We start from the raw sequence: 56,100 nt of genomic DNA on the forward strand, positions 1-56,100 counted from the left end.
AGCGGGGCCTCGGGCCGGCCGAGGCCGCCGGGCTGCGCGCCGTGGCCGGGCGCGGCATGGAGGCGAGCGTGGACGGACGCGAGCTGCGCCTGGGCAGTGCGCGCTGGATGTCGGAGCTGGGCGTGGATCTGGCGCCGCTGGCGGCGCGGCAGCAGCAGCTGCAGGACGAGGGGCGCACGGTGTCGTGGCTGGCCGAGGTGCTCGACGGGCGGGCGCGGCTGCTGGGCCTGCTGGCCTTTGGCGACGCCTTGAAACCCACGGCGGCCAAGGCGGTGGAGCGGTTGCGCGCCATGGGCGTCTGGACCGTGCTGGTCAGCGGCGACAACGCCGGCAGCGCCGGCGCCGTGGGCCGCGCGTTGCGGCTGGACGACGTGCGCGCCGAGGTGCTGCCGCAGGACAAGGCGTCCATCGTGGCGGGCCTGCGCTCGCGCGGGCGGGTGGGCATGGTGGGCGACGGCATCAACGACGCGCCGGCGCTGGCCGCCGCGGACGTGGGCATCGCCATGGGCACCGGCACCGACGTGGCGATGCATGCCGCGGGCGTCACGCTCATGCGCGGCGATCCGGCGCTGGTGGCCGACGCGGTGGACATCTCGCGCCGCACCTACTCCAAGATCCGCCAGAACCTGTTCTGGGCCTTCGTCTACAACCTGGTGGGCCTGCCGCTGGCGGCCTTCGGATTGCTGGACCCGGTGATCGCGGGCGCCGCCATGGCCTTCAGCAGCGTCAGCGTCGTCACCAATGCGCTGACGCTGCGGCGCTGGCGGCCGGGACGCTGAGCGCGCGGGCGCGGGCCCGCATGGAGGCTGGAGCCATGAACCAACTTCTCAACCCATTTCCTGATGACGATTCAAGAAGCTCCGTCACACCCGCGAAGGCGGGTGTCCATGAGCGCCGGGCAGCATCCCGGTCGGCGTGGATGCCCGCCTTCGCGGGCATGACGGGGTTTTCCCCGGGGCGATCGCGAACTGGCATCACAGCGTCGCTTGGCATGGCGGCTGCCGCGCTGCTCCTCACTGCCTGCGCCACCTACGCCCCCACCAAGGTCCAGCCCGGCATGAGCGCCGCCGAGGTGGAGAAGCTCATGGGCGGTGCGCCCACAGGGCGCCATGCCAATCCCGATGGCGGCACGCGGCTGGAGTACGCGCGCGGGCCTGCGGGGTTGCACACCTACATGATCGACCTGGACCGCGAGGGCCGTGTGCTGGGCTGGAAGCAGGTGATGGAGGAGCGCGAGTTCAACGCCATCACGCCCGGCATGCCGGTGCAGGAGATGCTGCGGCGCATCGGCCGCCCGGCGCAGATCCGCGGCGGCGGCTGGCAGCCGGGGCAGGTGTGGAGCTACCGCTTCGACGGGCCGTTCTGCCTTTGGTGGCAGGTGTCGGTGGTGGGGGACACCGTGAAGGATGCCGCCTACGGCCCTGATCCCCGCTGTGAACGCAATGAAAGGTTTGGTGGAATTTTGTGATTCGACTGCATGGCATTCCCAACTGCGACACGGTCAAGCGCGCCCGCGCTTGGCTCAACGGCCAGGGCCGGCCGCATGAATTCATCGATTTCAAGAAGAGTCCGCCCGAAGAAGCGCAACTGCGGCGCTGGAGCGAGGCGCTGGGCGGCGTCGATGGCCTGGTGAACCGACGCGGTACCACCTGGCGCCAGCTCGACGACACCCAGCGCGCCGCCGCCGACGGCGCCGAGGGTGCGCTGGCGCTGCTGCAGTTGAAACCCAGCCTGATCAAGCGCCCGGTGGTGGACTGGCCGGATGGGCGCGTGACCACCGGCTTCGACCCGACGGCCTGGCAGGAGCGCCTGGGCTGATTCGCAATCCCTGGTTCCGTCACGCCCTGGTGCATACGCGCCGCGATGGTGCGCATATGCACCACGGCACGCACCAAGTCCGTTCTCCCCATGACCCCGTGCCGCGCCACGGTGCATCAAGCCGTTAATTGTTTGCACCAAAGCGGGCATTGAACTTGCGTTAACGGTGCATTGCCGCCTGTGAGTGGTGCGAGGGTCAACGGCCTTGGGCTGGTTGGGGGAGACGAATGGATCAGGTCAAGCAGGGCACGGATGCCCTGTTCATTTTGTTGGGCGCCATCATGGTGCTGGCGATGCACGCGGGCTTTGCGTTCCTGGAATTGGGCACGGTGCGCAAGAAGAACCAGGTCAATGCCCTGGTAAAAATTCTGGTGGATTTCGCGGTGTCCACCATCGCTTATTTCTTCGTGGGTTATACGCTGGCCTATGGCGTGAATTTCTTCAGCGGCGCGGAGACGCTGGCGGCGAAGAATGGCTACGAGCTGGTGAAGTTCTTTTTCCTGCTGACCTTCGCGGCGGCGATCCCGGCCATCGTGTCCGGCGGCATTGCGGAGCGGGCGAAGTTTCATCCGCAATTGCTGGCCACGGCGGTGCTGGTGGGTTTTTTCTACCCGCTGTTCGAAGGCGCGGTGTGGGCCAACAAGTTCGGTTTCCAGGATTTTCTGAAAAGCATCGGCGGCGCCGAGTTCCATGATTTCGCCGGCAGCGTGGTGGTGCACGCCGTGGGTGGCTGGATCGGCCTGGCGGCGGTGCTGTGGCTGGGCCCGCGCAACAACCGCTACAAGAAGGACGGCGCGATGAGCGCGCACCCGCCGTCGAGCATTCCCTTCCTGGCGCTGGGCGCGTGGGTGCTGACGGTGGGCTGGTTCGGCTTCAACGTGATGAGCGCGCAGACCATCGACAAGGTGTCCGGCCTGGTGGCGGTGAACTCGCTGATGGCGATGGTGGGCGGCACGCTGGTGGCGGTGCTGATGGGGCGCAACGACCCGGGCTTTGCCTACAACGGGCCGCTGGCCGGTCTGGTGGCGGTGTGTGCGGGCTCGGACCTGATGCACCCGGCTGGCGCGCTGGTGGCGGGCGGCGTGGGCGGTGCGATCTTCGTGCTCATGTTCACGCTGACGCAGAACCGCTGGAAGGTGGACGACGTGCTGGGCGTGTGGCCGCTGCACGGGCTGTGCGGGGCCTGGGGCGGCATTGCGGCGGGCATCTTCGGCTCGACGGCGCTGGGCGGGCTGGGCGGCGTGAGCTTCGTGACGCAACTGCTGGGCACGCTGGCCGGCGTGGCGTGGGCCTTTGGCAGCGGTGTGCTGGTGTACGGCGCGCTGCGCATGGCGATGGGACTGCGGCTGTCGCAGGAGGAGGAGTACGACGGTGCCGACCTTTCCATCCACCGCATTGGCGCCACGCCGGAGCGCGAGCCGAGCTGGTGAGCCGATCTGGCCGGCGGCGTGAGAACCATCACGCTGCGCATCGATCCAGATGAAGCAGCCGCCCACCGGGTGGCTTTTTCGTTGGGGGCAAAATTCGGCGATGACTTACGGCATCACCGACCTGAGCACCTTCATCCTGGGCACGATCTTCATCGTGCTGCTGCCCGGCCCCAATTCCGTCTACGTGATGACGGTGGCCTCGCGCCGCGGCGTGGCACAGGGCTACCGGGGTGCCTGCGGCATTTTCCTGGGCGACACCATTCTCATGGTCCTCTCGGCCACGGGCGTGGCCGGGCTGCTGCACAGCAACCCGCTGCTGTTCTACGCGCTGAAATACGCCGGCGCGGCCTACCTGGCCTGGCTGGGATTCAAGCTGCTCAAGGCGGGGTGGCAGGGCTGGTGCAGCAAGGAGACGGACGAGGGCAACGATATTCCGGAGGAGAAGGGCAGCCGGCCTTTCCGCACCGCGCTGGTCATCAGCCTGATGAACCCGAAGGCGATCCTGTTCTTCGTGTCCTTCTTCATCCAGTTCGTGGCGCCGGGCTACGAACATCCGGCGCTGTCGTTCCTGATCCTGGGGCTGATCGTTCAGCTCTGCAGCGCGATCTATCTCACGGTCTTGATATTCGCCGGCGCCAAGCTGGCGGCGCAGTTCCGGCGCCATCGCAAGCTCTCGGCCGCGGGCACGGGTGGCGTGGGTGCGGCCTTCATCGGCTTCGGGGTGAAGCTGGCGGGGGCGACGTTGAGGTGAACTGCTGAAAGTTGCCGGAGCACCAAAAGCCCGTTCGGGCCGAGGCATCGAAGTCCCAACGGGCGTGTTGCCCGAAACTGCCACTCCACCGAATCAAGCCGAGGTTGCCATGTCCAAGCTCCGTACCGACGTTTCCATCGAACTGCTGAACGAGCGCGGCCAGGAGTATTTGCCTGGCTACCTCGGCATCGAGATGCTGGAGCTCAGCCAAGGCAGCATGCGCAGCCGCATGCCGGTGAAGCAGCTTCACTTCGCGCCCAACAATTTTCTGCATGCAGCCAGTGTCGTCGCCCTGGCCGACACCACCTGCGGCTACGCCACCATCGCGCATTTGCCAGAAGGTGCTGTTTCCTTCACCACCATCGAGTTGAAAAGCAATCACCTCGGGACGGTGCGGGAGGGGAGTATTGCCTGCGTCGCAACCGCCCAGCATCTTGGAAAGACGACGCAGGTCTGGGATGCGGTGGTGAGCGAAGAATCTACCGGGAAGACGATTGCGTTGTTTCGGTGTACGCAGATGGTGTTGATTGGGCGGAGTTGAATGACTACGGCGCTCATTTCGTGAGCGGAATTTGGCCGGCGGTCACCGGCATTCCGCGGCCGGCTGCGTCCTGGCCCACCCTCAGTACTGCACCAAGACCGTCACTCGCCGGTTCACCGCCATCGCCTCCGGCGTAGTGCCCAGCGCCGCAGGCACGTTGTCGGCACGGCCCATGGCGGCCAGGCGGTGACGTTCGATGCCGTGGTCCACGAAATAGCGCACCACCGCGCCGGCGCGGGCACTGGACAGTTCCCAGTTGGATTCGAAGCGGCTGTTCGAAATCGGCTGGCTGTCGGTGTGTCCCTCGACCAGGATATGGTTGCGGGGGAATTTATTCAAAGCCTCCAGGATATTCTTCAGCACCGGCAGCGCCGCGGGCAGCAGCCGTGCATCGCCGGAGTTGAACAGCAGGCGGGCATTGATCTCGATTTCCATGCCCCTGGCTGCCTTCAGCAGCTTGATTTCGCCTCGGTCGTGCAGGGATTTCAACTGCGCTTCCAGCCCGGCGGAGCGGTCATCCAGCGCCGGCGGCTGATTTGGCTGGGTGTCGGGGGACGCGGCATGCGTCTTTTCCTCGCTGCGCAAATTCGCCAGGGGTACGTCCTTGTTCTTCACGAGTTGCAGCGCGTACAGCATCATGAAAAGGACCATCAGCAGCGTGATGAAATCGGCATAGGAAATCAGCCAGCGCTCTGAGCCGGATTCCTCGTCAGCATGCAATTGTTTGGGCGTCCAACTGCTCAAGACGGCGCCGCTGGACCAATGAGGGGCTTCGGCCGGCGCCGGGCTGGCGGTTGGGGCCGGCCGGGCCGGTCGATTCTTCAAATCGTCCATCGGAGAACCGGATCAGTTCAGCACTTCATCGGCCCGTTGCCGAATGTCGGCCACCAGGCGGGTTTCGATGGTCTTGGGCGTTTCCTTGCGCGCAATCGCCATGATGCCGTCCAGGTAGAGCTTGCGGTAGCGCAATTGGTTGTCGATTTGCGCCTTGATCTTGCCGTACAGCGGCAAATAGACCAGGTTGGCCAAACCCACGCCATACAGCGTGGCCACGAAAGCCACCGCAATGCCCTTGCCCAGTTCGGTGGGCTCGGAAATGTGGCTGGTGATCTGGATCAAACCCAGCACCGCGCCCACGATGCCAAAGGTCGGCGAATAACCGCCGGCCTGGTGCCAGATCTTGGCGGCAGCCATCTGGTTGCGCTCATAGGCGTCCAGTTCGCGGCGCAGCGCATCGTCGATCACCACGCTGGGTACGCCGTTGGCCAGCAGTTCCATGCCGCGGGCAGCGAATCCGCCCAAGCCCTCGGTATTGACACTCTCCAGACCCAGAATGCCCTCGACCTTGGCCTTGCGGCCCCATTCGAGCAGCCGCGTCAAGTCCTCGCGGTCCACGGGCTTCGGTGTGGAAAAGGCCCAGCGCAATTGCTTGATGCCGTCAAGGAAACGGCCCCAGGTGTTCTGGATCATCACAGCGCCCAAGGTGCCGCCGACCACAATCAACAACGCTTGGGCTTGCAGCAGCACGCCCAATTGGCCGCCGTCCAAGGCAAATCCGGCCCCGATGGCGGCCAGGGCCAGCACGGCCCCGGCCAAGGTCAAGAAATCCATCGCTCAAAGATCCGATTTTTCCAAATGGTCAAAACTGGGCCGGCCCAGGCGAGTGCGTCAAGCCGACGCCTGGTCCTGGACTGCGGCGCCAAGCATCTGGCGCGCCGCGGGCTGGCGCAGCAGGCGCACGGCCTCCAGCAGCTGTTCCTCGATGTGCTGTGCCTCCTCGGGATCGCTGGCGACTCCGTGGGCCAGCAGGGCCTCGATCTCCTGGCGCTTGGCCTTGCCGACGCAGGACAGCAGCTTGTCGCGCAGGGGGGCGTCGTCGGTTCCCTGGAGCAGCTTGGCCAGATCGAATTCGTCGATGGGGTTGAGCGCGTCGAACAGGATGCGCTGGTCCACCATCATCAAGTCCGCCAGCGACTGGAGTTGGGCGTTGCGAGGGCGCTTGGCAAAGTAGTCCTTGCCTTTCTCGGCCACGAAGCGCAGCACCTCGCTGCGGCGGAAGCTGAAAAGCGCATCGGCCAGCTCGCCATGCGCCAGCTTGCGCAGCAGCAGGCTGCGGTCCACGCCGGTGAGTGCGGCCAGGTCGTCCAGCTCGATGATTTCCTGCTCCCGGCGTAGCTGTCCTTCGACGTTATGCCGGGCCAACTCCTGGGCGCGCTGCCCGATCTCCCGAGGATTGAAGCGCAGGTTCAGCCCGTTGCCCAGGATGCTGTCGATGGTCGGATTCACGCCTTCTGGCTGCCTGTCGAAGGCGATCAGGTTGAGCATCGCCATGTGCCTGAGGGTGGCGGCCACATGGCGTCGGGCATGGCCGGTGACGTCACGGCACTTCTTCACCACGTCGGCCACGGGCAACATTGCGGACTCTTCGCCCAGGCGCCGCCCGCTCGCGGCCGCCATCAGGGCCAGCACGTGGGCGTAAGTCAGGAACTCCGGTTGCGTCTGGATGTTCTCGTGCTGCACCAGCGTCTCGTCCTTCTGCCCATTGCTCTGGATCAACGAGCGCAGCATGTGGCGCAGCAGCGCCGGCAGCTTGTCCACCGCCGACCTCAGCACGTTGGCCTCGATGAGTTGCAGTTCGCAGTAGGTCAGGGCCTTGGCGGTGAAATTGCGCGGGCCTTCGCTCAGCAGCACGCCCTCGCCAAAAAACTGCCCCTTGCCCAGCGTGGACAGCACAATCCTTTCGTCATTGCGCTTGACCGAGATTTCCACCTGTCCGTCCTTGATGACGTACATGGCGGGCAGGCCGACATATCCCTCGGAAATGATGACCTCTCCCGGGGATACCGACCTTGCACGTGTCTCATTTGGCTTCACCGAAGCAACCCTCCAACATCGAAGACGTCGATGAACGCCGCTGTGCCGTCAACAACAAACTGCACGGGCTCATCGGTCTGGCACCACGGGCACCCGCTCAGCGGCCTAGCGCAATCCATTGCCATCCATCCACTTCAGGCGGCCTTTCCATGGCAGAGCCCTGCTCTTGCGCAACAGGACTTTTCCCGTGGAACCCGTGTTAATGTACATCTTGGGTTACCGGATGTGTCTGGCCCGGTGTGGTTGCCCTGGATCAAACGCGTGTGTATTGCGCGTTTTCATTCAATAAGCCGATCGCCCCCTACGGTGGCCGCGTCTGCGCTGCAGTGACGGCGCACGCCACAGCACCAAAAAAAAAGCCGCCTGATGGGGCGGCCTGTGCGCGACGGCAGGGAGAAAGCGCCGACCTACTGAGTCACGGCCAGCAACTGCCTGAGCACGAACGGCAAGATCCCGCCGTGCTTGTAGTAGTCCACCTCGATGGGCGTGTCGATGCGCAGCGTCAGCGTCACGCGCTGGGTGGACGAGTCGCCGCGGTGGATCACCAGCGTCGCCTCGCTCAGCGGCCGGGGCTCGCCCGGCGGCAGCTCGATGTCGATCACCTCGTCGCCGCACAGCCCTAGCGACTGCCAGGAATCCTCGCCGCGGAACTGCAGCGGCAGCACGCCCATGCCGATCAGGTTGCTGCGGTGGATGCGCTCGAAGCTGCGCGCCACCACGGCCTTGATGCCCAGCAGCTGCGTGCCCTTGGCCGCCCAGTCGCGGCTGGAACCGGTGCCGTACTCCTCGCCGGCGAAGATCACCGTCGGCACGCCCGCGGCCTGGTACTTCATGGCCGCGTCGTAGATGAAGAGTTTTTCGCCCTGCTCCGGGCCGTCGAGCTGGAACAGCGTCAGGCCGCCTTCCTCGATGGAGCCGTCCGGCTTGGGCGGCAGCATCAGGTTCTTGATGCGCACGTTGGCGAAGGTGCCGCGCATCATCACCTCGTGGTTGCCGCGGCGTGAGCCGTAGCTGTTGAAGTCGGGTTTCAACACGTGGCGCTCGATCAGCCACTGCCCGGCCGGCGAGGCCTCCTTGATCGAGCCGGCCGGCGAGATGTGGTCGGTGGTGATGGAGTCGCCGAACAGCGCCATGATCCGCGCTCCCTTCACGCCGCTCACCAGCGTCTGCGGCTGCATCGTGAAGCCCTCGAAGAAGGGCGGGCGCGCGATGTAGGTGCTGGCGGGCCAGTCGTACACCTGCCCGCTCACGCCCTTGATCGCCTGCCACAGCGGGCCGGGGGCGCTTTCCACCTTGGCGTAGTTGGCCTTGAAGGCCTCCGGGTCCATGGCGTACCTCATCAGCGCGTGCACCTCGTCGCTGCTGGGCCAGATGTCGCCCAGGTACACCGGCTTGCCGCCATGGCCCGTGCCCACCGGTTCGGTCATCAGGTCCTTGAGCACGGTGCCGGCAATGGCGTAGGCCACCACCAGCGGCGGCGAGGCCAGGAAGTTCGCCTTGAGGTTGGGGTGGATGCGCGCCTCGAAGTTGCGGTTGCCCGAGAGCACGGCGGCACAGACGAGGTCGTTGCGCCAGATGACTTCGTTGAGCTCGGCCGTCAGGTCCCCGGCGTTGCCGATGCAGGTGGTGCAGCCGTAGGCCGCCACCGCGAAGCCCAGCTTCTCCAGGTAGGGCAGCAGCCCGGCGCGGGTCAGGTACTCCGTCACCACGCGCGAGCCGGGCGCCAGCGAAGTCTTGATGTGCGGCCGCACGCTCAGCCCGGCTTCCACCGCCTTCTTCGCCAGCAGCCCCGCGGCCAGCAGCACGCCGGGGTTGGAGGTGTTGGTGCAGGAGGTGATGGCGGCGATGAGCACGTCGCCATTGCGGATCTCCAGCCCGTTGCTGGTGGTGAAGACCTGTCGCAGCTTCTCCGGCGGCTGGTTGAAGCCGTTCTGCGGCACCGGCTTGCTGAACAGCTCGGTGAAGGTGCTGGAGAGCCGGCCCAGCTCGATGCGGTCCTGCGGGCGCTTGGGGCCGGCCACGCTGGGCTGCACGGTGGAGAGGTCCAGCGACACCACCTGCGAGTAGTCGATCTCGCCCGCGCGCGAGACGCCGAACAGCCCCTGCGCCTTCCAGTAGGCCTCGAACAGCTCGATGTCGGCCTCGGGACGCCCGGTGCCGCGCAGGTACTCCACCGTGCGCTCGTCCACCGGGAAGAAACCCATGGTGGCGCCGTACTCCGGCGCCATGTTGCCGATGGTGGCGCGGTCGGGCAGGGCCAGCGAGCGCGTACCCTCGCCGAAGAACTCCACGAACTTGCCCACCACGCGGTGCTTGCGCAGGATTTCCGTGACCGTGAGCACCAGGTCCGTCGCCGTCACGCCCTCGCGCAACGCGCCGGTGAGCTCGAAGCCCACCACGTCCGGCGTGAGCAGGTACACCGGCTGTCCCAGCATCGCGGCCTCGGCCTCGATGCCGCCCACACCCCAGGCCACCACGCCCAGGCCGTTGATCATGGTGGTGTGGCTGTCGGTGCCCACGAGCGTGTCGGGGTAGCTCACGCCGTCGGCGTCGCGGTGCAGTCCACGCGCCAGGTACTCCAGGTTCACCTGATGCACGATACCGAAGCCCGGCGGCACCACCCGGAAGGTTTCGAAGGCCTGCATGCCCCACTTCATGAACTCGTAGCGCTCGCGGTTGCGCTCGAATTCGAGCTTCATGTTGAGGTCCAGCGCGGCGGGCGTGCCGTAGTGGTCGACCATCACCGAGTGGTCCACCACCAGGTCCACGGGCACCAGCGGCTCGATCAGCTTGGGATTGCGGCCCATGTCGGCGGCCACGTTGCGCATGGCGGCCAGGTCGGCCAGCAGCGGCACGCCGGTGAAGTCCTGCAGCACCACGCGCGCAACGACGAAGGGAATCTCCTCCTCGCGCTGCGCCACCGGCTGCCAGCGGGCCAACTGCTCCACGTGGTTCTCGGTGATCTTCTTGCCGTCGCAGTTGCGCAGCACGCTCTCCAGCACGATGCGCAGCGACACGGGCAGCCGCTGCACCGCGGGCCAGCGCTCGGTCAGCTTCGGCAGTGAGTAGAGCCGCCCCGTGCGCCCCGAGGGCGTGGAGAACTCCGTGAGCGTGTTCGCGAAGGCGTGCGCCATGGTGTGGACTCCCGTCGTTGAAGAACCGGAAATCCGGGCAAGGACCGCGCCCACGCATCCCGGGCGCTTCCTGGACTGCACGGTGCATGCGAGCTTCGGGCTGCGCCGCAAGGCATCCGCTTTCGCCTCGATAGCGTGACGTGGGTGATGCGACTAAAAAATGGCTATATGTCAAGAAAATAGTTACGTATATATCCCCTAAAAACATTAAATAAACCTGAAGAGACAAAAATTACTTTAATTAACCTGAGTATCTGGCCCTTTTGTCCTCTGCGTGTCGATTCGTGATTACCACGACACGATGCGATAACCCAGGAGCGTTTCATGAAGCCCCGTCTTCCGGTTCCCTGGGCTGGACTGGTGTCCTGCCTATTCAGCGCCATGCTGCTGTCCGCTTGTGGTGGCGGCGGCAGTAGCGGCGATTCTTCCCGTACCGATGACGGCAGCACGGAACGCGCACTGGCCGTCGATGCTGCCGTGCCGCTGTTCCAACTGCAGCTCTCCAGTGCTGTCGGTGGCTCCTTGCTTCCCTTCACGGTGGGGCAACCGCTGCGCCAGGGTGACGTGCCCGCGGGCCTGACGCTGACGGCCGAAGGCGTACCCGAGCTCCAGGCCGTCATCACGAACCGCTGGCCTGACGGCAGCGCCAAGTTCGCCATCGTCTCCGGCCGGGCCGATCTGCAGCCGGGCAGTTGGCGCAGCATCGGGCTGAGCGTGGCTGCGCCGTCGCAGGCGGCCGCACCCCTCACCACGGAAAACCTCAGAGCGACCGGCATTACCGCGCGCGTGGACTTCGGCGCCTTTGGCACCGTGGGTTGGTCGGCCGGCGACTGGGACACCCCGGCGCGTACCGTCGTGAGCGGGCCACAGATGAGCGCCTGGACTTTCCGCAAGCCCATCGGCAGCGATGCGCACTTGGTGGCCTGGCTCGAAGTGCGCGCCTACAAGGGCGGGCAGGTGGAGGTACTGCCCTGGATCGAAAACGGCTACCTCAACGTGCCCGGCGCCACCGAGAAGAGCGCGTCCGCCACGTTCACGCTGGGCAACCAGATGCGTTTCTCGCAGCCGCTGACGCTGCTCAACCACCAGCGCGCCGTGCTGGCCAGCGGCACCACGCTCACGCACTGGCTGGGCGCCGACCCGGTGGTCACGCCGCGGCATGACACCACTTACTTCATGGACAGTCGCCTGGTTCCCAGGTACAGCGGCCAGACGGTGGCCAGCAGCCCGTTGCTCGCGCAGTTGGTGGGCGAGTACACGCCGCTGATGCAGGGCGGCTTCCCGGACGGGATGGGGCATGTGGGTTACGACGGCTCCATTGGGCTGCTGCCCATGTGGGACGTGGCTTACCTGACCTCCCAGGGCGATCCGCGCGCCTGGCGCAGCACGATCATCAACGGCTACGCGGCCGGCCGTTACGGCCTGCATTACCGCGACGAGACGACGCAGCGCCCACTGGCCTTCTCCAAGTATCCGCACCTGGTGATGAGCTACGGTTCCGGCGTGTCCGGCATCGGCACGTCGTCCAAGAACCAGTACACGCCAAGCGTCTCCGGTGCCACGCCCCCGAGCTTCACCACCTCGCACCATCCCTCGATGGGCTACCTGGCGTACCTGATCAGCGGCTGGCACTACTTCCGGGAAGAAACCCAGTTCGTCGCCACGCTCAACTACCTCAAGCAGTCCGACACCGTGCGCCAGGGCAGCGGAGGCGTCCTGGAGTCCAGCTCGGGCGCGCTGACGCCCCGTGGCGCCGCCTGGGCTTTGCGCTCGCTGTCACAGGCTGCGATCGCCACGCCCGACGACGACCCGCTCAGCGGCGAATTCAAGGCCAGCATCAACGCCAACATTGACTACTACCACGGCCGCTATGTCGCCAAGCCCAACAATCCGCTAGGCCTGGTGCAGCCGTATGGCAACGGCTACACGAACACCGATCCCTTGATCGGTGCGAACTGGATGGACGATTTCTTCACCGGGTCGTTCGCCTTCATGAAGGGCCTCAAGCTGCACGACGAGACGCTGCAGCCCAAGCTCGACAGCTTCCTGGCCTGGAAATTCCGCGCCATCGTGGGCCGCCTGGGTGGCAGCGGCCCCGACCAGTTCGCCTACCCCTACGCCGGGCAGTACACCGTTCCTTTCGCGCCCAGCCTCAAGAGCGACTGGGTCAACGGCACGGGGCCCTGGTACGCGAACTGGGGCGAGGTGGCGCGCGCCATGAACCTGCCGACCAACGGTGAGCCGGGCCACATTCTGGACAGCGGCTATCGCGCCGATCCCACCGGTTACTGGGGCAACCTGATGCCAGCGCTGGCGTACGCGGTGGACGAGGGGGCCGAGGGCGCGGAGGCCGCGTGGGAGCGCGTGCAGTCCTCGCCCGACTACAAGGTGACGTTCACCAAGTTCAACGACACCCCGGTGTGGAGCGTGTACCCGCGCTCGAAGAGTTTGACCCTGCCGCCGAGCCGCACCTTGCCGCCGACGGCGCTTTTCGACTTGAAGCCCGGCCACTGGTTAGAGCTGCCCGAGACCAAGATCGCCTCCGTGCTCCCGGTACCGGCCCCCAGGGGCTGGCCGGCTGCGGTGGTCTGGGGCACCAACGGCGCCACGGCGGACACCCTGCGCAGCCGGCTGCTGGTCTGGGGCGGCGGTAACGGCAATTACTGGGGCAACGAGATGTACGCCCTGGAGCTTGACTCCCTGTCGATTCGCCGCATCGTCGAACCCAGCCCGTTCACGGTTGCCGGCCAGGACACGAACTGCGCCACCGCGCTGCCGGACGGTACGCCGCGCTCGCGCGCGACCGGCGGCAGCCTGACCTACATCCCGTCCCTGGACAGCTTCTTCGCCATTGCCGGCAACGTGTCCTACTGCCTGGACGGCACCCGGCCCTCCGGCGGCGTCTGGCTGCGCGATTTCAACGACGGCCAGTGGCTCATGAAGCGCGAAACCGCGCCCGTCCAGTACGGGTATGGCGTGATGGCGGTGTACGACGAGCTGACCCGCAAGGTCTTCATCAAGGACATGGCCAAGTTCCAAGCCTATTCGCCCGAAACCGACACCTTCACGGTGCTCAACGCCAACATGCCCGTGGACTACCACCTCTCGGCCGCGCTGGACACCAAGCGCCGCAAGCTGGTGATGCTGGGCAACGGGGTGCAGATCATCGACCTGGCCACCAACACGATGAGTACCGTGAGCACCATCAATCCTCCCGGACTGGTCACCGGCAAGCAGTCGCCGGGCGTGGCCTACGACCCGGTGGCCGACCGCATCGTGGCCTGGCACGGCGGCAGCGAGGTGTGGGCGCTGGACATGGACACGCTGGAGTGGACCCAGGTGGCTGCCAACGACGGTCCCACGGCCGCGGCGCCCGCCCAGGGTACGCACGGACGCTGGGCCTACATCCCCAAGCACAACGTGTTCGCGTTGATCAACGACATCAACCAGAACGCGTGGGTGTTCAAGCTCGGCACCGAGGCCGGGCAGCCAATGCCCTGATGCCGGTGGGCCGCGTCTAGCGCCCGCGCAGGAACAACGCGTCCAGCTCCTTCATCGTCACCTGGCGCCAAGTGGGCCGGCCGTGGTTGCACTGGTCGGCGCGCTCGGTGGCTTCCATCTCGCGCAGCAGGGCGTTCATCTCCTCCAGCGTGAGGCGCCGGTGGGCGCGCACCGCGCCGTGGCAGGCCATGGTGGCCAGCATCTCGTCGCGGGCGCGCTGCACCACGCGGCTCGACCCCACCTGCGCCAGCTCCGCCAGCACCGAGCGCACCAGCTCGGGCAGGTCGGCGTCCGGCAGCGCCGCCGGGCGGCTGCGCAGCGACAGCGAGGTGGCCGACAGTGGCGCCACGTCCAGGCCCAACTCCAGCAGCGTCTCGCGCTCGACCTCGGCCGTGGCCAGCTCGGTGGGCGTGGCGGCCATGGCCTCGGGAATCAGCAACGGCTGCGAGGGCAGCCTCCCCTGCGCCGCCTGCGAGCGTTTCAATCGCTCGTACACGATGCGCTCGTGCGCGGCGTGCATGTCCACGATCACCAGTCCCTGGGCGTTCTCCGCCAGCACGTACACGCCACCCACCTGCGCCAGCGCCCGGCCCAGCGGCCAGGCCGGCGACTCGGCAGTGCTCGCAGCGGCGAGCGGCGGCTCGCGCAAGGGTTCCGGCGCGACGGCGGTGCTCGCAACCACCGGGCCGGCCGCGGTGGCGGACTCGCCACGCGGTGTCAAGGAGGCTTCGGCGCGGCCCGCCGCGGCGGGCAGGCCAGCGGCCATCGCACCGCCGGTCACCGGCGCCCGGGTGGGCGCCACCGTCTCGCCGCGCAGCGCGCCCCAGGCAGCGAGCCCGCCGCTGCCGGACGGGGTGCGCCACGGACCGTCGTCCCAGCGCCGCGCGGCGGGCGTGTCGGCCAGGGCCAGGCCGGCCTGGTGGCGCAGCGGCGGCGTGGGCAGTTCCACCCGCTGCACGACCGGGGAAGAGGGCGCCGCGGATGCCGGCCAGGGTGCGTCCTGCGGCGCCTCCTGCGCCGCGCGCGTGAGCGCCAGCGCCTGCACCAGCGCCTGGCGCACCGCCTGGTGCACGGCGCGGCTGTCGCGGAAGCGCACCTCGATCTTGGTCGGGTGCACGTTCACGTCCACCAGCTCCGGCGCGATGTCCAGGAACAGTACGTAGGCGGGCTGGCGGCTGCTGTGGAGCTGGTCCTCGTAGGCCGAGCGCACGGCGTGGGCAACGAGGCGGTCGCGCACGAAGCGGCCGTTGACGTAGAGGTACTGCACGTCGGCGCGGCTGCGCGCGGCCTCGGGGTTGCCGGCGCGGCCCTCGATGCGCAGCGGCCCGGCAGCGGCCTGCACCGCGCGGCTGGCGGCGATGAAGTCGATGCCCAGCACCTCGCGCATGCGCTGCGTCAGCGCGTTGTCCTCGGGCAGCAGCCCGGCGCCGGCGGCGCGCCACTGCGCCGCGAGCTTGCCGTCGTGCCACACGCTGAAGCTCACGTCCGGGCGCGCCAGCGCGTGACGGCGCACGGCGTCCAGCGCGTGCGCGAACTCGGTGCTCTCGCTCTTGAGGAACTTGCGCCGCGCCGGGGTGTTGAAGAACAGCTCGCGCACCTCGACGGTGGTGCCCACGCCGCGCGCCGCGGGCGTGAGCTCGCCGGTGCGGGCATCGAGCCGGTGCGCGTGCGCGGCTTCCGCGGCGCGGCTGGCGATGCACAGTTCCGCCACCGAGGCGATGGCCGCCAGCGCCTCGCCCCGGAAGCCCATGCTGCGTACGTGCTCCAGCTCCGAGAGCGAGGCGATCTTGCTGGTGGCGTGGCGCTTGACGGCCAGGGCCAGCTGCGTGGAAGGGATGCCGCTGCCGTCGTCCTCGACCAGGATGGCGCGCATGCCGCCGCCGGTAAGGCGCACCGTGACCTGCGTGGCGCCGGCGTCCAGCGCGTTGTCCACCAGCTCTCGCACCACCGAGGCCGGGCGCTCCACCACCTCGCCCGCGGCGATCTGGCTCACCAGCGCATCGGGCAGTTCACGGATGGGTCGGCGCGGCGCGGCCGTGAGGGGGGCATTCATCAACGGGATTGTAGGAAGGCCGCCACAGGGCTTCCGGATAATGGGCTCCATGGAAATGCTCGCCCAGCTCGTTGATTTCATCCTGCACGTCGATGCGCACCTGATGGCGTTCGTGCAGGCCTATGGCGCGTGGGTGTACGCGCTGCTGTTCCTCATCGTCTTCGTCGAGACCGGCGTGGTGGTGATGCCCTTCCTGCCCGGCGATTCGCTGCTGTTCGTGGTGGGCGCGCTGTGCGGGCTGGACCTGATGAGCCTGCCGCTGGCCATGGCGCTGCTGATCGTGGCGGCGGTGCTGGGCGACCAGGTGAACTACAGCATCGGGCGCTGGCTGGGGCCGCAGGTGTTCCGCTGGGAAAGCTCGCGCTTCTTCAACAAGCGCGCCTTCGACCAGGCGCATGCCTTCTACGAGAAGCACGGCGGCATCACGATCGTGCTGGCGCGCTTCATGCCGTTCATCCGCACCTTCGTGCCCTTCGTGGCCGGCGTGGCGGCCATGACGCGGGGCAAGTTCTCCTTCTTCAACGTCTCCGGCGCCTTGCTGTGGGTGCTGTCGCTGACGCTGGCCGGCTACCTGTTCGGCAACATCCCCTGGGTCCAGGCCAACCTGAACTTGATCATCTACGCCCTGGTCCTCGTGCCTGCGGCCATCGCGGTGCTGGGCGCGTGGAAGGCGCGCCGGGCCGAGGCGGCGTGAAATTCCCCAGCGATTGAAACGGCAAGCGGCCCGAGGGGCCGCTTTTCCGTTGGGCGGGGCGCGAGCGCGAGGGGCGCTTACAGCGTCCGGTTCCGCGCCAGCGGCGGATTCTTGGCGAAATAGCGCCGGATGCCCGTGGCCACCGCCTTCACCAGCTCGCCGCGGTACTCGGGGCTGGCGAGCTTGCGCTCCTCCTCCGGGTTGGAGATGAAGGCCGTCTCCACCAGGATGCTCGGGATGTCGGGCGCCTTGAGCACCGCGAAGCCCGCCTGCTCGACGTTGCGCTTGTGCAGCTTGCCCACCTTGCCGATCTGGCCCAGCACCTCGCCGCCGAGCTTGAGGCTGTCCTTGATCTGCGCCGTGGTGCTCATGTCCAGCAGCGCGCGCATCACGTGCGCGTCGCCGTTCTTGAGGTTGGCGCCGCCGACCAGGTCCGAGGCGTTCTCGCGCTTCGCCATCCAGCGTGCCGCGGCGCTGGAGGCGCCCTTGTCGCTGAGCGCGAACACGCTGGCGCCGCGCGCCTCGGGGTTCATGAACGCATCGGCGTGGATGGAGACGAACAAGTCCGCCTGCACGCGCCGCGCCTTGTTCACGCGCTCGTTCAGCGGCACGAAGAAGTCGCCGTCGCGCGTGAGCATGGCGCGCATGCCGGGCACGGCGTTGAGCCGGTCGCGCAGCTGCAGCGCCACGGCCAGCACCACGTCCTTTTCCTTCAGCCCGCTGGGGCCGATGGCGCCCGGGTCCTCGCCGCCATGGCCCGGGTCCAGCGCGACCACGATCAGCCGGTCGATCTTCCGGAGCTGCTCGGCCGTGGGCGGCGGAGGTGGGGCGGGGGTCATCGGCGGCGGCGGGGGCGGCAACGCCGGCTTCGGGGCGGCGGCCACCGGCGGCGGCGTGGGAAGCCCCGGACGGTCCATGCGCTCGATGAACTCGCCCAGCGCGTCCTGCACCGAGCGCGCGGCCTGCTGCTCGGCCTGCGTCTTCTCGCGCAGCAGTGCCAGCAGCGGGTCCGGCGCTTGGGTAGGGTAGAGGTCGAACACCAGCCGGTGCTGGTACGCCGCCACGGGCGTCAGGCGGAACATCTGCGGCGCGGTGGCCTGCTTGAGGTCCACCACCAGCCGCACGGTGCGCGGCTGGTTCTGGCCCACGCGCACGCCTTCGATGAAGGGATCGTCCGCGCGCACCTTGCCCACCAGCTCGCGCAGCGCGGGGCTGAGCTCCAGGTTGTCGATGTCGATCACCAGCCGGTCGGGCGACTCCATGAGCTGATGCCGCGCCGTCAGGGCCTGATCGCTCTCAATGGTCACGCGCGTGTACTCCTCCGCGGGCCACACGCGCACGGCCACGATGCCCGCGCCCCAGGCCAGATCGCCCGCGCCCAGCAGCAGCGCCAGCGCGCCGCCGCGTTTCAACAGGCCGCGGCGCTCGAAGCAGGGATGGGGAAAACAGCGCGGCGAGCGGCTCATGCCAGCACCTCCAGCAGTTGCAGTCCGCGTGCACTGTGCGCCCGGGCGCGCAGTTCGCGCGAGTCGTCGTCGCGGATGTGCAACGTCAGCACCAGGTCCGCCGGGGGCAATACACCCGCCGCCTTGTCGGGCCATTCGGCGATTTTGAGCCCCGGCGCGGCGAACACGTCGCGAAAGCCGGCGTCCTCCCACTCGCGCGGGTCTTCGAAGCGGTAGAAGTCGAAGTGCGAGATGGCCAGGCCGTCCGCCTCGTGCGGCTCCAGCACGGCATAGCTGGGACTCTTGATGCGGCCGGTGACGCCCAGCGCGCGCAGCAGGTGTCGCACGAAGGTGGTCTTGCCCGCACCCAACGGGCCGTGCAGTTCGATGAAGGCGTTGCGCAGCGACGGCGACGCGGCCAGCCGCGCCGCGCAGGCCGCGGCATCGGCCTCCGTCGGCCAGTGGAAACTGCGGCTACCTAGAATCTGGGGATGGGATTGAAGGGTCATGAGGCGCTCGCATTGCTGGAGCCACTGCGCGGCTGGGCGCGCGAGCTGGGATTTTCCCAGATCGGTATCAGCGGCGTGGACCTGAGCGCGGCCGAGCCGGGCCTGCGCGCCTGGTTGGAGGCCGGATTCCACGGCTCCATGCACTACATGGCCACGCACGGCATGAAGCGCGCACGGCCCGCGGAGCTGGTGCCCGGCACCGTCAGCGTCATCGCCGCGCGCATGGACTACCTGCCGCGCGGCACGCCGGATGGTTGGCAGCGCATCGAGTTCGAGCGGCTGGGGCAGCCGCTCCAGGCCGGCGTATCGATGTACGCCCGCGGGCGCGACTACCACAAGGTGCTGCGCGCGAGGCTGCAAAAGCTCGCCGACCGGCTCGCCGCGGCCGTCGGTCCCTTCGGCCACCGCGTGTTCACGGACTCGGCCCCGGTGCTGGAGGTGGAGCTCGCCACCCGTGCCGGCCTGGGCTGGCGCGGGCGCCACACGCTCACGCTTTCGCGCGATGCGGGCTCGACCTTCTTTCTGGGCGAGATCTACGTGGACTTGGCGCTGCCGCACAGCGAGCCCGCGCAGGCGCACTGCGGCGGCTGCTCGGCCTGCCTGGACATCTGCCCGACGCGGGCCATCGTGGCGCCGTACCGGCTGGACGCGCGGCGCTGCATCTCCTACCTGACCATCGAGCACGACGGGCCGCTTCCACTCGAGCTGCGTCCGCTGATGGGCAACCGCATCTACGGCTGCGACGACTGCCAGCTCGCGTGCCCGTGGAACAAGTTCGCGCAGCGCTCGCCGCTGCCGGACTTCGAGCTGCGGCCGCATTTCGAGGCGCCCACGCTGCTGCGGCTCTGGGGCTGGAGCGAGGCGGAGTTCCTCTCCCGCACCGAGGGCAGCCCGATCCGGCGCATCGGCCACGAGCGTTGGCAGCGCAACCTGGCGGTGGCGCTGGGCAACGCGCTGCGCGCGGGCTTGAGCGACGCAGACGAGGCGGCGGTGCGGCAGGCGCTGACGGCACGACGCGAGGCAGCGGGCGAGCTGGTGCGGGAGCACATCGACTGGGCGCTGGCGCAGGCAGGCACTGAAATCACGGCGAACGCGCTGGCCAGGGGTTGAGTCGGGGCGCCACAGCCCGAAACGCTGCGCCAACTGCTTCGTCATCCCCGCGCAGGCGGGGACCCAGGCGGCCCCCAAGGCAGCCGCAGGTGCATTGGTCGGCATGCTGGTGACTTCTGAACCGGTTCGCCGCAGTTTTGCTGCGCTCTGACGCGGGACCGCCTGGGTTCCCGCCCGCGCGGGAATGACGATTCAACTTACCCCTGCAACCGCGCCAGCGACCACAACGCCACCGGCACGCTGACCATGCCCAGCAGTGTCGAGAGCGTCACCAGCCCGGCCACGAAGCCCGGGTGCCCGCCCAGCCGCGCGGCCAGCACGTAGCAGGTGGAGGCGGTGGGCAGCGCGGCGAAGGCCACCACCACCAGCTGCTGCACCGGCGGCAGCCCCAGCACCTGCACCAGCACCAGCGCCACCAGCGGCAGCACCGCGTGGCGGATGGACAGGAAGGCCGTCGCCAGCCTTGGCGCCTCGCGCAGCGCGCCCAGCTGCAGCCCGGCGCCCACCGCCATCAGGCCCAGCGGCAATGCGGCGGTGCCCACGCGTTGCAGGCTCACGGCCACCGGCTCGGGGAAGGTCAGGCCGATCAGGTTGCCCAGCAGCCCGGCCACGGTGCTGAGGATCAGCGGGTTGCGCATCAGCTCGCGCCCGAAATGCTGCCCGCCGTGGCGCGCCAGCGGCCATACCGCGGCGATGTTGCACAGCGGCACGCAGAAGGCGATCACCAGCGCGATGGCGGCCACCGCCGGCGCGCCGCCCAGCCGCTCGGCCAGCGCCAGGCCAATGTAGGAGTTGAAGCGAAAGGCCGTCTGCGCGCCCGAGGCGTGGGCCACGCGGTTCACCCCGCGCAGCAGGCCCAGCGAGTAGGCCAGCACGATGCCGCAGCCCACCACCGCCAGGCCGCTGAACACCAGCGTCAGCATCGCGCCGGGCTGCAGTGGGTTGCGCACGATGGCGTTGAACAGCAGCACCGGGAACAGCAGGTAGTACACCAGCCGCTCCATGGCCTCCCACACCGGGCGGTTGAGCGCCGTGTAGCGACAGATCAGGAAGCCCGCTGCAATGAGCAGGAAGTCGGGCAGCAGCAACAGGGCCTCGTTCATCGCGAAAGTGTGCCAGCGCGCCTTTGCTGCGCCCGCCGCGGGGATGGAACGCCGCCCGCGATGCGGGACGGTGCATCCGGTTGGCCGCGACCTGTAACCATCGGCCACAATGGCCCAGGCGCCGGACGGTCCGGCCCCTGGATGGAGACAAGCGGATGAAAAGACAACGTTTGCGGATGCTTGCGGCGCTGCTGGGTCTGGCCGCCACGAGCCCGCTGCTGATGGCGCAGGGCTACCCCGCGAAACCCGTGCGGCTGGTGGTTCCGTTCGCACCCGGTGGCACCACCGACATCGTGGCGCGCACCGTGTCCGACAAGCTCGGCGCGGCGCTGGGCCAGACCGTGGTGGTGGAGAACAAGGCCGGCGGCGGCGGCGTCGTGGGCGCGCAGGAGCTGGCCCGTGCCGCGCCCGACGGCTACACGCTGGGCATCGCCACCGTCTCGACCACGGCGGCCAACCCGGCCGTCAACCCGCGCACGGGCTACAACCCGCTCACGGACTTCACGCCCATCATCAACCTCGCGGCCACGCCCAACCTCATCGCGGTGCACCCGAGCTTCCCGGCCAAGAACTACGCCGACTTCGTGGCGCTGCTGAAGAAGAGCCCGGGCCGCTACAGCTATTCGAGCTCCGGTACTGGCGGCATCGGCCACTTGCAGACCGAACTGTTCAAGAGCCTCACCGGCGTGTTCATCACGCACATTCCCTACCGCGGCGCGGGCCCGGCGCTCAACGACACGGTGGCGGGGCAGGTGCCCATCATGTTCGACAACATGCCCTCGGCGCTGCCCTTCGTGAAGGAAGGCAAGCTCGTGCCGATCGTGGTGGCGGCGCCGCAGCGCTTGTCGATTCTGCCCAACGTGCCGACCTTCAAGGAAGTCGGGCTGGAACCGGTCAACCGCATGGCCTACTACGGCATCGTCGGCCCGAAGAACCTGCCCAAGGACGTCGTGGAAAAGGTCCACAACGCGGCGAAGCAGGCGCTGGCCGATCCGGCCGTGCGCAAGCGCATCGAGGACACCGGCTCGCTGGTCGTGGGCAACACGCCCGAGCAGTTCGCCGAGCAGATCCGCGCCGAGTTCGAGGTCTACAAGGGCGTGGTTGCGCGCCAGAACCTGCGGCTGGATTGACGTGAAAGCAGCAGTACCCGAGGCGGCGGCGCCAGTCGCTCAGGCCGCGCCTGCCGCCGAGGCCCCGGAGTCCGCGGCGCGCGCGGCCAGCCGCGTGTCCATCGAGCGCTTCGTGCAGGCACTGTGGATCGAGGATGGCCTCTCGGCCAACACGCTGGCGGCGTACCGGCGCGACCTCTCGCTCTACGCCGACTGGCTCGACGCCGAGGCCGGGCACAGCCTCGACGCCACCACCGAGGCCGACCTGCGCGGCTACATCGCCGCGCGCCACGGCGAGACGCGTGCCACCACCGCCAACCGGCGGCTGACGGTGTTCAAGCGCTACTTCCGCTGGGCGTTGCGCGAGCACCGGTTGCAGCAGGATCCCACCCTGAAGCTGCTGTCGGCGCGCCAGCCGCTGCGCGTACCCAAGTCGCTGTCGGAGGCGCAGGTGGAGGCGCTGCTGGCCGCGCCGCCGGTGGAGGAGCCGCTGGGCCTGCGCGACCGCGCGATGCTGGAGCTGATGTACGCCAGCGGGCTGCGGGTGAGCGAGCTGGTCGGGCTGGGACTGCTGTCGCTGGGCCTGGCCGAGGGGGTACTGCGCGTCACGGGCAAGGGTGCCAAGGAGCGGCTGGTGCCCTTCGGCGAGGAGGCGCACGGCTGGCTGCGCCGCTACCTGGCCGAGGCGCGGCCGGCGATCCTGGGCCCGCGCCAGAGCGACGCCCTGTTCGTCACCGTGCGCGGCGAGGGCATGACGCGGCAGATGTTCTGGCAACTGGTGAAGAAGCACGCGCGCGCCGCGGGTATCACGGTGCCGTTGTCGCCGCACACGCTGCGCCACGCCTTTGCCACGCACCTGCTCAACCACGGCGCGGACCTGCGCGCGGTGCAACTGCTGCTGGGGCATGCCGACATCTCCACCACCACCATCTACACCCACGTCGCGCGCGAGCGGCTGCGCGCGCTGCACGCGGCGCATCATCCGCGGGCGTGAGGGTGGGTGACACGTGGGCTGCCGGCGCAACCGCCCATGCCGAGCGCCCCTGAATGAAAAAAGGCCGGTCTTGCGACCGGCCTTCATGCTGACGTAACCGTTGCGGGCTGCAATCAGAAGTTGTGGCGCACGCCCAGGGCGAAGGACGAGGTGTCCGTGCCGCCGGCAACCGTGTTGCCAAAAGCGGAGTAGGTGGCGGCGGCCTTGTTGTCCACCTTGGTGTAGAAGGCGTACACCTTGGTGCGCTTGCTCAGGTTGTAGTTGTAGGCCACGGTGTACTGGATTGCGTCGGAGGCGGCCTTGGTGCCGGTCTCGCGCTTGATCTTGTCGGCGTAGCCCACGTTGACGTGGAACTCGCTGCCGCCCAGCGTGTACATCGCGGACACGCGGTAGCTGTCACGCTTGGCCTCAGGCGTGCCGTTGTCGACTTCGTTGCGGACGTAATAGGCACCCACCGTGAAGGCGCCCAGTTCGTACAGCGCGCGCAGGCCGTACTCCTTGCCGTCGGTGCCCGTCACGCCGTCCAGCGTCGCGGAGGTCGAGTCGACGAAGCTGGCACCCAGGTGCAGCGGGCCGCGGTCGTAGTTGACGGCCAGCACGCCGGAGTAGGTGCCGGCGTTGCTTTCGCTGGCGATGCCCGTGGCGGGATCAACCGTCTGCTTCAGGCCATACTGGCCTTCCACCGTCAGGCCGCCGTAGCTCACCGTGTTGAAGGCCACGGTGTTCTGCATGACACCGGGATACAGGTAGAACGCATCCGACGACGTACCGGTGTCGTGGTTGTGCATGCTGATGTAATCAGCCGTCGTGTAGTACGCAGCCGACGGGCCCATGTTGCCCAGGCGCAGGCGGCCGTACGGCGTCTGCAGGCCAACCCACGACTCACGGCCGAACAGGCGCGACGTGCCGGCACCAGTATCCGACGAGAAACCGCTCTCCAGCACGAACAGGCCCTTGAAGCCGCCGCCCAGGTCTTCACTGCCACGCAGGCCCCAACGCGACGCGTTGTTCTGAAGCGCGGTGACATGGCTGCTGGAGCCACCGGCCGGCTTGGTCGTCTGGTACTCGACCGACGTGTTCACGCGGCCATACAGCGTGACGGAGCTTTGGGCGAAAGCGGCGCCCGCAGCCAGCATGGCCGCCGCAGCAATGAGAGTGCGCTTCATTGAAGAATCCCTTTAGTTTGAACAATCGGGGCTATTACTGCCCGATGGCTTGGATTCTAAGAACAGGTTTGCCGAATACCCGTGATGGGGAGCCAAGTTGTCCCGTTTTGTGACTGCGGCGCAACACTTCGTGGCGTGCGGGCGATCGATGCCCGCACAACCTTTGCGTTAGCTCAACGGCCGCGCAAATGCGCCGGCGCCTCCAGCCGCTTGGCCAGCGTGGACAGCAGCAGCGTGAGCACCAGGTACAGCGCCGAGATGGCGAGGTACGGCTCCCAGTAGCGCGAGTACGCGCCCGCCACGGTGCGCGCGGCCAGTGCCAGCTCGGCCAGGCCGATGGCCGAGACCAGGGACGAGTCCTTGATCAGCGTCACGCCCTCGTTGACCAGCGCAGGCACCATGCGGCGGAAAGCCTGGGGCAGGATCACCTCGCGCATGGCCTGCGCGTGCGTCAGGCCCAGGCTGTAGGCGGCCTGGGTCTGGCCGCGGTGGATGCTCTGGATGCCCGCGCGAAAGATCTCGCTGATGTAGGCCCCGGCGTTGAGCGTGAGCGCCAGCGCGCCGGAGAAGAAGGCGCCGTGCTCCTGGCGGAACTCGCGTGCCGCCTCACCCGTGAGCAGCCAGCCCGTCTCCGGGTGGATCAGCGTGGGCATGAGCGCGAAGTGCACCAGCAGGATCTGCACGAACAGCGGCGTGCCGCGGAAGAAGGTGACGTAGCCCAGCGTCACCGCGCGCGCGAGCTTCATCAGCACGCGCAGCAGCGGCGCCTTGGGCTCGGGCGCGTCGGCCGAGCTGCTGACCAGCCCCAGCAGCGCGCCCAGCACCAGCCCGGCGAACACGGCCACCAGCGCGAGCTTGACCGTCATCCACAGCGCGGAGGCGAACAGCGGGCCGTAGCCCGCCAGGATCTCCCAACGTAAATCCACTTCGGTGCGGCCTTACTTCGACGCGGCCGAGGCCGGGGTGCCGGCGGTCGCCGGAGCGCTGCCGAAATACTTGGCGTAGATGCGGTCGTAGGTGCCGTCCGCGCGGATGCCGGCCAGGCCCTGGTTGAGCATCTCCAGCACCGCGGTGTTGCCCTTGCGCACGGCGATGCCGTACTGCTCAGGCGTGAAGCTGGGGTCGCTCACGGTCTTGAAGCCCGCGCCGGCGTTGTTGGTCACGTAGTGGGCAATCACGCCGTTGTCGGCCACCACCGCGTCCACGCCGCCGGACTCCAGCTCCTTGAGCGCCAGCGGAGTGGACTCGAAGCGCTTGATGGCCGCGCTGTTCTTGCCCAGCAGCTTGGTGACCACCTCGTCGCCGGTGGTGCCGGTCTGAACGCCGACCTTCAGCGGCTTGAGATCTTCGAACTTCGTGACCTTGGAGTCCTTCCTGACGGCGATGAGTTGCACGGCGTCGAAGTAGGGCGCCGTGAAGTCCATGCTCTGCTTGCGCTCGTCGGTGATCGTGATGGCCGACACCAGCAGGTCGCGGTCACCCTGCGCCACGGCGTTGAAGATGCCTTCCCAGGGGGTGTTGACGAACTTCACCTGCACGCCGGCCTTGGCAGCGATGGCGCTGACGATGTCGATGTCGAAGCCAACGATCTCGCCCTTCTCATTCTGCGACTCGAAAGGAGCGTAGGCGGCGTCGGTGCCGACCACGTAGACCTTGGCCGGCGCGGCCGGGGTGGCGGCTGTGGATTCGGACGCCGCAGGTGCCGCCGGGGCGGCAGCCTCTTCCTTCTTGCCGCAGGCGCCCAGCAGCGTTGCGGTACCGAGCAGGCCGGCCTGCAGGAAAACGCGGCGGGAGGTGGTGTTGTTGGCCATGGAGGTCCAGAAAATTGTTGAGTGTGTCCAGTTTATGCGGTGGCCGGCGCCAGACTCCCGACAGGCATCAAGCCTGCTGCTCCAGCGCCAGCAACTCGGCTTGCGTGAACTCCGCGGCCAGCCGCGCGGCATGGTTGAAGGGTGGGCGCGGGCGCGGCGCCTGGTAACGCTGGGTGAGCTCGGGGTAAAGCGCAATGGGGTCGAGCCCGCGTTGCGCGCACAGCCAGCGGTACCAGCGGTTGCCCACCGCGACATGGCCCACCTCGTCGCGCAGGATCACGTCCAGGATCGCCACGGCACGCTCGTCGCCGGCGCGGCGGAACTTCTCCTGCATCGGCGGCGTGGCATCGAGCCCGCGTGCTTCAAGCGTGCGCGGCACCAGCGCCATGCGCGCCAGCGCGTCGCCGGCGGTGCGCTGCGTCATCAGCCACAGGCCGTCGTGGGCCTCGAAGTCGCCGTAGTCGTGGCCGAGGCTTTGCAGGTGCGCGCGCACCAGGCCGAAGTGCAGTGCTTCCTCGGCCGCCACGCGGGCCCAGTCGCGGTAGAAGGCCGGCGGCATGCCGGCAAAGCGCCACACTGCGTCCAGCGCCAGGTTGATGGCGTTGAACTCGATGTGCGCCACCGCGTGCAGCAGCGCGGCGCGGCCGGCCGGGGTGAAAGGCGAGCGTGCGGGCACCTGGCGTGGCTCCACCAGGCGCGGCAACGCCGGGCGGCCGGGCACGTCCGCAGGCTCCTCCAGCGCCAGCGCCGGGTCGAGCACGAAACCGTCGAAACCCTCGTGCAGCGCGGTGGCCTGGGCCGACTTGGCGACAGGGTCTCGCTCGCACAGGGCGCGCAACGCGGCACGGCGCAGGCAGGGCAGGTCGTTCATGGTCGATGCGGGGGCGGATGGGAGCGGAAGGGGCGGCGAGGTGGCGGCAAAGGCCCGGTGGCGGGGCCGGGCGCACGCCTTGCCCTCGGGCGGGAGTGAAGGCGGCTCCTAGAATTATCGGCTTGCGGCGCGCCGGGGCCCGACCGGCTGCACTTCCCGCCGCGCGGCGCCCGGATGATTCCCCGCGCCTTCCCCTTCCATCGCTCTGCCCGGCATGGCTCCCGGCGCAGGGCCGCAGTACATCAAGCACATCAACAACACCATGAGCGATCTGCACAAATTCCTGTTCGAGGGCCTGCCCGTGCGCGGCATGCTGGTGCGGCTCACCGACAGCTGGCGCGAGGTGCTGCAGCGTCGCGAGGCCAGCGGGGGCTACCCGGCGCCAGTGCGCGAGCTGCTGGGCCAGATGACGGCCGCGGCGGTGCTGATGCAGTCCAACATCAAGTTCAACGGCGCGCTGGTGATGCAGATCTTCGGCGACGGCCCGGTGAAGATGGCCGTGGTGGAAGTGCAGCCGGAGCTGCATTTCCGCTCCACCGCCAAGGTCGTGGGCGAGGTGGCCGAGGGCGCCGGGCTGGAGGCCATGCTCAACGTGCACAACCGCGGCCGTTGCGCCATCACGCTGGACCCGCGCGACCGCCAGCCCGGCCAGCAGCCCTACCAGGGCGTGGTGCCGCTGTCGGCCATGGGCGAGGAGTTCCACGCGCTGCAGAGCATCTCCGAGGTGCTGGAGCAGTACATGCGCCAGTCCGAGCAGTTGGAGACGCGCCTGATGCTGGCGGCCAACGACGAGGTCGCCGCCGGGCTGCTGATCCAGCGCCTGCCCGTCGAAGGACTGGGCAACCTGGAGAGCAAAGAGAAGCAGGCCGAGGCCGAAGTGCTGGCCGAGGGCTTCAACCGCATCGCGCACCTGGCCTCCTCGCTCAAGGCCGAGGAACTGCTGACGCTGGACTCCGAGACCATCCTGCACCGGCTGTTCTGGGAGGAGGACGTGCGACGCTTCGAGCCGCAGCAGCCGCGCTTCGCCTGCACCTGCTCGCGCGAGCGCGTGGGCTCCATGCTCAAGGGCCTGGGCCGCGAGGAGATCGACTCCATCGTGGCCGAGCGCGGCGAGGTGGAGATCGGCTGCGACTTCTGCGGCCGCCAGTACCACTACGACGCCGTGGATGTGGGCGAGCTCTTCACGCCGGAGCGCGACCAGCCGCCGTCGTCCACGGCGGTGCAGTGATCCTCAGGGCGCGCCGCGCCCGGTCGATGCCCGCAGCGCGTGCTCGCACTGCGGGTCGTCGCAGTCTTCGCACACCCAGCGCCAAGCCGGCTGTGCTGCCTCGCGCTCGCGCAGCCGCGTGAACAGGCCCGCGCGCGGCGCGGACAGCGTGCGCAGCCAGGGCGACAGGGCGTCCACCGCGCAGTCCACCCGCGCCTCGCCCTCGCCGCGCACCACCGACCACGACAGCCCGTGTGCCAGCAGCAGGCCGCGCACCAGGCGGTCCACCGGCGCGCGCACCTGCGGGCCGTCGCGCAGGTGCGCGTCGGCCACCCAGGGCAGGTCCAGCGCGGTGAGCAGCGTCGCGGCGCAGCGGCGCTGGAACTCCACCGCCATGGCGTGCAGCGAGCGGTCGTCGAACAGCAGCTCGCTGTAGACGGCCGTCATCAACGGCGTGGTGTCGGCCACCACCAGGTCGTGCGCGGCCGCAGCCTGCTCCAGGCGGCGCTGCTGCGCCAGCGCGATGCCGAGCTGTTCCTCGGCGCGCGGCGTGCGGCCCTCGCGCTCGCACCACTCCCGCAGCACCTCCGGCACCCAGGCCACGGACAGGCCCGTCTCGCGCGCCAGCCGCTCGGCCAGGGCCCGGGCCAGCACGGTCTTGCCCGTGCTCTCGGCGCCGAGCAGGGCAATGACGTTGAGGGAATCGGGGACGTTGGACATGTCAGGCGGCGGGAAGCCACGCCGGCGGCGTGGCAAGGCTCAGGCCGAGGCCAGCGCCTGCGGCTGCTGCCGCGCCAACCGCGCCCAGCGGCGCCAGCCCACGGCTGACAGCACGGCGAACAGGGCATAGAGCAGCACCGTCAGCCACAGGCCCTTGTAGGCGAAGAGGGCGACGCTGGCGATGTTGACCACCACCCAGGTCGGCCAGTTCTGCACGTACTTGCGCCCCAGCAGCCACTGGCCGGCGAGGCTGGCCACGGTGGTGAAGGCATCGGCGTAGGGCACGTCGGAGTCGGTGACGCTGTCCAGCAGCCAGCCCGCCAGCGGCCAGGCGGCCAGCGTCACCAGGCCCAGCCGCAGCAGGCCGCGGCGGTCGAGGTCGCGCACCTGCAGCGCGCGGCCGTCGTCCTGCGTGCCGCGCAGCCACTGCCACCAGCCCCACAGCGCCGCGGCGATGAAGACGAGCTGCAGCAGTGCCTCGCCGTAGAGACGGCTGCCGGCGAAGAGCAGGGCGTAGAGGGCGCTGCTGGCGATGGCCAGCGGCCAGGCCAGCGGGTTCACGCGCAGATTGCAGTGCACCATCCACAGCGCCAGCACGAAGGCCAGCAGCTCGGCGCGGCTGACCGCCACGCCCCAGGCCGTGAACACGGCGGCTTGCAGCCACTGCATGGCGCTTCAGTGCCGCGACGGCGGGATCTGCACCAGGATCTCGTCGGGCTTGACCATGCCCAGCTCGGCGCGGGCACGTTCCTCGACCATCTCCAGGCCGTCACGCAGATCGGCCACCTCGTTGGCCATGCGCTGGTTGACTTCGCGCGCCTGCGCGTTTTCCTGCAGCTGGACCTGCAGCTGCGCGCGCAGCGCCTGCACGTTGCGCACGCCGCCCTTGCTCCACCACAGCTCGTAATGCACCAGCGCCAGCAGCGCCAGCAGCACCAGGGTCACCAGTCGCATGGCCTTTGTCGTACTTCAGAGGTCCAGGGCCGCCTCCAGCGCCTTTGTCCCAGGCCCGGCGGGCGGGCTTGGAACGAGGGGTAGGGCGGTACTGCTTGGAGGGGCCCGGAGCCTTTCCGGATCAGCGCAGGTTGTAGAACGCGGCGCGGCCGGGGTAGACGGCGATGTCGCCCAGGTCTTCCTCGATGCGCAGCAGCTGGTTGTACTTGGCCATGCGGTCGCTGCGGCTCATCGAGCCGGTCTTGATCTGGCCGGCGTTGGTGGCCACGGCGATGTCGGCGATGGTCGAGTCCTCGGTCTCGCCCGAGCGGTGGCTGATCACGGCGGTGTAGCCCGCGCGCTTGGCCATCTCGATGGCGGCGAAGGTCTCGGTCAGCGTGCCGATCTGGTTGATCTTGATGAGGATCGAGTTGGCGATGCCCTTGTCGATGCCTTCCTTCAGGATCTTGGTGTTGGTCACGAACAGGTCGTCGCCCACCAGCTGCACGTTCTTGCCCAGGCGCTGCGTCAGGTGCGCCCAGCCTTCCCAGTCACCCTCGGCCATGCCGTCCTCGATCGAGATGATCGGGTACTTGTCGCACCAGGTCGCCAGGATGTCGGTCCACTGCGGCGCCGACAGCTTCAGGCCGCCTTCGCCTTCGAGCACGTACTGGCCGTCCTTGTAGAACTCGCTGGCGGCGCAGTCCAGGCCGATGGCGATCTGCTCGCCGGCGGTGTAGCCGGCCTTGTCGATGGCTTCCAGAATCAGCTGGATCGCCGCCTCGTGGTTCTCCACGCTGGGGGCGAAGCCGCCCTCGTCGCCCACGGCGGTGCTCATGCCCTTGGCGTCGATGATTTTCTTCAGGGCGTGGAACACCTCGGCGCCGTAGCGCACGGCCTCGCGGAAGCTCGGCGCGCCCACGGGGATGATCATCAGCTCCTGCAGGTCCAGGTTGTTGTTGGCGTGCGCGCCGCCGTTGATGACGTTCATCATCGGCACGGGCATCTGCACCGCACCCATGCCGCCGAAGTAGCGGTACAGCGGCAGGCCGGACTCTTCCGCGGCGGCGCGCGCCACGGCCATGGAGACGGCCAGCATCGCGTTGGCGCCCAGGCGGCCCTTGTTGTCGGTGCCGTCGAGGTCGATCAGCGTCTTGTCCAGGAAGGCCTGCTCGGAAGCGTCCAGGCCCAGCACGGCCTCGGAGATCTCGGTGTTGACGTGCTGCACGGCCTTGAGCACGCCCTTGCCCAGGTAGCGCGACTTGTCGCCGTCGCGCAGCTCGATGGCCTCGCGCGAACCGGTGGAGGCGCCCGATGGGACGGCGGCACGGCCCATGGTGCCGGACTCCAGCAGCACATCACATTCCACGGTGGGGTTGCCGCGGCTGTCCAGAATTTCGCGGCCGACGATGTCGACGATGGCACTCATGGGTCAATCTCTCCGGTAGGGTTGGATTCGAGTCTGCACACGCCCGGCGGGCATGCGGCCGTTGCGTTGACGGCGCTCTGGGAACAGGCCGAGGACGCCGCCTTCAGGCGACGCCTTCGACCAGGATCATGCGCATCACGCCCGCGCCTTCACGCAGGCTGCGCGCATGGGTGTAAGTCTCGCTGTGGTAGTAGGCCCGCGCCTTCTCGGCGTTCTCGAAGCGCAGCACCACGATGCGCTCGGGCGACCACGGCCCTTCGAGCACTTCGATGGCGCCGCCGCGCACCAGCACCTCCGCGCCATGCTCCTGCATGGCGCGGGTGCTCCACTCGCGGTAGTTGGCCATCTTCTGCGCGTCGGTGATCTGCACGTCGGCAATGATGTAGGCGCTCATCGGGGTCGGGTCCTCAGCAGCTGAAGTCGTTTTCGAGCAGGGGCTGCGTCTTGATGACGCGGTCCAGCGCCAGCAGCTGCTCCAGCAGCGCGCGCATGTGCTTGAGCGGCACGGCGTTGGGGCCGTCCGACAGCGCCTTGGCCGGGTCGGGGTGCGTCTCCATGAACAGCCCCGAGATGCCCACCGCCACCGCCGCGCGCGCCAGCACCGGCACGAACTCGCGCTGGCCGCCGCTGCTCGTGCCCTGGCCGCCGGGCAGCTGCACCGAGTGCGTGGCATCGAAGACGACCGGGGCGCCCGTCTCGCGCATGATCGCCAGGCTGCGCATGTCGGAGACAAGGTTGTTGTAGCCGAAACTCACGCCGCGCTCGCAGGCCATGAAGGCGTCATCGTCCAGGCCCTTCTCGCGCGCGGCGGCGCGGGCCTTGTCAATGACGTTCTTCATGTCGTGGGGCGCGAGGAACTGCCCCTTCTTGATGTTCACCGGCTTGCCCGACTGCGCCACGGCGCGGATGAAGTCGGTCTGGCGGCACAGGAAGGCCGGCGTCTGCAGCACGTCCACTGCGGCGGCCACGCGCTCGACCTCGGCCTCGCTGTGCACGTCGGTGATCACGGGCACCTGCAGTTGCGAGCGCACCTTGGCCAGGATCTCCAGGCCCTTGTCCATGCCGGGGCCGCGGAAGCTCGTGCCGCTGGAGCGGTTGGCCTTGTCGTAGCTGCTCTTGAAGATGAAGGGGATGCCCAGCTCGCTGGTGATCTCCTTGAGCCGCCCGGCCACCTCGGCCTGCAGCGTCTCGCTCTCGACCACGCAGGGTCCGGCGATGAGAAAGAACGGCTTGTCGAGGCCAACCTCGAATCCGCACAGCTTCATGCGGGTCTCCTTCAGCGCTGGGGCTGCTTGCTCGCGTGGTGGTCCAGCGCGGCCTTGACGTAGCTGATGAACAGCGGGTGGCCGTCCCAGGGCGTGCTCTTGAACTCGGGGTGGAACTGCACGCCGACGAACCACGGGTGCACTTCCTGCGGCAGCTCGACCATCTCGGTGAGCTTCTCGCGCTGCGTGATGGCCGAGATGACCAGCCCGGCCCGCTGCAGCTTGTCGAGGTAGTGCTCGTTGGCCTCGTAACGGTGGCGGTGCCGCTCCGTGACCACGTCGCCGTAGATGCGGTGCGCGATGGTGCCGGGCTTGACGTCCGAGCTCTGCGCCCCGAGGCGCATGGTGCCGCCCAGGTCCGAGCCGGCATGGCGCTTCTGGATCGTGCCGTCGGCATCCTGCCACTCGTCGATGAGCGCGATCACCGGGTGCGGCGTGTTGGGGTCGAACTCGGTGCTGTTGGCACCGGCCAGGCCCGCCAGGTGGCGCGCGACCTCGATGGTGGCCACCTGCATGCCCAGACAGATGCCCAGGTACGGAATCTTGTGCTCGCGGGCGTACTGGGCCGCCAGGATCTTGCCCTCCACGCCGCGCTTGCCGAAGCCGCCGGGCACCAGGATGGCATCGAACTGCGCCAGGCTGTCGATGTTCTCCGGCGACAGCTGCTCGGAATCCACGTACTCGATGTTCACGCGCGCGTGGTTGTGGATGCCCGCGTGGCGCAGTGCCTCGTTGAGCGACTTGTACGAGTCCGACAGGTCGGTGTACTTGCCGCACATGGCGATGGTGACCTGGTGCCTCGGGTTCGCCACCTCGTACACCAGCTTGTCCCACTGGCGCAGGTCGGCCGGGCGCGTGAGCAACTGCAGCTTCATGCAGATGAGCTCATCGAGCCCCTGCTCGTGCAGCATGCGCGGCACCTTGTAGATGGTGTCCACGTCCCACATCGAGATCACGCCGGCTTCCTGCACGTTCGTGAACAGCGAGATCTTGTCGCGCTCGTCGTCGGGGATGCGGCGGTCGGCGCGGCACAGCAGCGCGTCGGGCTGGATGCCGATCTCGCGCAGCTTCTGCACCGTGTGCTGCGTGGGCTTGGTCTTGAGCTCGCCCGCGGCACCGATCCACGGCACGTAGGTGAGATGGACGAAGGCGGTGTTGGCCGGACCCATGCGCAGGCTCATCTGGCGCGTGGCTTCCAGGAAGGGCAGCGACTCGATGTCGCCCACCGTGCCGCCGATCTCCACGATCGCCACGTCCACCGCGTCAGCGGTGCCGAAGCCCGCGCCGCGCTTGATGAAATCCTGGATCTCGTTGGTGATGTGCGGAATCACCTGCACCGTCTTGCCCAGATAGTCGCCGCGGCGCTCCTTTTCGAGCACGGACTTGTAGATCTGGCCGGTGGTGAAGTTGTTGCTGCGCTTCATCCGCGTGGTGATGAAGCGCTCGTAGTGGCCCAGGTCCAGGTCGGTCTCGGCACCATCTTCGGTGACGAATACTTCGCCGTGCTGGAAGGGCGACATCGTGCCGGGATCGACGTTGATGTAGGGGTCCAGCTTGATGAGGGTGACCTTGAGGCCGCGCGATTCGAGGATCGCGGCCAGGGACGCCGACGCGATGCCCTTGCCCAGCGAGGACACCACACCGCCGGTGACGAAGACGAACTTGGTCATGGAGCGCGCATCCGCTTTGCAGGGCCCGGGGGTCGGGCGCACGGATGCCTTGGTGGTAAAGCGCGATTATACGGGCCGCCTCTGGCGCCCCCCTGGCGCCCTAGGGCATGTCGGCCAGCAGCTCCAGCACCAGCGCCGCGGCGGCTTCGGGGCTTTCCATGGGGTAGAGGTGCGTGCCTTCGATCCAGCGAAAGCGCGCGCCGGCCAGGCGCTGCGCCAGCGCGGTACCACCTTGGCGCATCTCCTCGGAGCGCGTGCCGGCGACGAAACCCACCGGGCAGGCCACGGGATGGCGGCGCAGCGTGCGTGCCAGGTCGTGCGGCAGGGTGTCGTAGATGCGCGTCTCGACCTCGGGCTCGAAGGCCAGTCGCACCCGGCCCTCGCGCTCCTCGAAGCCGGCGCGCAGGTAGTCGTCGAGCACGCGCGGGTCCCAGCCGGCGAACACCGGCTTGCCGCTGAAATGCTGCCGCACCGCCTCGTGCGAGGGCCATTCGCGCCGGCGCCGGCGCGAGACGCGCCCGGGCGAGACGCGCTGCATCAGCCCCGTGACCTTGGCCAGGTGCACGACCTGCGCGCGCCAGCCGGCGAAGATGGGCGAATCCAGCGCCACCACGCCGCGCGCGAGCTGCGGACGGCGCGAGGCGGTCTTGAGGCACAGCAGTCCGCCCAGCGAGTGCCCCACCAGGAACACCGGCGCCGTGGCGTGGCGCTCGACGAAAAACGCCAGCTCGTCGCGCAGCCGCCCCCAGCCATCCCCCACCGGGAAGCGCGGGTCGTGGCCAAAGCGCCGCGGCGCCAGCACCTCGTAGCCCGCGGCGCGCCAGACCTCGAACAGCCGCGCGTAGGTGCCGGCCGGAAAACCGTTGCCGTGGGCGAAGACGATGCAGCGCGGCGCCGCCGCCGCGCTCATCCCGCGGCCAGGCGCGTCTCGGGACCGATGATCTTGGTCAGCGGCTCGTAGCGCTCGGAGCTCGCCAGCAGCGGGTGGGCGCTGTCGCCGCCGTCCCAGCGCGGGTTGTCCATGCTGTCGAACACCTCGCGCAGCCGCTGGCCCCAGGTGCCGCGCACCATCTGGAAGTACGGGTTGAACTCGTCGATGCAGATCATGCGGTCGGCGCGCAGCTCGCCCGCGCGGTAGACCAGCAGGTCCAGCGGCAGCCCCACCGAGAGGTTGGACTTGAGCGTGGAGTCCATGGACACCAGCGCGCACTTGGCGGCCTGGTCCAGCGAGGTGCGCGGGTTGATGAGGCGGTCCAGCACCGGCTTGCCGTACTTGCTCTCGCCGATCTGGAAGTAGGGCGTCTCGCGCGTGGCCTCGATGAAGTTGCCCTCGGAATAGACCAGGAACATGCGCATCGGCTCGCGCCCGATCTGGCCGCCGAAGATCAGCGAGGTGTTGAACTCGATGCCGTGCCGCTTGAGCGCATGCCCGTCCTGCTCGTAGACGCGGCGCACCGCGGCGCTGAGCACCCGCACCGCGTCGAACATGCTGCGCGCGTTCCAGATCGTGATCGGTGGCTCGCCATGGCCGCCGTCGATGCGCTCCACCTGCAGCAGCTCCCGTACCGACTGCGAGATGCTGAGGTTGCCCGCCGACAGCAGCGTCATGAAGCGGTCGCCCGGGCGCTCGTACACCATCATCTTGCGGAAGGTGCTGATCTGGTCCATGCCCGCGTTGGTGCGCGAGTCGGACAGGAAGACGAGACCGGCGTCGAGCCGGATGCCAAGACAGTAGGTCATGTGGCCTCCGCAAGGAGAGTTTTGAGGCGGTACAGCGCGTCCAGCGCTTCGCGCGGGGTGAGCGTGTCGGGGTCGATGGCCGCCAGCGCCTCCTCCAGCGCCGAGGGCTCGCGCACCGGGTCGGGCTCGGGGTCGGGCAGCGCGGGCGGCACGGCGAACAGGTCCACCTGCGTCTGGCCGCTGCGCTGCTGGGCTTCCAGCGCCTCCAGCGTCGCGCGCGCCTGGCGGATCAGCGAGGCCGGCATGCCCGCCAGCCGCGCCACCTGCACGCCGTAGCTGCGGCTGGCCGGGCCGCTCTGGATCTCGTGCAGGAAGACGATGTCGTGCCCGCTGCCCTCCACGGCGCTGACGTGCACGTTGATCGCCTGCGGGTGCTTCTCCGGGAAGGCCGTGAGCTCGAAGTAGTGCGTGGCGAACAGCGTGAAGGCGCGGTTGCGGTCGTGCAGGTGGCTGGCGATGGCGCCGGCCAGCGCCAGGCCGTCGAAGGTGGAGGTGCCGCGCCCGATCTCGTCCATCAGCACCAGGCTGTGCTCGGTGGCGCTGTGCACGATGGCCGCGGCCTCCGTCATCTCCAGCATGAAGGTGGACTGCGCGTTGGCCAGATCGTCTGCGGCGCCGATGCGGGTGTGGATGGCGTCCATCGGCCCCAGCCGGCAGCTCTTGGCCGGCACGTAGGAGCCCATGGCCGCCAGCAGCGCGATCAGCGCCACCTGGCGCATGTAGGTGCTCTTGCCGCCCATGTTCGGGCCGGTGATCACGAGCATGCGCGTGCGCGCATCGAGCCGGCAGTTGTTGGCGATGAAGGTGCCGCCGCCGCTCTCGGCCAGCCGCGCCTCCACCACCGGGTGGCGCCCGGCCTCGATGTCGATGCACGGTTGCGGCACGAACTGCGGCCGGCACCAGTTGAGCGTCGCGGCGCGCTCGGCCAGCGTGGAGAGCACGTCCAGCGCCGCCAGCGCGCGCGCCAGCTCCAGCAGCACCGGCAGGTGGGGCTGCAACTGGTCCAGCAGCTGCTCGTACAGCCACTTCTCCCGCGCCAGGGCCCGCTCCTGCGCCGACAAGGCCTTGTCTTCGAAAGCCTTCAGCTCCGGCGTGATGAAGCGCTCGGCGTTCTTGAGCGTCTGGCGGCGGCGGTAGTCGTCGGGCACGCGGCCGAGCTGGCCGGTGGTGACCTCGATGTAGAAGCCGTGCACCTTGTTGTACTGGACGCGCAGGTTGGAGATGCCGGTGCGCTCGCGCTCCCGGGTTTCCAGCGCCAGCAGGAAGGCGTCGCAGTGCTCGTTGATGCCGCGCAGCTCGTCCAGGTCAGGGTCCAGCCCCGGGGCGATCACGCCGCCGTCGCGCAGCAGCGCCGCGGGCTCGGCCAGCAGCGAGCGCTGCAGCAGCGCGGCGATCTCCGGCGAGGGCTGCAGCGAGGCCTTGAGCATCAGCAGCAGCGGCGCGCCTTCGGGCACCGTGGCTTCCAGCGTGGGCAGCGCCAGCAGCGTCTCGCGCAGACCCGCGAGCTCGCGCGGGCGCACCTGGCGCAGCGCGATGCGCGAGGCGATGCGCTCCACGTCGCTGATGTGGCGCAGCCGCTCGCGCAGCGGCTCGTAGCCCTGCGTGTGCAGCTGCGCGATGGCCTCGTGCCGCGCCTTGGCCGCGTCGCGGGCGCGCGCCGGCTGTGTCAGCCACTGGCGCAGCAGCCGGCTGCCCATGCCGCTGCGGCAGCCGTCGAGCAGCGACAGCAGGGTGGGGCCGTCCTCGCCGCGCAGCGTCTGCACCAGTTCCAGGTTGCGCTGCGTCGCGGGCGGCAGGTCCAGCAGCTCGTCGGCGCGCTCCACGCGCAGCGTGGCCACGTGCGACAGCGCCTGCCCCTGCGTGTGCTCGGCGTAGGCCAGCAGCGCCGAGGCCGCGGCATGGGCCACGGTCAGCGCCTGGGCGTGGAAGGCCTGCAGGCTCTGCACCTGCAGCTGCGTGCACAGCTTGCGCAATCCGCCGGCGGCGTCGAACTGCCAGGCCGGGCGCCGGGTGAGCGCCGCGCCGCTGGCGGCCAGCGCCGGCGCGGGATCGCCCGCATCGGCGTACAGCAGCTCCGCCGGCGCCAGCCTTGCGAGCCAGCCCGGCAGCTCGCGCTCGCTGCACTCGGTCAGGCCCAGCTGCGCGCTGGACAGGCCCAGCCACGCCAGGCCCCAGAGATTGCCCTTGCGGTGCGCGGCCAGCAGCAGCGTGTCCTGGCGCTCGTTGAGCAGTTCGGTGTCGGTGACGGTGCCGGGCGTGACCACCCGCACCACCTTGCGCTCCACCGGGCCCTTGGCGTTGACGTCGCCCACCTGCTCGGCGATGGCCACGGCCTCGCCCAGCCGGATGAGCTTGCCGAGGTAGGTCTCCAGCGCGTGCACGGGCACGCCGGCCATCAGCACGGGCTCGCCGTTGCTCTGGCCGCGGCTGGTGAGCGTGACGTCCAGCAGCCGGTTGGCGCGGCGGGCGTCCTCGTAGAACAGCTCGTAGAAGTCCCCCATGCGGAAGAGCACGAGGGCGTCCGGGAACTCCGCCTTGATGCGGAGGTATTGCTGCATCACCGGCGTGTGGCCGGCCAGCGCCTTCTCGTCCAGGGCCATGGGCGACGAAACCTTCTCAGAACGGGGCGTCTTCGGCGGGCGGCGTGGTCGGCGCGGCCGGAGCGGCGGCGTCGCCCTTGCGGATGCGCACCGGGCCCTTCTTGGGCGCGGGCTCGGCGGCCGCGGCCGGCTGGGCCTTCAGGCTGTCGGCCAGCGCCTGCTCGGGCGTGGGCAGGTCGCCCGGGATCGACTGCGCGGCGGCGTCGGTTTCGTCGGTCTTGATGACGCGGGTGTAGGGCGCCAGGACTTGCACCAACTGGCCGAAGATGCGCGGCGTGCCGGCCACCACCTCGCGCTGGTACAGGTAGTCGCTCTCGCCGGTGAAGTTGCCGATGAGGCCGCCGGCCTCGGTGATGATCAGCGAGCCCGCGGCCACGTCCCAGGGGTTCAGGCCGGTCTCGAAGAAGGCGTCGTACCAGCCGGCCGCGACGTAGCACAGGTCCAGCGCGGCGGCGCCGGGGCGGCGCAGGCCGGCGCACTGCTGCATCACCTCCTCGAAGATCTTGAGGTAGCGCTTGAAGTTGTCGCCGCGGCGGAAGGGGAAGCCCGTGCCGATGAGCGCGTCCTGCATGCGCGTGCGCTTGGACACGCGCAGCCGGCGGTCGTTGAGATAAGCGCCGCGGCCCTTGGTGGCATAGAAGAGGTCGTTGCGGCTGGGGTCGTAGACGACGGCCTGTTGCACCACGCCACGGTGCGCCAGCGCGATGGACACGGCGTACACCGGGAAGCCGTGGATGAAGTTGGTGGTGCCGTCCAGCGGATCGATGATCCAGACGTACTCGCTGTCGCGCGCGCCGTGCTCGCGGCCGGACTCCTCGGCCAGGATGCCGTGACCCGGATAGGCCTGCAGCAGCGTCTCGATGATCACTGCTTCAGCCGCCTGGTCCACTTCGCTGACGAAGTCGTTGGGGCCCTTGGTGTTGATGCGCAGCAGGTCCAGGTCCATCGAGGCCCGGTTGATGATCGCCCCCGCCGCGCGAGCCGCCTTGATGGCGATGTTGAGCATGGGATGAAGCGCTTGGGACATGGGTCGGCCTTTGTTGAATCTGGAGGGTCGAACGCTCGTGGGGGAAGCGAACGGGCGCGGGAGACGGCTGCGGAAAGGAAAGAGCGGGCAGCGACAATGCTGCGGGAGAACCCTAGATTGTAAGTCCGATGCCCGATTCAGACGCGCGAGCAAGCACCACGCCCAGCCCGGCCACCACCGAAGTCCCGTCCGGCGTGACGCCCGACACGGCCGGTGCCGGCGCGCCCTCCACACCGTCCGGCACGCCGCGTGACGGCACCCGCTTCGTGCTGCTCAACACCAGCCATCCCGGCAATGTGGGCGCGGCCGCGCGCGCCATGAAGGTCATGGGCTTTGCCGACCTGGTGCTGGTGCAGCCGCGCTTCGCCGACGTGCTGTGCCGCGAGGAGACGGTGGCCATGGCTAGCGGTGCGGCCGACATCCTGGCGCGCGCGCGCATCGTCGAGTCGCTGGCCGAGGCGCTGGAGGGCGTCTCCTTCGCCTGCGCCACGGCCATGACGCCGCGCGACTTCGGCCCGCCCACGCACGCCCCGCGCGAGCTGCTGCCGCGCCTGGCCGCCGGGCCGCACCGCGTGGCCTTCGTCTTCGGCAGCGAGCGCTACGGCATGAGCAACGAGGACGTCTACCGCTGCCACGCCTGCCTGTCGGTCCCCACGCATCCGGACTACGGCTCGCTCAACCTGTCGCAGGCGGTGCAGCTCATCGCCTACGACTGGCGCCAGGCGCTGGGCGGCTTCGGCGTGGTGCCGCGCGTGCCGGACGTGCGGCTGGCCGACGGTGTGGCGGTGCAGGGCGCGCTGGAGCACTGGCGCGAGGTACTGGTGGAGATCGGCTTCCTGGACCCGGTCGCGCCCAAGAAGCTGTTGCCGCGGCTGCAGCAGCTCATCAACCGGGCGCAGCCCACGGCGGAGGAGGTCCACATCCTGCGCGGCATCGCGCGCGCCGTGCAGCGCGCCGCGCGCAAGGGCGGCTGATCTGCCGCCTCCGTGCCGCCGCTTACGCAACAGGGTCCGCCCGGGTTGCCTACACTTCGCTACCCCCCAGGGAAGTCATAACCATGTTCAGCCGTCTGCGTGAAACCATCTCCTGCATCCGGGAGCGCGACCCTGCCGCGCGCTCCAACTGGGAGGTGCTCACCTGTTATCCGGGCGTGCACGCGCTGATGTTTCACCAGGTCTCGCACTGGTGCTGGCAGCGCGAGCTGCGCTGGCTGGGACGCTTCGTTTCGCACCTGGGGCGCTTCTTCACCGGCATCGAGATCCACCCGGGCGCAAGGATCGGCCGGCGCGTGTTCATCGACCACGGCATGGGCGTGGTCATCGGCGAGACGGCCGAGATCGGCGACGGCTGCACCATCTACCAGGGCGTGACGCTGGGCGGCACCTCGCTCACGCGCGGCTCCAAGCGGCATCCGACGCTGGAAGCGGGCGTGATCGTGGGCGCCAATGCGCAGGTGCTGGGCGGCTTCACGGTGGGAGCGGGCGCGCGCATCGGCTCCGGCGCCGTGGTGGTCAAGCCAGTGCCCCCAGGCGCCACGGCCGTGGGCAACCCGGCGCGTGTGATCCAGGCCGAGGCCGAGGCCGCGCGCGAAGCCGCTGCGGCCAAGATGGGCTTCTCGGCCTATGGCGTGACGCAGGGCGACGACCCGGTGGCGCAGGCGATGAAGGGCCTGATCGACAACGCCTCCAGCCACGAGCACCAGATCGCGTTGCTATGGCATGCGATTGAAAAACTCTCCGCCCGCGCTCGCGAGCTGCCGGCGGATGAGCTGCCCGCCGACGCTCACACCACCGAGCAGTTCGACGCGGAGCGGCTGAACCGGCTGGTGAAGTAAGGCTCCGAGTTCGCTTCCTTATTTCCGTTCGCCCTGAGGTATCGAAGGGTGAACGGCCCTGGCCGTGGTGCCGCCATTGCAGCCTGTCGGATTCGCACTTCGATACCTCAGTGCGAACGAGTCCTTCCACGAGCGAAGGGAAATTGGAATCAAGCCAAGCAAACGGCGCCCGAGGGCGCCGTTTTCACGTCAGAGAAGACCGATTCAGCCCTTGGCCGGCCGTATCGCCGACTTCGGCCGGAACGCCTTGCACACCGCCGCATCGGTCTCGATGTACGGCCCGCCGATGAGGTCGATGCAGTAGGGCACCGCGGCGAAGATGCCCGGGGCCGGCGGCGTCGCGCTGGGCAGGCCTTCCAGCGTCTCGGCGATGGCCTTGGGCTGCCCCGGCAGGTTGATGATCAGCGCCTTGCCGCGGATCACCGCCACCTGGCGCGAGAGGATGGCCGTGGGCACGAAGCGCAGGCTGATCTGGCGCATCTGCTCGCCGAAGCCCGGCATCTCCTTGTGCGCCACCGCCAGCGTGGCTTCAGGCGTGACGTCGCGCGGCGCGGGGCCGGTGCCGCCGGTGGTCAGCACCAGGTCGCAGCCCTCGTCGTCCACCAGCGCGCGCAGCGCGGCGCTGATGCCTTGCTGCTCGTCGGGGATCAGCCGCTCCACCCACTGCACCGGGTTGCGCACGGCGCGCGTGAGCCACTCGCGCAGCGCGGGCAGGCCCTGGTCTTGATACACGCCGGCGCTGGCGCGGTCGCTGATGGACACCAGTCCGATGCGCACGGCATCGAATTCGTTGCTTTTGGCTTCTTCACTCATCGTCGCGCAGCTCCGCTTTGATGAACTGGAACAGCTCGCGCCAGGCGCGGCCGTGGCGTTGCTCGGGGGCGGTGGCGGCGTCCTTCTGCGCGGTGCGGATGAGGCTGCGCAGCCGCTGCACGTCGCTGTCAGGATGCGTGCGCATCCAGCGCGTGACGGCCTCGGGGTCCGCGGCCAGCTCCTCGCGCCAGCGCTCGGCGCGGTGCAGCTTCACCGCGTCCTGCGCGTGGCCGAGCTTGAAGGCGGCCACCGCCTCGCGCAGCGGCTCCACGTCGGCCGAGCGCATGAGCTTGCCCACGTACTGCAGCTGGCGCCGGCGGCCCTCGTGGGACTTGGTCTTCTTGAGCTCCTTGAGCGCGGTGAGCAGCCCTTCCTCCATCGGGATGGCGGCCAGCCGCGTGTCGGGCAGCTCTACGAGCTCCTGGCCGAGCTTCTGCAGCTCGTGGGCCTCGCGTTTCAGAGCGGACTTGCTGGGCCTTTCGGCCCCGCCCTCATCGGGCAGGAAATCGGATTCAGGGATGGACATGGCGATTCAAATGCGCTGGGTATGATAGCCCTCGCCCCTAGCCATCCTCCCGAAGCACCCTCCTCATGACCCGTTCCAACGCACCGGTTTTCGCCTACACGCGCGAGCAGTTCGAGCAGATCGTCGATGACGCCCTCGCGCTTGCCAAGAAACTCGGGGCCAGCGACGCCGGCGTGGAAGTTTCCGAGGGCGTGGGCCTGTCGGTGTCGGTGCGCAAGGGCGAGCTGGAGAACGTCGAGCGCAACCGCGACAAGTCGGTGGGCATCAGCGTCTACATCGGCCAGCGCCGCGGCAACGCCAGCACCTCCGACTTCTCGCCCGCCGCGCTGGAGCAGACTGTGCGCGCGGCCTTCGACATCGCCCGCTTCACCGCCGAGGACCCGGCCGCCGGGCTGCCCGACGAGCAGGACCTGGTCGCGCCGGAAGACGCCAGGCGCGACCTGGACCTGTTCCACCCCTGGGACATCGATGCCGATGCCGCCGCCGAGCTCGCGCGCCGCTGCGAGCAGGCCGCCTTCGACACCGACCGCCGTATCACCAACTCCGAAGGCGCCGGCGTGTCGGCGCAGCAGGCGCACTTCCTGGCCGCCAACACGCGCGGCTTCAAGGGCGGCTACGCCAGCTCGCGGCACTCGCTGTCCGTCGCGCCCATCGCGGGCCGGGGCGAGAACATGCAGCGCGACCACTGGTACACCTCCATGCGCAACGCCTCCGAGATGGCCAGCCCGGAGGCCGTGGGCCGCTATGCCGCCGAGCGCGCGCTCTCGCGCCTGAAGGCCCGCAAGATCGCCACCTGCGAGGTGCCGGTGCTGTTCGAGTCCACGCTGGCCTCGGGCCTGATCGGCGGCTATGTGCAGGCCACCAGCGGCGGCGCGCTCTACCGCAAGGCTACGTTCCTGCACGACAGCCTGGGCCAGCAGACCATGGCCGAGCACCTGGACCTCGTGGAGGACCCGCACATCCCGCGCGGTAAGGGCAGCGCGCCCTTCGACGACGAGGGCGTGGCCACGCGCAAGCGCACCGTGGTCGAGGCCGGCGTGACCCGGGGCTACTTCCTCTCCAGCTACTCGGCGCGCAAGCTGGGCCTGCGCACCACCGGCCACGCCGGCGGCTCGCAGAACCTGCGCCTGTCCAGCCGCCTCACGCAGCCCGGCGACAACCTCGACGAAATGCTGCGCAAGCTCGGCCGCGGCCTGTTCGTGATCGAGCTGATGGGGCAGGGCGTCAACTTCGTCACCGGCGACTACTCGCGCGGCGCTACCGGCTTCTGGGTCGAGGGCGGGCGCATCGTGCACCCGGTGCAGGAGATCACCATCGCCGGCAACCTGGGCCAGATGTTCAAGCAGATCGTGGCCGTGGGGGCCGACGAGTACACCATGGGCAGCAAGACGACCGGCTCGGTGCTGATCGAGCGCATGAAGGTCGCCGGCCTCTGATCCCAGTCCCTGGGCGCGGCCCCGTGCGTCGCGCACGGGACCGTCGTGGCAACGGCGGAAGCATTTCGTTGCCGTCGTACACTCACCGGTTGCCTGACGGCAGCCTTGCAGCCGTCGCTAATTCACCGGTAGGACCCCCATGAAAAAACTGCTCACCATCCTGAGTGCGGCCGTGGCCGCGACCGTGGCCCAGGCGGCCGACATCAAGGTCGGCGTGGCCGAGGCCCTGTCCGGCGGCGCGGCGCAGTACGGCGCGGCCATCCGCAACGGCTTCCAGCTCGCGGCCGACGAGATCAACGCCGCCGGCGGCATCAACGGCAACAAGATCGCGCTGGTGATTGAAGACGAGCAGGGCAAGAAGGAAGAGGCGATCAACGTCTTCAAGAAGCTCATCTTCCAGGACCAGGTCCTGATGATCTTCGGCCCCACGCTGTCCAACTCCGCGCAGGCCGCCGACCCCATCGCCCAGGGTGCCAAGACCGTGGTGTTCGGCACCTCCAACACCGCCGACGGCATCACTTCCATCGGCGACTTCGTGTTCCGCAACTCCGTCACCGAGGCCGACGTGCTGCCCGAGACGCTGAAGATGGCGGTCAAGAAGGCCGGCGTGAAGAAGGTGGCGGTGCTCTACGGCAACGACGACGTCTTCACCAAGAGCGGCTACGACAACTTCAAGAAGGCGCTGTCGGACCTGAAGATTCCCGTGACCACCACGGAGACCTTCGCCAAGGGCGACGTGGACTTCAAGGCCCAGCTCACCAAGATCAAGGCCACCAACCCCGACGCCATCGTGCTGTCGGCGCTGCTGGCCGAGGGCGCGCCGATCATGGTGCAGGCCCGCCAGCTGGGCCTGAACGTGCCCGTCATCGGCGGCAACGGCATGAACTCCGTGAAGGTGTTCGACCTGGCTAAGGACAAGGCCGAGGGCCTGTGGGTGGGCAGCCCCTGGTCGATCGAGAACCAGTCCGAAGCCAACCGCAAGTTCGTGGTGGCCTACACCGGCAAGTACAAGACCGCGCCGGACCAGTTCGCCGCCCAGGCCTATGACGGCCTCTACATCGCCGCGCAGGCGATGAAGAAGGTCAAGCTCAGCGGCAACCTCCCCGCTGACCGCGTGGCGCTGCGCAACGCGCTGCCCGAGGTGAAGTGGAGCGGCGTCACCGGCGACTTCCAGTTCCGCCGCGCCACCGACAAGGCCGGCCGCCCGGCGGGCTACGACGCGCAGCAGACGGCCATCGTCAGCGTCACGCGCGGCGGCAAGTTCTCGATCGAGAAGTAAGCCCGCGTCCTTTCCCGCTTTTCACCCTGAAGGCCGCGGCGCGCTGCAAGGCGCGCCGCGGTCGCTTTTCGTGGGGGAAGAACCTCATGCTTGAACAGCAACTCATCAACGCGCTCTCGCTGGGCTGCGTGTATGCCCTGTTCGCGCTGGGCTTCACGCTGATCTTCGGCGTGCTCGGCGTGATCAACCTTGCCCATGGCGCCATGTTCACCGTCGGCGCCTACGCCGCGCTGGTGCTCGTGGAGCAGTGGAGCCTGCCGCTGTGGCTGTCGGCGCTGCTGGCCGCGCTGCTCAGCGGCATGTTCGGACTGCTCATCGACCGCCTGGTGCTGCGCCGGCTGCGCGAGAACAACGCGCCGCACCTGATCCCGATGATCACCACCATCGGCATCGGCATCGCCGTCACCAGCACCATGCAGGGCGTCTTCGGCGCCGAGAACCGGCGCTTCCCGCAGGAGGTGGTGCCCGACGCCGCGCTGGACCTGGGCGGGCTGCATCTGACGGTGCTGGAGCTGGGGATCATCCTGCTCTCCTTCGCGCTGATGGCGGTGCTGCTGCTGGGCATCCAGCGCACGCAGCTCGGCCGCGCGCTGCGCGCCATCGCCGAGTCGCCCAGGGCGGCATGGCTGCTGGGCATCAACGTCGAAGGCCTGTTCATGCTGACCTCCTTCGTGGCGGCGGCGCTGGGCGGGCTGGCCGGGGTGCTGATTGGGCTCTCGTCCAACGCGGTGTTCCCGCTCATGGGCCAGCCGATGCTGCACAAGGGCATCGCCGTGATCATCCTGGGCGGCATGGGCGACATCCGCGGCGCGCTGCTCGGGGGCCTGTTCCTGGGCTTCGCGGAAGTGATGTCGGTGGCCTACATCGGCTCGACCATGCGCGACGCCGTGGCCTTCGGCCTCCTGTACCTGATCCTGCTGGTACGGCCCACGGGCCTGTTCGGCAAGCTGCAGCAGCGCAAGGCCTGAGCCCCATGGATGCTTTCGACAACTTCTGGGCCATCTACAGCAACCTGGTGCTCACGCTGGGCACCAACGCGCTGCTGGCGCTGTCCATCTACCTCACGCTGTCCTGCGGGCTGCTGGCCATGGCCAACGGCGCGTTCATGGGCATCGGCGCCTACACCGCGTCGCTGCTGAGCATGAACACCGCCACGCCGTTCCCGCTGGCGCTGCTGGCCGGCATGGCGGCGCCCTCGCTGGTGGCCTTCCTCATCGGCAAGCCCACGCTGCGGCTGTCGGGCGTGTACCTCGCCATGGCCACGCTGGGCTTCGGCGAGGTGGTGCGCATCCTCATCCTCAACACCGAAGACCTCACGGGCGGCGCGCTGGGCCTCAACGGCATTCCGCAGCTTACGCAGTGGTGGCACGTGCTGCTGGCGGTGGTGCTGGCGTTGTTCGTCCTGTGGCAGCTCAAGCGCACGCGCATCGGGCGGGCGTTCGAGGCGATCAAGGAGGACGAGACCGCCGCGGCGCTGATGGGCATCGACGTCGCCGCGCACAAGATGCTGGCCTTCGTGCTGGGCGCGGCGATCGCCGGGCTCGCCGGCGCGCTCAACGCTCATCTCACCTTCTTCATCGGCCCCAACGAATACGGCTTCGACCGCGGCGTGGAGATCCTGACCATGGCGATCCTGGGCGGCATCAACGGCCTCACCGGGCCGGTGCTGGGCGCGGTGATCCTGACGCTGCTGCCCGAGGTGCTGCGCGGGCTGCGGGATTTCCGCCTGGTGGTCAACGGCCTGATCCTGGTCGTGATCACGCTGTTCCTGCCGCGTGGCCTGTGGGACCCGATGCGCTTCCGCCGCCTGCTGGGCCGCAAGGATTGACGCCATGCTCAAGCTCGCCAACGTTTCCATGCGCTTCGGCGGCCTGCAGGTACTGCAGGACGTCAACATCGAGCTGCCCCCGGAGGGCAGCATCTTCGGCCTGATCGGCCCCAACGGCGCCGGCAAGACCACCGTCTTCAACCTCATCACCGGGCTGTTCCGGCCCACGGGCGGCGCCATCGAGTTCGGCGGCCAGAGCCTCGTGGGGCTGGCGCCGCACGAGGTCACGCGCCGCGGCATCGCGCGCACCTTCCAGAACATCCGCGTGTTCAAAGAGATGAGCCTGCTGGACAACGTAGTGGTGGGCATGCACCGCCACCTGGGTTACGGCGCTCTGGGCACGCTGTTCTCCAGCGCCGGAGTCCGGGCAGCGGAGAAGCGCGCGCGCGAGCGCGCACTGGAACTGCTGAGCTGGGTGCGGCTGGACCACAAGGCCAGCTCGACGGCCGACAGCCTTTCCTACGGCGAGCAGCGCCGGCTGGAACTGGCGCGCGCGCTGGCCACCGAGCCCAAGCTGCTGCTGCTCGACGAGCCCGTGGCGGGCATGAACGCCAGCGAGAAGACGGATCTGATGCACGAGATCCGCAACATCCGCGGCCGCGGCTACGGCATCTTCATGATCGAGCACGACATGCGCTTCGTGATGGGGCTGTGCGAGCGCGTGGCGGTGCTGAACTTCGGCCGCATCATCTGCGACTCCACCCCCGACGTGGTGCAGCGCGACCCGCAGGTGATCGAGGCCTATCTCGGCCGTGACGAGGACCCGCTGCAGGACGCGGCGGCACACGGGGCACAGGGGGCAAAGGCATGAGCACGACGACGACCACCGCCCCGCTGCTGCGCGTGGAGGGGCTGCAGGTGGCCTACGGCCACATCGAGGCCGTCAAGGGCGTGGATTTCGAGCTGCGCGAGGGCGAGATCACGGCACTCGTCGGGGCCAACGGCGCGGGCAAGTCCACCACGCTGATGGCGCTGTCGGGGCTGGTGAAACCCAAGGCCGGCCGCTTCCTGTTCGAGGGGCAGGACCTGGGCCAGTTGAAGCCGCACCAGCGCGTGGCGCGCGGCATCGTGCAAGTGGCCGAAGGCCGCGCGATGCTGACCCAGCTCACCGTGCGCGAGAACCTGGAGCTGGGCGCCTATAGCCGCCCGGGCCGCAAGGCCAAGCCCGGCGAGATGGAGCGCATCTTCGAGCTGTTCCCGCGCCTGAAGGAGCGGCTGGACGGTTACGCCGGCAACCTCTCCGGCGGCGAACAACAAATGCTGGCCATTGGCCGCGCGCTCATGGCCAACCCGCGCGTGCTGCTGCTCGACGAACCCTCCATGGGCCTGGCGCCCATCGTGGTGCAGGAGATCTTCCGCACCCTGGTGAGCATCAACCGCACGGGGCTGACGATCCTGCTGGTGGAGCAGAACGTGCGCCAGGCGCTGCGCATCGCCAGCCAGGCCTACGTGCTGGAAACCGGCCGCATCGTGCTGCAGGGCAGCGGCCGCGCGCTGCTGGACGACCCGAAGGTGCAGGCGGCCTACCTGGGCGGCTGAGGCGCGAAGCGGTCGGGCGGGAACGCCGCCCGCTGTGACGCTCGAAAATAAATAGCGGCCCGTAGGCCGCTATTTCATTGGGAGGCCGGCTCTCTTCAGCCTTGCTGCTGCTGCGCCATCACGAAGAGCTTGGTGCTGCGCGTGCCGGTGCGGCAAAACGCCAGCACGGGTTTGGGCAGCTCCTGCAGCAACTTGGCGAAGGCCGCGGCCTCTTCCGGGGACTGGTAGCCCGGCGCCACCGGCAGGTGGCGGTACTCCAGCCCGGCGGCGAGGGCGGCCGTCTCGATGGCGCTGCTGGTGGGCTGGTCGGGACCGCCTTCGAAGTCAGGGCGGTTGTTGATCACGCTGCGGAAGCCCGCGCGCGCGACCTCGGCCATCGCCTCGGGCGGGAGCTGGGGTGCCACGCACACCTCGTCGGTGAGCGGGCGCAGTTGGATTTCGGTGGGGGTGCTCATGGCGCCAGCTTAGCGGCTGAGCGCGGCCTTCACGGCGGCGGACACCAGCGCCATCTCGGCCTTGCCGGCGAGCTTGGCCTTGGCCGCGCCCATCACCTTGCCCATGTCGCCGGGGCCGGCGGCGCCCATCTCGGCCACCAGCGCGTCCACCTCGGCCTGCACCTCCTCCTGCGACAGGCGCTGCGGCAGGTAGCCTTGCAGCACCTGCATTTCCGCGGCCTCGATGTCGGCCAGGTCCTGGCGGGCGGCTTGGGTGTAGGCCGCGATGGAGTCCTTGCGCTGCTTGACCAGCTTGTCCACCACCGACACCACTTGCGCATCATCCAGCGTGATGCGCTCGTCCACTTCCTTCTGCTTGATCGCCGCCAGCAGCAGCCGGATGGTGGACAGCCGCGCCGTGTCCTTGGCACGCATGGCGGACTTCATGTCCTCGGTGATCTGGTCCTTCAGGCCCATCGTCATTTCTCCAATTCCAGTTCCAGAAATGCAAAAGCCCGCGACGGCGTCCCGCGCGGGCTTGACTGTCAGAAGCAGTTCGAGCGCGAGGCTCGCGCCGAATCGATCAGTACAGCTTCTTCGGCAGCTGCATGCTGCGCACGCGCTTGTAGTGGCGCTTGACGGCGGCAGCCTTCTTGCGCTTGCGCTCGGCAGTGGGCTTCTCGTAGAACTCGCGCGCACGCAGCTCGGTCAACAGGCCCAGCTTCTCAATGGTGCGCTTGAAGCGGCGCAGGGCCACATCGAACGGCTCGTTCTCTTTGACGCGAATCGTGGTCATGAAAGGGGATGTCCTTCAGTAGTTGCGCTCGGTGTCCGGCGCCGGAGTTTTCCGGATGTCCGTGGGCCAGATCGACACGCGGGTTTGCCAGCAAAACGCGGAGTATAACCTACGCGAATCAGTGCTCCGCAAGCTGTCGTGCATCAAGACCTGCAGAAACCGCCGTCCGCGCAAGTATCCGGACCGGTGATGACGGGCGCGGGGTGTTGTGGATCAGGCCCGGGCCACGGCAGCCCGCCGCTGGCGCGCGGCTTCAAGCCTCGCGCGACGCCGCCATCGCCCGCGCGCAGGCCGCGGCGCTGGCCCAGGCCCACTGGAAGTTGTAGCCGCCCAGCCAGCCCGTAACGTCCACCACCTCGCCGATGAAGTGCAGCCCCGGCTGGCGCTTGCTCTCCATCGACTGCTGGTTGAGTTCGCGCGTATCCACGCCGCCGGCCGTGACCTCCGCCTTGCGGTAGCCCTCGCTGCCGTCGGGTGTGAGTTCCCAGCGCGACAGCGCTGCGCCCAGCGCCGCCAGCTCCTTGTCGCGCGTCTGCGGCATGGGCGTGGATCCATCGACGCTCGCGCGCGCGAGCCAAGCATCGGCCAGGCGCTGCGGCAACAGCGCGGCCAGCTCGTTGCCGAGCTGGCGCTTGGACTTGCCCTTGGCCTCGCGCAGCAGCGCGCCCAGGTCGCGCCCCGGCGCGAGGTCGATGCGCAGCGGCTGACCCGGCTGCCAGAAGCTGCTGATCTGCAGCACCGCCGGGCCGCTGAGGCCGCGGTGCGTGAACAGCAGGTCCTCCAGGAAGCGCGTGGCCTTCTTGCCGCTGCCGGTCTCGATGCCCACCTCCAGCGCGATGCCCGACAGCGGCGCGAAGGCCGCCCAGGTCGGTGCGTCGAAGGTCAGCGGCACCAGGGCCGGGCGCGGCTCCATCAGGCGGTGGCCGAACTGCTTGGCCAGCCGGAAGCCGAAGTCCGTCGCGCCGATCTTCGGGATCGACAGCCCGCCCGTGGCCACCACCAGCCGCGCGCTGCGTTGCGTGCCGCGGTCGGTGTCGGTTTCGTAGCCCTCGGCCGTGCGCCGCACCTCCAGCACCTTGCACGGCTGCCAGCGCGTGACGCGCCCGGCCTCGCACTCGGCCAGCAGCATCTCGATCACGTCCTCGGCGGAGCGGTCGCAGAAGAGCTGGCCCTTGTGCTTCTCGTGAAAGGGAATGCGGTACTTCCTGATCAGCTCGATGAAGTCCGCCGCCGTGTAGCGCGCCAGCGCCGAGCGGCAGAAGTGCGGGTTCTCGCCCAGGTAGTTGGCGGGGCCGGCCTCGCGGTTGGTGAAGTTGCAGCGTCCGCCGCCGGAGATGCGGATCTTCTCGGCCACCTTCGGCGCGTGGTCGATGAGCAGCACCTTGAGGCCCAGTTGCCCGGCGATGCCGGCACAAAAAAGGCCGGCCGCGCCGGCGCCGACGATGACGCAATCCCATGTTTCAGACATGGGGCGCCATTGTCCGGGTTTCCCCGAATCAGGCGCTGCGCCGGGTGTTCTCGGCCGCGGCGGGCGTGAGGGCCTGCGCAGCCTGCACCTGGTTCTCGGCCTGCAGTGCCAGCGTGCGGGCGTGGACCACCTCGCCGATGACCATCACCGCTGGGCTGCCCAGCCCGGACTCGCGCAGCGCCTGCGGCAGCCGCTCCAGCGTCGTAACCAACTCGCGCTGCTGCGGCAGGCTCGCGTGCTGGATCACCGCCACCGGCGTGTCGCCGGGCAGGCCCTGCACCAGCCCGGCATGGATGCGCTCGGCTTGCGCCACGCCCATGTAGATCACCAGCGTCAGCCCTTGCGCCGCGGCCATCGCCAGCACCGACCAGTCCGGCGTGCAGCCCCCCGGCTTGGCATGGCCGGTGACGAAGATGACGCCCTGCGCATGCGCGCGGTGCGTCAGCGGCACGCCGATGCTCGTGGCCGCCGCCAGCCCGGAGGTGATGCCGTTGACCACGCGCACCGGGATGCCCTGCGCCTGCAGCGTCTGCACCTCCTCGCCGCCGCGGCCGAAGATGAACGGGTCGCCGCCCTTGAGCCTCACCACGCGCTGGCCGGCCAGCGCCTCGGCCGCCATCAGCCGCTCGATGAAGGCTTGCGGCGTGCTCTCGCAGCCGCCGCGCTTGCCCACCGGCACGATGCGCGGCCGGCGTTTCAGCCCGCGCAGCGCGAACTCCACCAGCGCCGTCGGCACCAGGTCATCGACCAGCAGCACCGTCGCGCGCCGGATGGCGCGCAGCGCCGCCAGCGTCAGCAACTGCGGGTCACCCGGACCGGCGCCCACCAGCGTGCAGTCGCCGGGGCCGTGGCGGCTGAAGGAGCGCTGGCCGGACAGGGCCTGCAGGCGGGCGAGGGTGGGCGTGGCAGAAGGGACGTGGGGCTCTGTCCGGTTTGTCATGTTTGATACCTCTTCAGGCGCTTTGGGCCAGCGCCTCGTCCTGCATCGCGGCCAGCGCGCCCATCAGCAGCTGCACCTGGCGCTCCAGCGGCGCCGGTACCGGCTTCTCGCCGCTGAGCACGGCCTGGATGTAGAGGGCGGTGGTGGCGGCGTCGTTCTCCCGCGGCAGCACCGGCAGCTGCGCCAATGCACCTTCCTGGGGCGCGCAGGACAGGTCGGCGTGCAGCGTGCCCTGCAGTGTCAGATCCATGCGCGGCAGCCGACGCGGGTCGGCCACGGGCTCGCCCTCGGTGCCGCGCAGCAGCAGCATGTCGGCGCCCGTGTTCTGCGCGTACTGCGCCAGGAGCTGGCCGAACTCGGGATGGGTGTAGTTCGTGACGCGCAGCCCGCGCGCGCCGCGCACGGGGTTGAGCATCTTGGCGATGGTGTGCCCGGAGTTGCGCAGGCCGAGCACCCAGCGCACGTCCAGCAGCCGCGCCAGCGGCGGGCACAGCGCGTCGATGCGCATGTAGGCGGGCTCATGCCGCGCCCAGGCCCGCTCCACCTCCTGCACGCTGCCCACCGCGGGCAGGCCCAGGTCGCGCAGCACCTCGGCGCTGGTCACGCGCGAGGGGTCCTGCAGCGGGCCGTGCACCAGCACGCGCGCGCCTTCCTGCGCCAGGCGCAGCGCCAGCAGCGGCGTGAGGTTGGGCAGCCGGCGCGAGCCGTTGTAGCTGGGCAGCATGACCACCGGCCGGTCGGAGGGGATGGCCAGGCAGCGCTCGTGCGCCGCGGCCAGGAAGCCCGCGAGCTCGTCGGCCGTTTCTCCCTTCATGCGCATCGCGATGGCGAAGGCGCCGATTTCCAGGTCGCTGGCGGCCCCGTCGAGCACCTGGCCCATGAGGTCGTGCGCCTGCTCCACCGTGAGCGAACGCGCGCCGTTGGCGCCGCGGCCGATTTCCTTGATGTAGGTCGAAATGCTCATGTCGAATTGTCTCCCGGCCCCGTTTCGCAAGAAGCGGGCCGGCATGAGGGCGCCGGGGCGATGCGGGCGTAGCGCATGTTCCAAACCTCCTCCTTGCTCGTGAAAGGACCGGTTCGCCGATGCGAACGGCCGTCAGGCCGCCACCGCCGAGGCCGCACTGGCCGGCGTGGCTTGCACCAGCGTCTTGAGCGCGGGCACGCAGGAGCCGCAGTTGGTGCCGCAGCGCAGCCGGCCCTGCAGTTGCGCCAGGCGGTCCGCGGGGTTGCCCTGGCAACTGACCAGCGCCTGGCGGATCTGCGGCTCGCTGACGTTGAAGCAGGCGCATACCTGCTTGCCGCGCGGCGCCAGCGCCACGGGCGCCTTGGCGCCGGGGGCCAGCAGCATGCGGCCGTAGGCCTGCGCCGGCAGCTCCTCCTGCAGCAGCGCCTTGATCCAGCTTTCGGCGCTGACGTCGCCGGCCAGCAGCACCGCCTCCAGCCGGCTGTCGCCGCCGGCGCTGCTCAGCCGCACGGTGCGGCGCTGGCCGCGCTTGCGGTCCTCGTAGCGCAGCGCGCGCGCGCCGTCGGCATCCAGCCCCAGCAGCCGCTCGACTTCGTCGACCAGTTCCAGCGGCGGCGGCGCGTCGGCCGCGGCGCGGAACAGCACGCCACTGCGCTCGTGGCCGAAGGGCACGCAGCTGGCGTAGTCGAAGCGCTCCATCAGCGCGCGCAGCTGCGCGCGCGCCGCGTGCGCCCGTTCCTGCGGCAGCCAAGCCAGCGCCAGCAGCTTCCACGGCAGCTCGGCCTTGAGCAGCTTCACCGCCGCGTGCTTGAGCTCGGGCTGCTTGGAGATGGGGCAGAACGCCGGCGAGGTGAGGGCGTTCACGCCCGCCAGCGGCTCGCCGCGGCTGCTGCGGCCGGAAAGGAACTCCGAGCCCCAGTGCATCGGGATGTAGGCCTGCGTGAGCGGGATGGCCTCGCTGGACACGGCCGGCAGCACGATGGCGCCGCGGCGCGAGGTCACGTAGACCAGCTCGCCCTCGGCCAGCTTCAGCCGCGCCATCTCCTGCGGGTTCAGCTCCACCGCCGGCTCGGGCACGTGGCCGAAGAGCCGGCCCAGCACGCCGGTGCGGCTCATGCCATGCCACTGGTCGCGCAGCCGCCCGGTGTTGAGGCTGAAGGGGAAGCGCCCATCGCGCGGCTCGGCCACGGGTTCAAAGGGCAGATCGGCGAACTTCGCCTTGCCATCGGCGGTGGGAAACACGCCGTCCTCGTACAGCCGCGCGCGGCCCTGCGATGCGCCCTCGGGCAGCGGCCACTGCTGCGGGCCCTGCGCCTCCAGCATCGCCCAGCTCAGGCCGGTGATGTCCAGGTCGCGCCCGCGCGTGCTCTCGCGGTGCTCGTTCCACGCCGCCTCGGGGCCGGCGTAGGCGAAGAGCGACGGTTTCCCCGCGCACAGCCGGCCTTCCAGCCGCTGCGCGAACTCGGTGGCGATGGCGAAGTCGGTGCGGGCCTCGCCCGGCGCCGCCACCGCCGGGCGCACGCGGCTGATGCGGCGCTCGCTGTTGGTGACGGTGCCTTCCTTCTCGCCCCAGGTGGCCGCGGGCAGCAGCAGGTCGGCGAAGGCCGCGGTGGCGGTGTCCTTGAAAGCCTCCTGCACCACCACGAACTCCGCCCGCTGCAGCGCGCGGCGCACGGTGGCCTGGTCGGGCAGCGACTGCGCCGGATTGGTGCATGCGATCCACAGCGCCTTGATCTCGCCGTCGGCCGCCGCCTCGAACATCTCGACGGCCGTCTTGCCCGGCCGCGAGGGCACGTCCTCCACGCCCCACAGCCGTGCCACCTCGGCGCGGTGCTCGGGGTTGGCCAGGTCGCGGTGCGCCGACAGCAGGTTGGACAACCCGCCCACCTCGCGCCCGCCCATGGCGTTGGGCTGGCCGGTGAGCGAGAAGGGGCCCGCGCCGGGCTTGCCGATCTGGCCGGTGGCCAGGTGCAGGTTGATCAGCGCCGCGTTCTTCGCGGTGCCGTTGCGGCTCTGGTTCAGGCCTTGGCAGTACAGCGACAGCGTCGGGGCGCGCGGGCCGCCCGGACCTTCCTTGCCGTCCAGCCCGGCGAACCACTTCGCGGCCGTGACGATGTCCTGCTCGCGCAGGCCCGTGATGCGCGCCGTCTCGCGCGGCGTGTACTCGCGCACCCGGTGGCGCAGCGCGTCGAAGCCGCTGGTGTGGGCGTCGATGAAGGCGTTGTCGGTCAGGCCGTCCCACAGCATCAGGTGCAGCAGGCCGTGGAACAGCGCCACGTCGGTGCCGGGCAGCAGCGGCAGGTGCAGGTCGGCCAGCTGCGCCGTCTCGGTGCGGCGCGGATCGACCACGATCAGCCGCAACGCCGGGTTGGCGCGCTTGGCGTCCTCGATGCGGCGCATGACGATCGGGTGCGCCCAGGCCGTGTTGGAGCCGGCGATGAAGAGGGTACGCGCCCGCGCCAGGTCCTCGTAGCAGGCCGGGGGCGCATCGGCGCCCAGCGTCGCCTTGTAGCCGGCCACCGCGGAGCTCATGCACAGCCGCGAGTTGGTATCGACGTTGTTGGTGCCGATCAGCCCCTTGGCCAGCTTGTTGAAGACGTAGTAGTCCTCGGTCAGCAGCTGCCCGGAAAGATAGAAGCCCACGGCGTCCGGGCCGTGGCGGCGGATCACGTCCTCGAAGCGGTCCGTGGCCAGCGACAGGGCCTCGTTCCAGCCCACGCGCCGCGGCGCCTCGCCGC

At 69.1% G+C, this 56,100-nt stretch carries 52 protein-coding genes (1 of these 52 only partly in view); 20 read left to right on the forward strand and 32 right to left on the reverse strand.

What is annotated here, in order from left to right:
- From Q0741_RS13115 to Q0741_RS13140, 6 genes are all read left to right on the forward strand, one after another.
- Positions 1-779 (forward strand): HAD-IC family P-type ATPase (locus tag Q0741_RS13115; protein WP_298233650.1); only part of this gene is annotated, 779 nt, incomplete at its 5' end.
- A 212-nt stretch (positions 780-991) separates the two neighbouring features.
- Positions 992-1,468 carry a hypothetical protein gene (locus Q0741_RS13120; RefSeq protein WP_298233651.1) on the forward strand — a complete coding sequence of 159 codons (477 nt, stop codon included), beginning with the start codon at positions 992-994 and terminating at the stop codon, positions 1,466-1,468.
- Positions 1,468-1,818 (forward strand): Spx/MgsR family RNA polymerase-binding regulatory protein, encoded by a 351-nt coding sequence (locus Q0741_RS13125; protein WP_298233708.1) that lies wholly within the window; start codon positions 1,468-1,470, stop codon positions 1,816-1,818. Before Q0741_RS13120 ends, Q0741_RS13125 begins: the two co-directional genes overlap by 1 nt.
- Before the next feature lie 227 nt (positions 1,819-2,045).
- Positions 2,046-3,248, forward strand: coding sequence for an ammonium transporter (locus Q0741_RS13130; protein ID WP_298233652.1), 1,203 nt, complete (start codon positions 2,046-2,048; stop codon positions 3,246-3,248).
- A 100-nt stretch (positions 3,249-3,348) separates the two neighbouring features.
- On the forward strand, positions 3,349-3,999 hold the full coding sequence (gene leuE / locus Q0741_RS13135; protein ID WP_298233653.1) for a leucine efflux protein LeuE: 651 nt from the start codon (positions 3,349-3,351) through the stop codon (positions 3,997-3,999).
- Between the two features lie 109 nt (positions 4,000-4,108).
- Positions 4,109-4,540: a PaaI family thioesterase gene (locus Q0741_RS13140; RefSeq protein WP_298233654.1), complete on the forward strand. Its 432-nt coding sequence runs from the start codon at positions 4,109-4,111 to the stop codon at positions 4,538-4,540.
- A gap of 81 nt (positions 4,541-4,621) precedes the next feature.
- On the opposite strand, the gene Q0741_RS13145 is transcribed toward Q0741_RS13140, so the two are convergent.
- The 4 genes from Q0741_RS13145 to acnA form a co-directional block, all read right to left on the reverse strand.
- The gene (locus Q0741_RS13145; protein ID WP_298233655.1) at positions 4,622-5,374 is read right to left on the reverse strand and encodes an OmpA family protein; all 753 of its coding nucleotides are present in this window, start codon (positions 5,372-5,374) and stop codon (positions 4,622-4,624) included.
- Positions 5,375-5,386: 12 nt separating this feature from the next.
- Positions 5,387-6,151, reverse strand: a complete 765-nt coding sequence (locus Q0741_RS13150) for a flagellar motor protein (protein ID WP_298233656.1) — start codon at positions 6,149-6,151, stop codon at positions 5,387-5,389.
- Between the two features lie 57 nt (positions 6,152-6,208).
- The gene (locus Q0741_RS13155; protein WP_298233657.1) at positions 6,209-7,414 is read right to left on the reverse strand and encodes a cyclic nucleotide-binding domain-containing protein; all 1,206 of its coding nucleotides are present in this window, start codon (positions 7,412-7,414) and stop codon (positions 6,209-6,211) included.
- A gap of 407 nt (positions 7,415-7,821) precedes the next feature.
- Positions 7,822-10,548 (reverse strand): aconitate hydratase AcnA, encoded by a 2,727-nt coding sequence (gene acnA, locus Q0741_RS13160; protein WP_298233658.1) that lies wholly within the window; start codon positions 10,546-10,548, stop codon positions 7,822-7,824.
- A gap of 324 nt (positions 10,549-10,872) precedes the next feature.
- Here acnA and Q0741_RS13165 point away from each other — a divergent pair, with 324 nt between their 5' ends.
- A complete protein-coding gene (locus Q0741_RS13165) occupies positions 10,873-14,049 on the forward strand; it encodes a hypothetical protein (protein WP_298233659.1) in 3,177 nt (1,058 codons plus the stop codon).
- Positions 14,050-14,065: 16 nt separating this feature from the next.
- Here Q0741_RS13165 and mutL read toward each other — a convergent pair whose 3' ends face one another.
- Positions 14,066-16,102 carry a DNA mismatch repair endonuclease MutL gene (mutL, locus tag Q0741_RS13170; protein ID WP_298233660.1) on the reverse strand — a complete coding sequence of 679 codons (2,037 nt, stop codon included), beginning with the start codon at positions 16,100-16,102 and terminating at the stop codon, positions 14,066-14,068.
- 49 nt (positions 16,103-16,151) lie between these two features.
- Between mutL and Q0741_RS13175 the strand changes: the two genes are divergently transcribed.
- Positions 16,152-16,796, forward strand: a complete 645-nt coding sequence (locus tag Q0741_RS13175; protein ID WP_298233661.1) for a DedA family protein — start codon at positions 16,152-16,154, stop codon at positions 16,794-16,796.
- A 77-nt stretch (positions 16,797-16,873) separates the two neighbouring features.
- On the opposite strand, the gene Q0741_RS13180 is transcribed toward Q0741_RS13175, so the two are convergent.
- Together Q0741_RS13180 and tsaE are read right to left on the reverse strand one after the other, a co-directional pair.
- A complete protein-coding gene (locus Q0741_RS13180) occupies positions 16,874-18,262 on the reverse strand; it encodes an N-acetylmuramoyl-L-alanine amidase (protein WP_298233662.1) in 1,389 nt (462 codons plus the stop codon).
- Positions 18,259-18,750, reverse strand: coding sequence for a tRNA (adenosine(37)-N6)-threonylcarbamoyltransferase complex ATPase subunit type 1 TsaE (tsaE, locus tag Q0741_RS13185; RefSeq protein ID WP_298233663.1), 492 nt, complete (start codon positions 18,748-18,750; stop codon positions 18,259-18,261). The genes Q0741_RS13180 and tsaE overlap by 4 nt, the downstream gene beginning before the upstream one ends.
- Here tsaE and queG point away from each other — a divergent pair.
- Positions 18,733-19,860, forward strand: coding sequence for a tRNA epoxyqueuosine(34) reductase QueG (gene queG, locus Q0741_RS13190; protein WP_298233664.1), 1,128 nt, complete (start codon positions 18,733-18,735; stop codon positions 19,858-19,860). The genes tsaE and queG overlap by 18 nt on opposite strands.
- A gap of 197 nt (positions 19,861-20,057) precedes the next feature.
- Here queG and Q0741_RS13195 read toward each other — a convergent pair whose 3' ends face one another.
- The gene (locus tag Q0741_RS13195; protein ID WP_298233665.1) at positions 20,058-20,963 is read right to left on the reverse strand and encodes an AEC family transporter; all 906 of its coding nucleotides are present in this window, start codon (positions 20,961-20,963) and stop codon (positions 20,058-20,060) included.
- Positions 20,964-21,139: 176 nt separating this feature from the next.
- Here Q0741_RS13195 and Q0741_RS13200 point away from each other — a divergent pair, with 176 nt between their 5' ends.
- Positions 21,140-22,093, forward strand: a complete 954-nt coding sequence (locus tag Q0741_RS13200) for a tripartite tricarboxylate transporter substrate binding protein BugE (protein ID WP_298233709.1) — start codon at positions 21,140-21,142, stop codon at positions 22,091-22,093.
- 94 nt (positions 22,094-22,187) lie between these two features.
- Positions 22,188-23,066 (forward strand): site-specific tyrosine recombinase XerD, encoded by an 879-nt coding sequence (xerD, locus tag Q0741_RS13205; protein WP_298233710.1) that lies wholly within the window; start codon positions 22,188-22,190, stop codon positions 23,064-23,066.
- Between the two features lie 113 nt (positions 23,067-23,179).
- On the opposite strand, the gene Q0741_RS13210 is transcribed toward xerD, so the two are convergent.
- From Q0741_RS13210 to Q0741_RS13225, 4 genes are all read right to left on the reverse strand, one after another.
- Positions 23,180-24,232, reverse strand: coding sequence for a porin (locus Q0741_RS13210; RefSeq protein ID WP_298233666.1), 1,053 nt, complete (start codon positions 24,230-24,232; stop codon positions 23,180-23,182).
- A 173-nt stretch (positions 24,233-24,405) separates the two neighbouring features.
- On the reverse strand, positions 24,406-25,158 hold the full coding sequence (locus Q0741_RS13215; RefSeq protein ID WP_298233667.1) for an amino acid ABC transporter permease: 753 nt from the start codon (positions 25,156-25,158) through the stop codon (positions 24,406-24,408).
- Positions 25,159-25,170: 12 nt separating this feature from the next.
- A complete protein-coding gene (locus Q0741_RS13220; RefSeq protein ID WP_298233668.1) occupies positions 25,171-26,043 on the reverse strand; it encodes a basic amino acid ABC transporter substrate-binding protein in 873 nt (290 codons plus the stop codon).
- 67 nt (positions 26,044-26,110) lie between these two features.
- Positions 26,111-26,914 carry a ferritin-like domain-containing protein gene (locus Q0741_RS13225; RefSeq protein ID WP_298233669.1) on the reverse strand — a complete coding sequence of 268 codons (804 nt, stop codon included), beginning with the start codon at positions 26,912-26,914 and terminating at the stop codon, positions 26,111-26,113.
- A 262-nt stretch (positions 26,915-27,176) separates the two neighbouring features.
- Between Q0741_RS13225 and Q0741_RS13230 the strand changes: the two genes are divergently transcribed.
- Entirely contained in the window at positions 27,177-28,142 is a 966-nt protein-coding gene (locus Q0741_RS13230) for an Hsp33 family molecular chaperone HslO (RefSeq protein WP_298233670.1), read from the forward strand.
- A gap of 3 nt (positions 28,143-28,145) precedes the next feature.
- Here the strand turns inward: Q0741_RS13230 and Q0741_RS13235 are convergent, their stop codons facing one another.
- The 11 genes from Q0741_RS13235 to Q0741_RS13285 form a co-directional block, all read right to left on the reverse strand.
- Positions 28,146-28,841, reverse strand: a complete 696-nt coding sequence (locus Q0741_RS13235; RefSeq protein WP_298233671.1) for an ATP-binding protein — start codon at positions 28,839-28,841, stop codon at positions 28,146-28,148.
- Between the two features lie 39 nt (positions 28,842-28,880).
- A complete protein-coding gene (pnuC, locus tag Q0741_RS13240; protein ID WP_298233672.1) occupies positions 28,881-29,510 on the reverse strand; it encodes a nicotinamide riboside transporter PnuC in 630 nt (209 codons plus the stop codon).
- A 6-nt stretch (positions 29,511-29,516) separates the two neighbouring features.
- The gene (gene ftsB, locus Q0741_RS13245) at positions 29,517-29,795 is read right to left on the reverse strand and encodes a cell division protein FtsB (protein ID WP_298233673.1); all 279 of its coding nucleotides are present in this window, start codon (positions 29,793-29,795) and stop codon (positions 29,517-29,519) included.
- 121 nt (positions 29,796-29,916) lie between these two features.
- On the reverse strand, positions 29,917-31,203 hold the full coding sequence (gene eno, locus Q0741_RS13250; protein ID WP_298233674.1) for a phosphopyruvate hydratase: 1,287 nt from the start codon (positions 31,201-31,203) through the stop codon (positions 29,917-29,919).
- A 103-nt stretch (positions 31,204-31,306) separates the two neighbouring features.
- Positions 31,307-31,597 (reverse strand): DUF1330 domain-containing protein, encoded by a 291-nt coding sequence (locus Q0741_RS13255; RefSeq protein WP_298233675.1) that lies wholly within the window; start codon positions 31,595-31,597, stop codon positions 31,307-31,309.
- A 13-nt stretch (positions 31,598-31,610) separates the two neighbouring features.
- A complete protein-coding gene (gene kdsA, locus Q0741_RS13260; RefSeq protein WP_298233676.1) occupies positions 31,611-32,468 on the reverse strand; it encodes a 3-deoxy-8-phosphooctulonate synthase in 858 nt (285 codons plus the stop codon).
- A gap of 11 nt (positions 32,469-32,479) precedes the next feature.
- Positions 32,480-34,138 (reverse strand): CTP synthase, encoded by a 1,659-nt coding sequence (locus Q0741_RS13265; RefSeq protein ID WP_298233677.1) that lies wholly within the window; start codon positions 34,136-34,138, stop codon positions 32,480-32,482.
- Positions 34,139-34,238: 100 nt separating this feature from the next.
- Complete coding sequence (locus Q0741_RS13270; RefSeq protein WP_298233678.1) at positions 34,239-35,048, reverse strand: alpha/beta hydrolase; 810 nt, start codon at positions 35,046-35,048, stop codon at positions 34,239-34,241.
- Positions 35,045-35,878: a proteasome-type protease gene (locus tag Q0741_RS13275; RefSeq protein WP_298233679.1), complete on the reverse strand. Its 834-nt coding sequence runs from the start codon at positions 35,876-35,878 to the stop codon at positions 35,045-35,047. The genes Q0741_RS13270 and Q0741_RS13275 overlap by 4 nt, the downstream gene beginning before the upstream one ends.
- Positions 35,875-38,478 carry a DNA mismatch repair protein MutS gene (mutS, locus tag Q0741_RS13280; RefSeq protein ID WP_298233680.1) on the reverse strand — a complete coding sequence of 868 codons (2,604 nt, stop codon included), beginning with the start codon at positions 38,476-38,478 and terminating at the stop codon, positions 35,875-35,877. Before mutS ends, Q0741_RS13275 begins: the two co-directional genes overlap by 4 nt.
- A gap of 16 nt (positions 38,479-38,494) precedes the next feature.
- Positions 38,495-39,505: an inositol monophosphatase family protein gene (locus tag Q0741_RS13285; RefSeq protein WP_298233681.1), complete on the reverse strand. Its 1,011-nt coding sequence runs from the start codon at positions 39,503-39,505 to the stop codon at positions 38,495-38,497.
- A gap of 128 nt (positions 39,506-39,633) precedes the next feature.
- Between Q0741_RS13285 and Q0741_RS13290 the strand changes: the two genes are divergently transcribed.
- Together Q0741_RS13290 and cysE are read left to right on the forward strand one after the other, a co-directional pair.
- Positions 39,634-40,479: an RNA methyltransferase gene (locus tag Q0741_RS13290; protein WP_298233682.1), complete on the forward strand. Its 846-nt coding sequence runs from the start codon at positions 39,634-39,636 to the stop codon at positions 40,477-40,479.
- Positions 40,480-40,562: 83 nt separating this feature from the next.
- Positions 40,563-41,339: a serine O-acetyltransferase gene (cysE, locus tag Q0741_RS13295; RefSeq protein ID WP_298233683.1), complete on the forward strand. Its 777-nt coding sequence runs from the start codon at positions 40,563-40,565 to the stop codon at positions 41,337-41,339.
- Between the two features lie 204 nt (positions 41,340-41,543).
- Here cysE and mog read toward each other — a convergent pair whose 3' ends face one another.
- Positions 41,544-42,152 (reverse strand): molybdopterin adenylyltransferase, encoded by a 609-nt coding sequence (gene mog, locus Q0741_RS13300; RefSeq protein ID WP_298233684.1) that lies wholly within the window; start codon positions 42,150-42,152, stop codon positions 41,544-41,546.
- A complete protein-coding gene (yjgA, locus tag Q0741_RS13305) occupies positions 42,145-42,678 on the reverse strand; it encodes a ribosome biogenesis factor YjgA (protein ID WP_298233685.1) in 534 nt (177 codons plus the stop codon). The genes mog and yjgA overlap by 8 nt, the downstream gene beginning before the upstream one ends.
- 65 nt (positions 42,679-42,743) lie before the next feature.
- Between yjgA and pmbA the strand changes: the two genes are divergently transcribed.
- The 6 genes from pmbA to Q0741_RS13335 all read left to right on the forward strand — a co-directional run bounded on the left by pmbA (position 42,744) and on the right by Q0741_RS13335 (position 48,760).
- Positions 42,744-44,114, forward strand: coding sequence for a metalloprotease PmbA (gene pmbA / locus Q0741_RS13310; protein ID WP_298233686.1), 1,371 nt, complete (start codon positions 42,744-42,746; stop codon positions 44,112-44,114).
- Between the two features lie 139 nt (positions 44,115-44,253).
- On the forward strand, positions 44,254-45,393 hold the full coding sequence (locus tag Q0741_RS13315; protein ID WP_298233687.1) for an ABC transporter substrate-binding protein: 1,140 nt from the start codon (positions 44,254-44,256) through the stop codon (positions 45,391-45,393).
- A gap of 86 nt (positions 45,394-45,479) precedes the next feature.
- Positions 45,480-46,361, forward strand: a complete 882-nt coding sequence (locus tag Q0741_RS13320) for a branched-chain amino acid ABC transporter permease (protein ID WP_298233688.1) — start codon at positions 45,480-45,482, stop codon at positions 46,359-46,361.
- 5 nt (positions 46,362-46,366) lie between these two features.
- Positions 46,367-47,221, forward strand: coding sequence for a branched-chain amino acid ABC transporter permease (locus Q0741_RS13325; protein WP_298233689.1), 855 nt, complete (start codon positions 46,367-46,369; stop codon positions 47,219-47,221).
- Between the two features lie 4 nt (positions 47,222-47,225).
- On the forward strand, positions 47,226-48,032 hold the full coding sequence (locus Q0741_RS13330) for an ABC transporter ATP-binding protein (RefSeq protein ID WP_298233690.1): 807 nt from the start codon (positions 47,226-47,228) through the stop codon (positions 48,030-48,032).
- Positions 48,029-48,760, forward strand: coding sequence for an ABC transporter ATP-binding protein (locus Q0741_RS13335; RefSeq protein ID WP_298233691.1), 732 nt, complete (start codon positions 48,029-48,031; stop codon positions 48,758-48,760). Before Q0741_RS13330 ends, Q0741_RS13335 begins: the two co-directional genes overlap by 4 nt.
- Positions 48,761-48,855: 95 nt before the next feature.
- On the opposite strand, the gene Q0741_RS13340 is transcribed toward Q0741_RS13335, so the two are convergent.
- The 7 genes from Q0741_RS13340 to Q0741_RS13370 all read right to left on the reverse strand — a co-directional run.
- Complete coding sequence (locus tag Q0741_RS13340; RefSeq protein WP_298233692.1) at positions 48,856-49,215, reverse strand: TIGR01244 family sulfur transferase; 360 nt, start codon at positions 49,213-49,215, stop codon at positions 48,856-48,858.
- A 9-nt stretch (positions 49,216-49,224) separates the two neighbouring features.
- On the reverse strand, positions 49,225-49,671 hold the full coding sequence (locus Q0741_RS13345) for a GatB/YqeY domain-containing protein (protein ID WP_298233711.1): 447 nt from the start codon (positions 49,669-49,671) through the stop codon (positions 49,225-49,227).
- A 106-nt stretch (positions 49,672-49,777) separates the two neighbouring features.
- Positions 49,778-49,990, reverse strand: a complete 213-nt coding sequence (gene rpsU, locus Q0741_RS13350; RefSeq protein WP_012346814.1) for a 30S ribosomal protein S21 — start codon at positions 49,988-49,990, stop codon at positions 49,778-49,780.
- A 253-nt stretch (positions 49,991-50,243) separates the two neighbouring features.
- Positions 50,244-51,458, reverse strand: coding sequence for an NAD(P)/FAD-dependent oxidoreductase (locus Q0741_RS13355; RefSeq protein ID WP_298233693.1), 1,215 nt, complete (start codon positions 51,456-51,458; stop codon positions 50,244-50,246).
- Between the two features lie 28 nt (positions 51,459-51,486).
- Complete coding sequence (gene cobA / locus Q0741_RS13360; protein WP_298233694.1) at positions 51,487-52,398, reverse strand: uroporphyrinogen-III C-methyltransferase; 912 nt, start codon at positions 52,396-52,398, stop codon at positions 51,487-51,489.
- Between the two features lie 13 nt (positions 52,399-52,411).
- Positions 52,412-53,362, reverse strand: coding sequence for a DNA-binding protein YbiB (gene ybiB, locus Q0741_RS13365; protein ID WP_298233695.1), 951 nt, complete (start codon positions 53,360-53,362; stop codon positions 52,412-52,414).
- Between the two features lie 132 nt (positions 53,363-53,494).
- Positions 53,495-56,100, reverse strand: partial view of a nitrate reductase gene (locus Q0741_RS13370; RefSeq protein WP_298233696.1) — the 3' portion only. It continues 214 nt past the right edge of the window; 2,606 of the gene's 2,820 nt are visible here — the last part of the coding sequence; its start codon lies beyond the right edge, outside the window — the gene reads right to left on this strand; it ends in the stop codon at positions 53,495-53,497.

Source organism: uncultured Azohydromonas sp. (genome assembly GCF_937926365.1).
In the GTDB taxonomy this organism is placed as follows: Bacteria; Pseudomonadota; Gammaproteobacteria; order Burkholderiales; family Burkholderiaceae_C; genus Azohydromonas.

Coding starts and splice junctions, on each gene's coding strand:
- cobA (WP_298233694.1), bottom strand. CDS start 52,398: ATGACAAACCGGACAGAGCCCCACGTCCCTTCTGCCACGCCCACCCTC.
- pnuC (WP_298233672.1), bottom strand. CDS start 29,510: ATGCAGTGGCTGCAAGCCGCCGTGTTCACGGCCTGGGGCGTGGCGGTC.
- Q0741_RS13210 (WP_298233666.1), bottom strand. CDS start 24,232: ATGAAGCGCACTCTCATTGCTGCGGCGGCCATGCTGGCTGCGGGCGCC.
- kdsA (WP_298233676.1), bottom strand. CDS start 32,468: ATGAAGCTGTGCGGATTCGAGGTTGGCCTCGACAAGCCGTTCTTTCTC.
- mutL (WP_298233660.1), bottom strand. CDS start 16,102: ATGAATGCCCCCCTCACGGCCGCGCCGCGCCGACCCATCCGTGAACTG.
- Q0741_RS13145 (WP_298233655.1), bottom strand. CDS start 5,374: ATGGACGATTTGAAGAATCGACCGGCCCGGCCGGCCCCAACCGCCAGC.
- eno (WP_298233674.1), bottom strand. CDS start 31,203: ATGAGTGCCATCGTCGACATCGTCGGCCGCGAAATTCTGGACAGCCGC.
- ftsB (WP_298233673.1), bottom strand. CDS start 29,795: ATGCGACTGGTGACCCTGGTGCTGCTGGCGCTGCTGGCGCTGGTGCAT.
- Q0741_RS13315 (WP_298233687.1), top strand. CDS start 44,254: ATGAAAAAACTGCTCACCATCCTGAGTGCGGCCGTGGCCGCGACCGTG.
- Q0741_RS13325 (WP_298233689.1), top strand. CDS start 46,367: ATGGATGCTTTCGACAACTTCTGGGCCATCTACAGCAACCTGGTGCTC.
- Q0741_RS13320 (WP_298233688.1), top strand. CDS start 45,480: ATGCTTGAACAGCAACTCATCAACGCGCTCTCGCTGGGCTGCGTGTAT.
- Q0741_RS13195 (WP_298233665.1), bottom strand. CDS start 20,963: ATGAACGAGGCCCTGTTGCTGCTGCCCGACTTCCTGCTCATTGCAGCG.
- Q0741_RS13265 (WP_298233677.1), bottom strand. CDS start 34,138: ATGACCAAGTTCGTCTTCGTCACCGGCGGTGTGGTGTCCTCGCTGGGC.
- queG (WP_298233664.1), top strand. CDS start 18,733: ATGGGATTGAAGGGTCATGAGGCGCTCGCATTGCTGGAGCCACTGCGC.
- Q0741_RS13140 (WP_298233654.1), top strand. CDS start 4,109: ATGTCCAAGCTCCGTACCGACGTTTCCATCGAACTGCTGAACGAGCGC.
- Q0741_RS13180 (WP_298233662.1), bottom strand. CDS start 18,262: ATGAGCCGCTCGCCGCGCTGTTTTCCCCATCCCTGCTTCGAGCGCCGC.
- mog (WP_298233684.1), bottom strand. CDS start 42,152: ATGAGTGAAGAAGCCAAAAGCAACGAATTCGATGCCGTGCGCATCGGA.
- Q0741_RS13220 (WP_298233668.1), bottom strand. CDS start 26,043: ATGGCCAACAACACCACCTCCCGCCGCGTTTTCCTGCAGGCCGGCCTG.
- Q0741_RS13340 (WP_298233692.1), bottom strand. CDS start 49,215: ATGAGCACCCCCACCGAAATCCAACTGCGCCCGCTCACCGACGAGGTG.
- mutS (WP_298233680.1), bottom strand. CDS start 38,478: ATGGCCCTGGACGAGAAGGCGCTGGCCGGCCACACGCCGGTGATGCAG.
- Q0741_RS13230 (WP_298233670.1), top strand. CDS start 27,177: ATGAGCGATCTGCACAAATTCCTGTTCGAGGGCCTGCCCGTGCGCGGC.
- Q0741_RS13255 (WP_298233675.1), bottom strand. CDS start 31,597: ATGAGCGCCTACATCATTGCCGACGTGCAGATCACCGACGCGCAGAAG.
- tsaE (WP_298233663.1), bottom strand. CDS start 18,750: ATGACCCTTCAATCCCATCCCCAGATTCTAGGTAGCCGCAGTTTCCAC.
- leuE (WP_298233653.1), top strand. CDS start 3,349: ATGACTTACGGCATCACCGACCTGAGCACCTTCATCCTGGGCACGATC.
- Q0741_RS13235 (WP_298233671.1), bottom strand. CDS start 28,841: ATGTCCAACGTCCCCGATTCCCTCAACGTCATTGCCCTGCTCGGCGCC.
- yjgA (WP_298233685.1), bottom strand. CDS start 42,678: ATGTCCATCCCTGAATCCGATTTCCTGCCCGATGAGGGCGGGGCCGAA.
- Q0741_RS13345 (WP_298233711.1), bottom strand. CDS start 49,671: ATGGGCCTGAAGGACCAGATCACCGAGGACATGAAGTCCGCCATGCGT.
- Q0741_RS13165 (WP_298233659.1), top strand. CDS start 10,873: ATGAAGCCCCGTCTTCCGGTTCCCTGGGCTGGACTGGTGTCCTGCCTA.
- Q0741_RS13270 (WP_298233678.1), bottom strand. CDS start 35,048: ATGAGCGCGGCGGCGGCGCCGCGCTGCATCGTCTTCGCCCACGGCAAC.
- Q0741_RS13285 (WP_298233681.1), bottom strand. CDS start 39,505: ATGTCCCAAGCGCTTCATCCCATGCTCAACATCGCCATCAAGGCGGCT.
- Q0741_RS13200 (WP_298233709.1), top strand. CDS start 21,140: ATGCTTGCGGCGCTGCTGGGTCTGGCCGCCACGAGCCCGCTGCTGATG.
- Q0741_RS13355 (WP_298233693.1), bottom strand. CDS start 51,458: ATGTCTGAAACATGGGATTGCGTCATCGTCGGCGCCGGCGCGGCCGGC.
- Q0741_RS13335 (WP_298233691.1), top strand. CDS start 48,029: ATGAGCACGACGACGACCACCGCCCCGCTGCTGCGCGTGGAGGGGCTG.
- Q0741_RS13275 (WP_298233679.1), bottom strand. CDS start 35,878: ATGACCTACTGTCTTGGCATCCGGCTCGACGCCGGTCTCGTCTTCCTG.
- Q0741_RS13120 (WP_298233651.1), top strand. CDS start 992: ATGGCGGCTGCCGCGCTGCTCCTCACTGCCTGCGCCACCTACGCCCCC.
- ybiB (WP_298233695.1), bottom strand. CDS start 53,362: ATGAGCATTTCGACCTACATCAAGGAAATCGGCCGCGGCGCCAACGGC.
- pmbA (WP_298233686.1), top strand. CDS start 42,744: ATGACCCGTTCCAACGCACCGGTTTTCGCCTACACGCGCGAGCAGTTC.
- Q0741_RS13150 (WP_298233656.1), bottom strand. CDS start 6,151: ATGGATTTCTTGACCTTGGCCGGGGCCGTGCTGGCCCTGGCCGCCATC.
- Q0741_RS13130 (WP_298233652.1), top strand. CDS start 2,046: ATGGATCAGGTCAAGCAGGGCACGGATGCCCTGTTCATTTTGTTGGGC.
- rpsU (WP_012346814.1), bottom strand. CDS start 49,990: ATGACCACGATTCGCGTCAAAGAGAACGAGCCGTTCGATGTGGCCCTG.
- Q0741_RS13330 (WP_298233690.1), top strand. CDS start 47,226: ATGCTCAAGCTCGCCAACGTTTCCATGCGCTTCGGCGGCCTGCAGGTA.
- acnA (WP_298233658.1), bottom strand. CDS start 10,548: ATGGCGCACGCCTTCGCGAACACGCTCACGGAGTTCTCCACGCCCTCG.
- Q0741_RS13225 (WP_298233669.1), bottom strand. CDS start 26,914: ATGAACGACCTGCCCTGCCTGCGCCGTGCCGCGTTGCGCGCCCTGTGC.
- Q0741_RS13290 (WP_298233682.1), top strand. CDS start 39,634: ATGCCCGATTCAGACGCGCGAGCAAGCACCACGCCCAGCCCGGCCACC.
- Q0741_RS13175 (WP_298233661.1), top strand. CDS start 16,152: ATGGAAATGCTCGCCCAGCTCGTTGATTTCATCCTGCACGTCGATGCG.
- cysE (WP_298233683.1), top strand. CDS start 40,563: ATGTTCAGCCGTCTGCGTGAAACCATCTCCTGCATCCGGGAGCGCGAC.